The sequence below is a fragment of the Lunatimonas lonarensis genome, assembly GCF_000390185.1.
GTDB lineage: Bacteria > Bacteroidota > Bacteroidia > Cytophagales > Cyclobacteriaceae > Lunatimonas > Lunatimonas lonarensis.
On record NZ_AQHR01000022.1, the window covers coordinates 115,343 to 173,013 of the forward strand.

A 57,671-nucleotide genomic window follows, 5' to 3' on the forward strand; every position below is an offset into this window, starting at 1 on the left:
TGGAATGACATCGGCCTCTTTGTAAAATACGGCATGATCAGCGAGGATAAGTTCTACGAAAAAGGCAAAGAATTTACCCTTTTGAAAAATACCGACGGTGCATTTTTCACGCTGAACGAGTACAGCGACAAAGTAAAAGCGATCCAGACCGACAAAAACGATCAGACCATCTACCTGTACGCCACAAACGTCAGCAAGCAGGATGCCTTCATCCAGTCAGCCAATAAGAAAGACTACGATGTGTTGGTGATGGATTCCCCGATTGACAGCCATTTCATCCAGCACCTGGAAGGAAAACTGGAAAAAACATCCCTGAAACGCGTGGATTCCGATGTAGCCGAGAAGCTGATCCAGAAAGACGACGGCTATGCCAATTTGCTTACAGAGGAACAATCGACGAAGGTAAAAGAGGTTTTTGAAAAAGCCATCGCCAATAAAACGTACAGTGTGGAGGTGGAAAGCTTAAGCCCAGAAGAGCTTCCAGTAACCGTGACGATGGACGAATTCATGCGGCGTATGAAAGACATGGCCCAAACAGGCGGAGGCGGGATGTCCTTTTACGGATCCCTGCCAGACAGCTACAAAGTGGCCATCAACGGCAATCACGGTGTGATTGATAAAATCCTAAAAGCAGAGAACGAAGAAGAACAGGCCAAATTGGCTAAGCAGGCATTTGACTTGGCCTTGTTGGCGCAGGGACTGCTCACCGGCAAAGATCTTACCGACTTTGTAAAAAGAAGTGTAGGCATGCTCTAAGCAGCGCCTGCCCCCTCAATAAGAGCACTTGGAGACAGGGTTTCCAAGTGCTTTTTTCGTTTACAACCTCCTTGGTTTGGCAAAAAATGATATTTTTGTAACTCTATGCTATCTAAAAAGACCAAATACGCCTTCCACGCCCTTATCTATTTGGGGAAAAATCAGGAACAAGGAGCGATTTTAATTCAGGAAATTTCGGAGAAATACGGGATTTCCCACAAGTTTCTTGAAAACATCTTGCTGGAACTCAAAAAAGCCGGCTTTTTGGGCAGTAAAAAAGGAAAGGGAGGAGGTTACTACCTTATCAAAGAACCACACGAAATCCCTCTTTCCCGTGTAATCCGTTTGCTGGACGGCCCTATTGCCCTTCTTCCATGCGTCAGCCTGAATTACTATGAACCCTGTGAAGAGTGCGAAAACCAGGACACCTGCGGCTTAAACAAAGTGATGGCAAATGTACGTGATGAAACACTCAAAATACTGGAAATGAAGACACTACAAGATATTTTGGAAAAAGAGTGATTTTTTTCTTCCATTTACTCTATAATTTTTGTAGGTTTTGTATACTTTTGTAATGTATTGCCATTTTGTAAGCGTGGGCTTGTTGGTTTAGGGCGAGGCTTTTACCAATTGCAACGTTGACATGGCCATACAGCAACTGTTTACACCAATTGTTACCTATCATGGCGGAAAAGAAACAACTGGACGATCTTTCGGAACGGATACAGCAAATCGGGATCGCGGATGGTTTTCGATTGCTTTGTGACCTACATCCCGGGAAGGTGGTGTTTTCAACCTCCCTTGGCCAAGAGGATCAGGTCATCACAGAAATAATTGCCAAAAACCGATTGCCGGTGAAAATCTTCACGTTAGACACGGGAAGGCTTTTCTATGAAACCTATGACCTATTGGCGAAAACAGTGGCCCGATACCAGGTAGAAATCAAGACCTATTACCCTACAACCGATTCGGTGGAAAAATTGGTCGCGGAGGTGGGAATTAACGGCTTCTACGAATCGGTTGAATACCGGAAAAGCTGTTGCCATGCCAGGAAAGTAGAACCTCTGAAAAGAGCACTTGCCGGGAACGAAATATGGGTAACAGGCCTTCGGTCCGAGCAGAGCCCAAACCGGCAAAAAATGAAAATGCTGGAGTGGGATGCTGCCAATGGCATTATCAAGTATAATCCCTTGCTGGATTGGAGTATGGGGCAACTGTTGGACTATATCCAAGACCACAAAATTCCGTATAATCCATTGCATGACAGAGGGTTTGTAAGCATTGGCTGCGCTCCCTGTACCCGTGCGATTTCGCCTGATGAGGACCCAAGGGCCGGCAGGTGGTGGTGGGAAGCATCGCAAAAAGAATGTGGGCTCCACGAGGCAGCTCCTGCCATCGAAAAATAAATCAATCCATTTTATCTTTAGACGTACCTAATCAACACCATACTATCATGCAAAGCTTCAGAACTGAGATAGAAAACCCCGTGGTAGAACGGGACATCATCGAGTTGGAGAAAAAGATTTCCCTGTTCCGTACCGGACAGATAGACGAGGAGAAATTCAGAAGCTTAAGGCTAGCCCGTGGCATTTACGGACAGCGCCAACCCGGTGTACAGATGATCCGGATCAAGCTGCCCTACGGGAAAGTCACTTCCGAGCAATTGCACCGAATCTGTAAAGTTTCGGATGAGTACTCTACAGGTAGACTACATATAACCACCCGCCAGGATATACAGATCCATTACGTCAGCCTGGACAGAACACCTGCCCTCTGGGCAGAACTGGATAAAGACGACGTGACCATCCGGGAAGCCTGTGGAAACACCGTACGAAATATCACCGCATCTGAAACCGCGGGAGTGGATCCCCGAGAGCCCTTTGACGTAACGCCCTACGCAGATGCTGCTTTCCGGTATATGCTAAGAAATCCCGTCGGCCAAGAAATGGGCCGGAAGTTCAAGATCAGTTTTTCTTCAAGCGAAGAAGACACCGCGCTTTCCTATCTACATGACCTGGGATTCATCGCCCAAATCAGGGAGGAAAACGGGACGAAGGTGAGAGGTTTCAAGGTATTGCTCGGGGGGGGGCTTGGGTCTCAGCCGCGACATGCCGACGTTGTTTACGAATTTCTTCCCACCGATCAACTGATACCCTTCATAGAGGCCGTTGTGCGTGTGTTTGACCGGCACGGAGAGCGGGCCAAGCGAATGAAGGCGCGCATGAAGTTCCTGATCAGCGGTATAGGACTGGAAGCCTTTATGCAACTGGTAGAGGAGGAAAAAACCGCGCTCCCTTTCAAGACCTACCCGATAGATCATGAAACGTACGAAAAGGCCCAGACCCTCCCCAACCCTCCTTCGGTAGAAGTAGCCGAACCTACGGACGAATCCTACCTAAAATGGCGAAAAACCAACGTATTTCCCCAAAAACAGCCCGGTTTCTACACATTGGGAATTCGGGTTCCTCTCGGCGACTTCCGAACCGATGTGGCACGTAAGCTAGCAGACCTGGTAAAAACCTATGCCAATAACGAAATACGTTTTACCCTTCGCCAAAACATAATCATCCGTGATGTAAAAGAATCGCTCATCGCGTTCTTTTACCAAGAACTCAAAAAGCTGAACATGGCAGCTTTTGGGTACAATACCACGGGCGATATCACTGCCTGCCCGGGAACGGACACCTGTAATCTCGGCATTGCGAGCAGCACAGGAGCGGCCGTAGTGTTGGAGGAGCTTATCGCAAACGAATACCCTCAATACCTCTACAACAGTGACCTGACCATTAAGATTTCGGGATGTATGAATGCCTGCGGTCAGCATAATATGGCTTCGATCGGATTTCAGGGAATGTCCATAAAAGCAGGTAAACTGGTACTGCCCGCCCTTCAAGTCCTACTGGGAGGGGCTACCCTAGGCGGTGGTCAGGGTATCTTTGCTGACAAAGTCATAAAAATCCCAAGCAAACGTGGCCCCGAGGCATTGAGGGCACTGCTGGATGACTACGAAGAACATGCACAAGCGGAAGAAGCATTCCATGAATACTATCAGCGTCTAGGCCAGATGTATTTTTATGAATTGCTCAAGCCGCTTTCCAGCACAGACAACCTAGCTCCCTATGATTTTGTCGATTGGGGCAATGAGGAAGAGTACGTAAAAGCAATCGGTGTAGGAGAATGCGCCGGGGTCGTCATTGACTTGGTCGCTACACTCCTGTTGGAAGCCGAAGAAAAGCTAAGCCTGGCACAAGAAAGCCTGGCAGAGAAAAAGTGGTCTGACGGAATATACCATACTTACGCAGCGATGGTGAACGCAGCCAAAGCAATTCTTACCTCTGAAAGTATTAACACCAACAGTTACGCGAGTATCATCAGTTCCTTTGATGAGCACTTGGTTTCATCCGGAAAGGTATCCCTAGGTAGCACCTTATCCGACATTGTCTACCAGATAAAGACAAACGAACCTACCGAAGCATTTGCCCAAAACTACCTAGAGGATGCTCGACGTGTGTTTAGTGGGATCAACGCCTTTCGGGAAAAAGAAGTAAATGCCTAATGGAACAAGCAACACCAAAAGTTACACTGGTAGGTGCGGGTCCCGGAGACCCGGAATTGATTACGCTAAAGGGTGTCTTGGCACTCAATAAGGCCGATGTCGTCCTTTATGATGCCCTCATCGCCCCTGCACTGCTGCAACATGCACCCGAACAAGCCCTCAAAGTTTTTGTCGGCAAGCGAAACGGAAGCAGAATGAACCCGCAGCAGGACACAAACGAGTTATGTGTACATTATGCCAAAAAGTATGGGCACGTGGTTCGGCTCAAGGGTGGAGACCCCTTCGTTTTCGGTAGAGGAGCGGAGGAAATCGATTATATCCAGCGTTTTGGTATCCAAACTGAGGTGATCCCCGGAATATCCTCCTCTGTGGCGGTGCCCGCATCGATGGGCATTCCCGTCACCAAAAGAGGTGTTTCTGAAAGTTTTTGGGTCATCACGGGAACCACTTCATCGGGCCACTTATCGGCCGATCTCAAACTAGCGGCGCAGTCCACTGCCACGGTGGTAATACTAATGGGTACCGGCAAGCTAGAAGAGATTGTAGAAATATACCAACGCCTGGGGCTGGGCCAGCTTCCGATTGCGTTGATTCAGAATGGCACCACCTGTGAAGAAAGAGTGGCTGCCGGAGTCATTGACGACATCGAGCACAAGGTCGCAGAACGCCAACTATCGTCACCAGCTGTCATAGTGATCGGAGAGGTAGTACGTGAGAGCGTTAAGTTGATGGAAATCTACCAGGAGGCATTGGTGAACAACCGATTTGCATCCTAATGACGGAATGGCATGAACGAATTGTATCCTGTATTCTTGAATGTCTCGAACCTGAACACGCTTCTGGTGGGGGCAGGCTTTGTTGGACTAGAAAAACTCACTTTCCTGCTGAAGTCCAGCCCCAACGCGCGGGTTACCGTCCTTTCGAAGGAAATATCGGAACCAGTAAGGGAATTGGTTGCGCAAAGGGACAACATAGAACTCATTGAAGATGCCTATCATCCGGACTACCTGAATAACCGACACTTGGTAATCGCTGCGACCAACTTCCCGGAGGTGAACAAAACGATCTACCGAGATTGTAGGGAGCGGGCCATTTTGGTAAATGTCGCTGATACCCCCGAGTGTTGCGACCTTTATTTGGGTGGCATTGTAACCAAAGGAAATGTAAAAATAGCAATAAGCACCAATGGTAAGTCACCCACCACCGCCAAAAGGCTCAGACAGTTGCTGGAGGAGGTTATCCCCGAAGATATCAACGAGATGGTCGAAAATATCCACAAGTACAGAGAAACCCTGAAAGGAGACTTCGAATACAAAGTAGAAGCACTAAATAAACTCACCGAGGGCCTGATCCAAAAAAGAGAAACCGTCTAAAACGAAAAAGAGGGGAAGTTATCCCCTCTTTTTCGTTTTCTTATCTTCTTTGATTTTGGTAATGTAATTTTTAATAACTCGAATTCGTTGTTTTTCGGGCAGCAAATCCCTCTCAAACAACCCGTCAATACTCCAGTACATTTAGTTGATTATTTAGGTTACGTCTAAATATAAGACGAATTCTCAACTAAATGGTTGTTTCATTGAAAATATTTTAATGTTATTTTTACAATTCTCACTTTTTAAACCATCAGCGGTACCCTGTTACCCATTGTAAAAAAGAGAAGAATGGGTTACTTTTCCCAAAAAATCACATACTTCCTTCATGGCAACATTTGACCTATACCTAGACCTAAAGGGTATTTTTGAAAACCAAAAGGAAAAAGCCTTCGAGCTGCGCTCTGGAGATCAGCAGGACCGCATAGAAAAGCTTCGTGCATTACAGTCCTGGATAAGGACAAATTCACAGGAAATCCGAGACGCTACCTTTCAGGATCTGGGTAAACCGGGACCTGAAACCGACCTTACCGAAATATCCATGGTTTTAGGAGAGATCTCCCATGCCATCCGTCACCTTGATAAATGGATGAAACCCAAAACGGCGCCAAACCCCATCCATTTCACGGGTACAAATGCCTACGTTCAACCGGAACCCAAAGGACGTTCGCTTATCATCTCTCCGTGGAACTACCCCTTTAACCTTACCGTCGGGCCATGGGTATCGGCCATTGCAGCCGGTTGTACCACCATCATCAAACCTTCCGAGTTTTCCCCGGCCACTTCCGCCTTGATAGCTTCAATGGCGTCGTCGTTATTTTCACCGGCGGAGGCGTCTGTAGTTCTAGGTGATGTGCAAGTAGCTAAACGCCTCCTAGAACTCCCATTCGATCATATATTCTTCACCGGCAGTCCCGGGGTGGGAAAAGAGGTGATGAAAGCTGCTGCAAATAACCTTTCATCCGTTACGCTAGAACTCGGCGGTAAATCCCCTGTAGTAGTAGATGCAAACAGTGACCTGGATAAAGCTGCCCTTAAGATTGCCTGGGGCAAATCGATCAACTGTGGGCAAACCTGTATTGCTCCTGATTATGTATTGGTAAACAAATCAATTGAAAGTGCTTTTTTGGAAAAACTTGCAGCTGCTTTCGAGCAACTATTAAACCCACGCAACAAAGGAATTAGAGCTAGCAACAGCTATGGGCGGATTATCAATATGGCCCATTGGAACCGACTCAAACAGCTTATGGATAACGCCGTTACCGAGGGGGCCAAAATCACCTATGGAGGAGAGGGTCAGGAAACCGAAAAATACTTTGCGCCAACGATACTTTCCTGTGTAGATCAGAACATGCAGGTGATGAATGAGGAATTATTCGGCCCCTTACTTCCCGTAATAGGATACGATGATCTAGATGAGGCAATCAATGTAATCAACGGTAAACCCAAGCCCTTGGCACTGTATGTGTTCTCCCGAAACCGATACCCGGTTCAGCAACTGGCCCAAAAAACCAGCAGTGGAGCCCTAGTGGTCAACGATTGTGCAGCCCATTTTGGGCATCCAAATCTTCCGTTTGGAGGGGTAAACAACAGTGGTATCGGCAAGGCCCATGGCTATCATGGCTTTATAGCCTTCTCCAATGAAAAAGCGGTGTTTCAGCAGTCGTCGCGAATTGACCTAATAAAGACCCTCTACCCACCTTATACGCTCAAAAAACAAAAACTTATACGCTTGTTCAGCCGGTTTTCCTAGCGAATTAACAATCATCCAAACTTGCCAAATACATCTCGGCCTGCTGTAACAGTTCCTGCTTGTTTTGCATGCGGTCCAGCGTTCTGTATACAAAACCAATACGTGGGTTTTTCTCCAGTAGGGGTCGGTTTCTTTCATAAAATGCCCAATAGAGACTGTTAAATGGACAAGCGTTAGCTCCTGTTTTTTTATCTTTTTTATAAAAACAGGTCCCGCAATAGTTGCTCATTTTTGAAATATAATTCGCTGACGAGACATAGGGCTTTGTACCCACCAGCCCACCGTCGGCAAATTGACTCATACCTCTGGTGTTGGTGATCTCCACCCACTCGATCGCATCTATGTAGATGCCAAGGTACCACCTATCCACCTCGTCCGGATGCACCCCGGCGAGGAGGGCGAAATTTCCCGTTATCATCAAACGCTGGATATGGTGGGCATAGGCACATTCCAACGACTGCTTTATGGCATGCTTCAGGCAATTCATCTTTGTATCTCCGGTCCAAAAAAAAGAGGGCAGTTTTGCTGTATGCCCGAAGTAGTTCCGCTCCGCATATTCCGGCATCGTAGCCCAATAAACCCCCCGCATATATTCCCTCCATCCTAGAATCTGCCTTATAAATCCTTCTATTCCGGCTAGTGGATAAGCCTGAGGCCGCTGACGCCATAGAGATTCCACCTTTCTGATCACCTCCATAGGTGACAGCATTTTGGTGTTCAATGCAAAGCTCAACTTGCTATGGTAAAGATAAATGCTTTCCGTATGCATCGCATCCTGGTACTTTCCAAAGTGCGGCAACAGTTCTTCGCAAAAATAATGTAGCGACTCCAGGCTTTGCCGCCTATCTATAGGCCAGTCCAAGCCGGTTGCTGGAACTGAGCCGATGGTATTTACCCCACTCGAATCCAGAAGTTGCAGCAGGTCGGCGACATCATTGGCAAAACCTTTTCCCTCCGGCACCTCGCTTACGGCTGCGATTGCTTCCCGGTTCTCTACGTCAAAATTCCAACGATCTCCTATGGGTTGATCTCCGTTCACCAATACTTGGTAGTGCTTGCGAAGCTCCCTGTAGAAGCTCTCCATCAAGTAAGTCTTTTTCCCGGCAAAAAAAGTCTGGAGAAACGACCTATCGGTAATAAAATGCTCGGTATCCTCTACCTGCGAGGGAATACCAAGCTTCTTACAATAGTCATGGAGCTGTTTGTCCAATCTAAATTCATCGGGCAGCAAATACCTAAACGCAGTGAAACCTTCACGGGAGATTATCCAATCCAGGTTTTGTGTAAGACTTTGGGCATTTGCCGGATCATCCAATGTAAGGTACATGCAACGATGCCCTCCTTCGGCCAAAAACCGGGAAAAAGAACGCATCGCTGAAAAAAACGCCACTACCTTTTGGACATGGTGTGTGACGTAATCCGTTTCCTGGCGCATTTCCATCAGCAGAAAAACAACTTCGGGATCCGGCTCCGAAAACCAGCTGTGCTGATAATTTAACTGGTCACCCAAAATCAATCGTAACTCTTTACCCATATGCCTTAACCAAAGATGTAGGCATATAACCGATTTCGAGGAGGGAATTGTTTTAGCGGCTGCCTGGCAAAACGGCCTGGCAACCGCAAAATACTAGAAGAAACCTAAAAAATATACGTTTACACCTAATCAGTGAATACCGAATTTTCGGTGTCGAGCAACTCGATGTACTCGCCAAAATACAGATTGAAGGTACGAAACAGATGAATGTTGTCTTTTGCCTTTAACTCGTTCAATACCTTATCGCAATCCATTCCCAATGCGCCGCACAGGGTTTCGGCATATTCCAACAGATCCTCCGCAATCCTATCGGCATCTTTTTGATCTAACTGGACTTGCATAATTGCCTTTGATTTTACCGCCATCAGTGACATACTCCTTTTTGATTTTAAAACTCCCATACGAATCAATCCCTACCTATCCCAATCAGATGACAGACCCTACCGATTTCGGCGCTTGGCCGGTTCAGTGCGTAACCGCCAAGCACTAACAACGGCACAATCAACCGCCGATTCTAATTACTTTTTTGCTTTACAGATAAATTTTTATGCATTTCAATTGTTGGAATATTATTTTTTGTTTTTGAAATACATATAAATGAAATTTTTACTTTTCGTTGTTATTATATAATGAATAAAATATTATTCTATTACACAACTTATTCTTCGAAAATTTTTCCGCTAATTTTTCAACGGGAGGGCAAGTACAAATAAGAAGCTTCAAAGGCAAAAAAAAAGCGGGTCAAACAAACCCGCCATTATCTTTAACAAACAAATATAGATTCACAAAAAAAGGCGACACGTATCACTTCAGCCTTCGGGCAAGAAAATCTAGAATACCAGATCGGTTTGGTTGCGTAGTATGTCCGCAAAGGTTTCCCGCTCGCGGATGAGGTAATCCTTGCCTTCGAGCAACAGCACCTCGGCCGGTCGGAGACGGGAGTTATAATTTGAAGACATGCTAAATCCATATGCTCCGGCATTTCGTATCGCCAAAAGATCCCCTTCCTGAACCTCTTTTAGCTTTCTGTCTGCCGCAATGGTATCTGTTTCACAAATATAACCAACTATGGTATACACCCGCTCAGGCCCAGACAGCTTAGAGATGTTGACGACGTCATGGTATGCATCGTACATCATGGGACGAATTAGGTGGTTCAGACCTGAATTTACCCCCACAAAAGTAGTGGCAGGAGTGGGCTTAACTACCGTGGCCGTGACCAACAGGTATCCGCATTCGCTCACAAGAAATTTACCGGGTTCAAACCATATCTCCAACTCTCTCCCATAAGCTGTACAAAACTGCTGAAACGCCCTGGAAACCTTTTGTCCTACATCCAACATATCAGTGGCGATATCGCCTGGTTTGTAGGCGACCTTAAAGCCACCTCCAAAATCCAAAAATACCAGGTCCTTAAACTCTGTGGCAGCTTCAAAGAGAATTTCGGCACCTTTCAGAAAAACGTCGGCATCCAAAATATCGGATCCTGTATGTACGTGCAGACCCACCACCTTTAATCCATAAGCTTCCACTACCTTATGGACGTGTTTCAGCTGTAGGATGGAAATCCCAAATTTGCTATCTATATGTCCCACGGAGATCTTGGCGTTTCCACCTGCCAAGATATGCGGATTGAGCCGAATGCAGACCGGGACATCGCCACCATAGCTCGTCCCAAAATGTTCCAGCATGGGAATATTGTCAATGTTGATCATCACACCAAGCTGCACGGCCTCTTGGATTTCCTCGAAGGACACACAATTCGGCGTGTACATAATCTCCTGCGGCAAAAAACCAACATGCAGGCATAGCTTTACTTCTTCTATTGACACGGCATCTACACCTGTGCCCGCTCCTTTCAAAAGTTTAAGTATATTGATATTCGAGAGTGCCTTGGTCGCATATTTGATCTTAAGGTTTACCCCGGCAAAGGCTTCCTGTAGGGTTTTTACCTGATTAAGAATCTTTTCCCCGTCGTAAACATACAACGGTGTGCCATATTTTTGGGCTAGGTCTGTCAGCGCTACGCCTTGAATTCGGTAGGCCTGTTCGGTTAATTCCATGAATTGAGTATTGAATCGGCAAATATAGGTATTGCTGTTAAAAATAGTTAAGAAACTCCCATTCTTTAAGCTATCCATTAAATTTGTATAATGTCAAAAACCAGAATAAACGCGATCATCCTGGCCATGTCCTTTGCGACCCTAGGCCTCATTGCGTTTCAGTTTTATTGGGTTGGAAACGTGCTGAAAATCAACCGGGAACGTTTCCAGCAGAACGTATCCCAAGCGTTGATGGCGACGGTAGACAAGCTTGAAAAAGGAGAAACCAGTGATATCCTACTCAGTTCCCTCATGGTCGATACGATATTTCAGCAGACCCTTTTTCAGCCAATCGAACCCATTCAGCTACACGTACGAAGACATCAGGTAGCCATAAGGAGACCCTCAATGGTTGATTCGATGTTCAGTTATCCTTTACCTCAGATCTCTCCCACATTTCAAAAAATGATTGCCACCAAAGAAGGGGAGCTGAATGACCCGAGGGTGCTGGCAAAATACCTGGAATTAACCCCCGCAGACGCTTCCTCCCTTTTCTCCCCGGATGAACTGGTTATTTTCCTCCAGGAAAAAGAAAAACACCTGGAATACTTAAGCAATCAGGATCAACACGTCAATAAACGAAATTTCGCTTCCTATAGGCAGGAAGTTATACTGGAAGAATACAACGTATCGCGGGATGTAGCAGAGAAAATCGTCCGGGCCAATATGAAGATTGGCTTGGTGGAAGGAGTAATCCATCAGCTCCTCAGCCAAAGCCAACAAAATATATTGAGCAGATTAGACACCGTGATGGTAAAACAGGAAATCCGGGAGCAGCTCCTTAGGAGGGGAATCGACACCCCGTTTGCCCTTGCTATCTTGGAAAACAACGAGGACTTAATTGGCATAGGCCCCGTGGATGACCTAAAACTTTTGGCCGAAACGGGCATACGAGCCGAGCTCTTCCCCAGCGATCTGGTAGGCCTGACAAACTTTTTGGTAATCAGCTTTCCTTATGAAAAAAATTACCTGTTGCAGCAAATCTGGATACCCCTGCTCAGTTCGCTGCTGTTCCTCGCAATTATCATTTATTGCTTTATCTACGCCATAAGGGTGATCTTTCGACAAAAGATGATATCCGAAATCAAGAATGATTTCATCAACAACATGACCCATGAGTTCAAGACACCCATATCGACCGTAAGCTTGGCGATCGAAGCACTGCAGGATCCGGAAATCGGACAAAAAGACCATTTCCGAAGCCGCTATTTGGGAATCATCAAAGAAGAAAACAGAAGACTGGGGAAACAGGTAGAGCAGGTCCTTCAGGCCGCAGCACTGGACCGTAAGGAATTCACGCTTAAATTTGAAAAAATAAACCTTATAAAACTCATCGAAGAGGTACGGTCCCACATTGGGCTGATCGTGGAAAACAAAGGGGGAACCATACAAATCACCTCCCACCTACGCCAACCCTATCTGGAAGCGGATGCGTTCCACCTCGCCAATATTCTGAACAATCTACTGGACAATGCCAACAAATACTCTCCAGAGAAACCCACCATTCAGATTACGCTGATAGACGCTGGCGGAAGGATAAATATTGCTATACGCGACAACGGCATAGGAATGACCAAGGACGCCCAGAAAAAAATCTTCGACAAATTTTACCGAGTACCTACCGGCAACATCCACGATGTAAAGGGATTTGGACTTGGACTGTCCTACGTAAAAACCATGGTAGAGGCACACCATGGAACTGTACAGGTAGAAAGTGAACCTGGTAAAGGAAGCCTATTTACCATAAACCTCCCGCTAACCCAATGAGTAAAACGAGAATACTGCTGGCCGAAGACGATCCTAACTTAGGGGATATCCTTCAGGAGTACCTTACCATGAAAGGATACGACACCACCTTGTGCAGGGATGGAGAGGATGCTTGGAACCGCTTTAAAAAAGATACGTTTCAGTTGTGCATTTTGGACGTAATGATGCCCAAAAAGGACGGATTTTCGCTGGGAAAAGAGATAAAAAAAATTGAAGAAGACCTGCCCATCATTTACCTAACCGCAAAAAACCTAAAAGAAGATGTCATCTCGGGCCTTAAGATCGGTGCCGATGACTACATTACCAAGCCATTTAGTATGGAGGAGCTACTGCTCCGGATTGCGGCAATTCTCCGGCGTACCCAAACGAAAACAGAAAGCAAACCACTAAAGACCTACACCTTTGGTGGTTTCACACTCCACTACGACCGTCAGCTTTTGGAAAGTAATACCGGAGAACATAAGCTCACTTCAAAAGAAAACGAGCTGCTCCGATTACTTGCTTCAGAACTCAACCAAACCGTAAGCCGCTCGCATGCGCTCAAGCTGATCTGGGGAGACGATAGCTACTTCAACGCCCGCAGCATGGACGTCTACCTCAGCAAAATAAGGAAGTTACTAAAGGACGACCCTAAGGTGCAAATTATCACCCTCCATGGCGAAGGCTTTAAATTGGTCGAAACCGGGGGTTAGAACCTTTCTTTTTGAGGTATCAATTGGTTTATTCGTCTGCCCCTTTGTATTTTTATAAATCCGAGCGTCAGGAGATGCCCGGTGGGAGGCTTAAAAACGTACAAAATTCACCGTCCGACAAACGACCTCCTGCCGGGCATCTACCTGCTGAAATACCGTTGTAAACAGGTTAACTATCCGACTATATGCCAAAAACATGCATCCTAACTGAAGAAGCCCCCACCCCTATTGGGCCCTATAGCCAGGCGGTAATAGCCGGGAACACCTTATATCTTTCCGGCCAAATTGCGCTGGACCCGGTCACAGGCGAGCTGGTGAACGACAACATAACCGAGGAAACACACGCAGTGATGAAAAACCTGGAGGCAGTATTGCGCCACGCAGGTTACTCCTTTCAAGATGTAGTAAAATGCTCGATATTTATCAGGAATATGGATGAATTCACCACCATAAACGACGCCTACGGGATGTACTTCAAGTCAAATCCTCCGGCCCGCGAAACCGTGGAAGTCAGCAGGCTACCCAAAAATGTCAACGTGGAAATTTCCTGCATTGCGGTAAAAAGCTAAACTTTACCTCCCTTCAAAAGTTATTACACCGTGAATTGGCTACCCTCCCATAGCGAAGTTATCGTATCTCCCTTATCCTCCTCAGAGATTGTAAGAAAGGTCTCTATGGTCACAAAACAGGTGGATTTTCTTGATCCCTCTTTTGCCAAACCAAAGGAAGAAAATCTACTTTTCAATGGGACGGTATCCAGTAATCGGTTTCGTATATCAAAAATAATCACCCGTGCAGACAGCTTCCTTCCATTGATCGTAGGCAATATTGAGTCAAACAAACATGGAAGCATCGTATTTCTTGAGTACAGGCTGTTTCCAGGAGCCCGATTTTTCTTGGCTTTTTGGCTAATCGTCTGCATGCTACTTGGTTTTTTCTTTGCCTGGGTAGGAAAGGATCTATCCATGTCTTCACTTTGCTTTTTGGGAGGATTGGCAAACTGGCTTTTTTCCGTCTCCAATTTCAAACGAAAAGTCACAGAATCCAACGAACTGCTTCATCGTCTCCTTGAGCAGCCGATCAAAAACAAAAGCTGAAAATGGCTATCTGACAAGGTGCTACATGTACAGTTTTTCGGAACCAATCTATGGATTATGCCGGTGAGGTTGTAATTTAGCCTCCCGAAACGATGTCTTGCTAAACCAAACCACTTATGGAATACCGAATAGAACACGATACCATGGGACCCGTTGAGGTTCCCGCACAGAAATATTGGGGTGCACAGACCCAGCGTTCAATCAACAATTTCAAAATAGGCGGCCCAAAACACCAAATGCCACTGGAAATCATCCACGCTTTTGCCATTTTGAAAAAATCCGCGGCGTTGACCAACGCAGATCTAGGTGTATTGGATCGCCAAAAAGCGGAAATTATCGCGGCCGTATGCGATGAAATCCTGGCTGGAGACCACGATGATCAATTCCCGCTCGTGGTGTGGCAAACAGGATCCGGCACTCAGTCCAATATGAACGTCAACGAGGTGGTCGCAAACCGTGCCCATGTACGAATGGGAGGTACCCTCGCGGACGCGAAAAAAAGCATCCATCCCAACGACGACGTGAATAAGTCCCAGTCATCGAATGACACCTTCCCAACCGCCATGCATATCGCCGCTTACCAAATGGTGGTCGGCACTACTATTCCCGGCGTGGAAAAGCTGAGGGATACCTTGAAAGAGAAATCCGAAAAGTTCATGCATGTGGTTAAGATCGGCCGCACCCACTTTATGGACGCTACCCCCCTCACCCTTGGGCAGGAATTTTCCGGGTATGTGGCGCAATTGAACCATGCGTTGCGCGCCATCAAAAATACCCTTCCCCATTTGGCGGAGCTGGCACTTGGAGGCACAGCAGTGGGAACAGGACTAAACACGCCGAAGGGGTACGCTGAGCAGGTGGCCGCCAAGATCGCCGAACTGTCGGGAAATCCCTTTGTGACCGCTCCCAACAAATTCGAATCCTTGGCAGCCCACGACGCGATCGTAGAAACACACGGTGCCCTAAAACAACTGGCTGTTAGCTTAATGAAAATTGCCAACGATATCCGAATGTTGTCTTCCGGACCGCGCTCAGGCATAGGAGAAATCCTAATTCCCGAAAACGAGCCCGGCTCTTCCATTATGCCCGGCAAGGTAAACCCAACCCAGTCTGAGGCCATGACGATGGTCTGCGCGCAAGTGATCGGAAACGACACCGCAGTCGCAGTGGGTGGTGCAAATGGTCATTTTGAGTTAAATGTGTTCAAACCAATGATGATCAATAACCTGCTCAGCTCGGCGCGACTGCTTGGGGATGCATGTGTTTCTTTTAATGACCACTGTGCTGTAGGGATAGAGCCCAACGATACCTTTATCAAGCGGCATCTGGAAAATTCACTTATGTTGGTGACCGCATTGAATCCGCATATCGGCTATGAAAATGCGGCCAAGATCGCCAAAAAAGCCCATAAAGAGGGGACCAGTCTCCGTGAAGCCGCCCTAGCTCTCGAGCTCCTGACCAACGAACAGTTTGATGCGTGGGTAAAACCTGAGCAGATGATTGGCGGGTTGTCCTAAAAAAACACCTATGGGTGCGGGAAAATCCCGCACCCCTTTTTCTTCAAAAACTGGATATTTACCTTTAAAAGTAGAATTGTTACGGTTTTTTTGTAATTTGTAGGCATTACGTTCGTTTTTCATCTTACCTCGAAAAAAAGTTATGCCTATGCGCTTTCTCAAGCCCCTTCTTCTCCTTTCACTGGCGGCAATGTTTTTTCTCGCCCCAGACCAGGCAAATGCCCAGCTCTCCAAACAGGAACGAAAAACTTGGAAAAAAACCAAACGAAAGACTAGTCCCGAAGAATTCAAAAGATTGGTCGACGAAAGGGCGGTTTTCGCGGCAAAGGTAGACTCCCTAACCCAAGAGACAGCAAGGCTATCGCAGGCACTTGGAGGAAAGGAGGCAGAGGTGAACCGCCTCCAAAGCGACCAAAAACTACTTGAACAACAGATAAACGAACTAAAGCGACAGCTTGCCAGTGAAGTTGAAAAGAAGGAAAATGAATCCCCTTGGGATAAGGGAGTGGCTTTCCGGGTGCAACTAGGAGCGTTTAAAGGCCATGACATAAGCGATTTGGTAATAGACAGTCCTGATTTGGAACTTGTAAACGAGGATGGCTTTACCAAATACGTGCTGGGCCAATTTAGATCCTATCAGGAAGCGGACAAATTGAAGCGATACCTACGTAAAATCGGCTTTCCTGAGACCTGGATTGTCCCATACAAAGATGGTAGACGGGTTCCTTTGGAGGAGGTATTGGAGGTGGCACTGAAGGGTGATTGAGGGTACGCGGAAAGTTATTGATCGGTTTTTTTATTTTTTTCAGGCAAATTATAATCCTAGGCAAGTACAGCCTAAGGACTAATCTTTCGTAATTTCGCCCTATGGATTTTAGGTGGAAAATCAAGCAAAAAGCAAGTCCCAGCGAGGTTGAGCACCTCAGTCAAGAAATCAATGTAAATCCTACACTTGCCAACATGCTGGTAAACAGAGGTGTGGTAGATTTCCAAACCGCGAAGGACTTTTTTCGCCCCGACTTGGACAAGCTCCACGATCCATTCCTCATGAAAGACATGGAACTGGCGGTAGACCGGATTATCCGAGCGATCGAGGAGGAAGAAAAAATTCTCGTGTACGGCGACTATGACGTAGACGGCACCACTTCTGTTGCTTTGTTTTTTGGTTTCCTGAAGGACTTTTACGACCGGGTAGATTACTATATACCGGACCGCTATAAGGAAGGGTACGGGATTTCGGAAAAAGGCGTTAGGTTCGCCGCGGAAAATGGCTTCAGCCTGGTCGTTTCGTTGGACTGTGGCATTAAGGCACTGGACAAAATCGATTTGGCCAATTCGCTGGGGGTAGATTTTATTATTTGTGATCACCACACCCCAGGTGAGCATTTACCAAAGGCTATCGCTATCCTTGACCCAAAACGGTCAGATTGTCTATACCCCTACAAAGAACTGAGCGGTTGTGGTGTCGGATTTAAGCTAATTCAGGCATTTTCCCAAAAAACAGGCAGGAGTCCAAGTCATTTATACGGCTATTTAGACCTACTTGCCGTCAGCATAGCCTCTGATATCGTACCCATCACCGGCGAAAACCGAGTCCTCGCTTTTTACGGCCTAGACCGTATCAACAACAATCCCCGCCCCGGACTGAAAGCACTTATTTTAAAAGGTAAGGTCGAAAAAGACATCAATATTACCGACATTGTGTTTAAGATTGGCCCTCGTATCAACGCATCAGGACGGATTGAACATGCGAAGGCATCCGTGGAATTATTACTTTCCAAAGATTTGGAGAGTGCCATACGGCGGGCAGAGCTTGTGGAGGATGTGAATGCTACCCGAAAAAACGTGGACGAAAACATCACTCGGGAAGCACTACAGATGATCGAAGACAGAGAAGCTGTAGGCAGGTACCGGACTACTGTATTGTTCAAAGAGGACTGGCATAAAGGCGTCATTGGTATCGTAGCTTCCCGTTGCATTGAAAAATATTACCGCCCCACTATCATCCTGACAGAATCAAACAACAAAGCCACCGGAAGTGCCCGTTCGGTTTACGACTTTGACATTTACGAGGCGATCCAGGAGTGCAGTGACCTGCTCGATCAGTTTGGAGGCCACAAGTATGCAGCAGGTCTAACGCTCTCGGTAGGAAATGTGCCCGCCTTTCAGGAGAAATTTGAGCAGGTGGTTAGTACCCGTATCAAAGAAGAACACCTAAGACCCACACTGGAGGTTGACGATGAACTGCTACTCGATCAGATCAACTACAAGTTTTTCAATATCCTGAAGCAGATGGCTCCATTTGGTCCAGGAAACCCTGAACCCGTCTTCTGCGCAAACCAAGTGTACGCAGACAATGTACGAATACTAAAAGAAAAGCACCTGCGCTTTGAAATCGTCCAAGATGGCCAATTGACGCGACCCGTTTGCATCGGGTTTGGCTTCGGCAAATACTACGACTTTCTGAATAGTAAAATGAGGTTCAATATCGCCTTCGAGGTACGTGAAAATACCTTTAGAAACACCAGTACCTTGCAGCTTTACGTAAAAGACATCAAATTTGACTAGCCCATGATATTGAAAGCCGAACATCTCATCAAGGTATATAAGGGCAGAAAAGTGGTTAACGATATTTCTGTAAAAGTAGAACAGGGAGAAATCGTCGGGTTACTAGGCCCGAACGGTGCCGGCAAAACTACTTCCTTTTATATGATTGTCGGATTGATCAAGCCCAACGGGGGGAAAGTTTTCCTCGACCAAGCCGATATAACCCCACTTCCCATGTACCGAAGGGCAAAGCTCGGAATCGGCTACCTGGCTCAAGAAGCCTCCGTATTTAGAAAGCTTTCTGTCGAAGAAAACATACTTGCCGTACTGGAGATGACCAAGATCCCCAAAAAGGAGCAGAAAGAAAAAGTCGAAAGTCTTCTGGAGGAATTCAGCCTTACCCACGTCCGGAAAAACCTCGGAATGGTTCTTTCTGGGGGCGAACGCCGCCGTACCGAAATAGCCCGTGCACTCGCCGTGGATCCAAAATTTGTGCTTCTTGACGAACCCTTTGCAGGAGTGGATCCCATTGCCGTAGAAGAAATCCAATCCATCGTTGCCAAGCTGAAAAACAAAAATATCGGTATACTCATAACAGACCACAACGTAAACGAAACTCTCTCAATTACCGATAGGGCCTACCTCATGTATGAAGGAAAACTGCTTAAATCTGGAACCGCAGAGGAATTGGCAGCAGACGAACAAGTGAGAAAGGTATACCTTGGCAAGCATTTTGAGCTTAAGAGAAAAATCTAATCCCTAAGAACTATGGAAGTGATAAATTCACTGATGACTTGGATTTTGAAACACCGCATCCGCCAGATCGAGCGGTTCAAAAACAATCCTTTCGAAGTCCAGGACGAAATTCTCCTAAAGCTCATCAATACAGCCAAAAAGACGCAGTTCGGAAAACGACACGGCTTTAGCCATATTTCCTGCTACGAGGACTTTGCCCGTCAGGTTCCTACACACGACTACGAAGCCATAAAACCCTTTATCGAGCGAACGATGAAAGGTGAACAGAACGTTCTGTGGCCAACCGAGGTCACCTGGTTCAGCAAATCCTCCGGTACCACCTCCTCCCGGAGTAAATTCATTCCAGTCACCGAGGAATCGCTGGAAGAATGCCATTACAAAGGTGGCAAAGACATGCTCTCCCTGTACATCAACAACTACCCGGACACCAAACTTTTCACCGGAAAGAGCCTGTCTATCGGAGGAAGCCATCAGATCAACCACTTGGACGCGAACAAAAACAGCAAATACGGGGATATCTCTGCGGTGATCATGCAAAACCTCCCCCTTTGGGCACAATTGGCACGTACACCAAGCCTCGAAACCGCACTTATGGATGAATGGGAGGCCAAGATTCAAAAGATGGCAGAGGAAACGATCAGGGAAAACGTGACAAGCCTAACCGGGGTACCCACTTGGACACTGGTGCTACTCCAGCGGGTATTGGAAATGACCGGCAAGAAAAACATTTCCGAAGTATGGCCAAATCTGGAAGTTTTCTTTCATGGAGCGGTAGCATTTGGGCCGTATAGGAATATCTTCAAGGCATTGATCCCTTCTGCTGGCATGCGGTACATGGAAACCTATAACGCATCTGAAGGCTTCTTTGGCATACAGGACCAAAAAAATTCCGACGAACTGTTACTAATGTTGGACTACGGTGTGTTTTACGAATTCATCCCCATGGATGAATGGGAAAAGGAGACCCCCCACATCATCCCGCTTGAGGCGGTCGAAAAAGACAAAAACTATGCGCTCCTCATCAGCACCAATGGTGGCTTGTGGAGGTATAACATTGGCGATACGGTCAAATTCACGTCGACACACCCCTATCGCATCAAGATCTCCGGGCGTACCAAGCATTTTATCAATGCTTTTGGTGAAGAGGTCATCGTTGAAAACGCCGAGCGCGCCATTGAACTGGCCTGCGAGGCCACGGGCGCCAGTCTTACCAACTTTACCGCCGCTCCCATCTACTTTGAAGAACACAAAAATAAGGGTGCACACGAATGGGTGATCGAATTCTCGAAATATCCCTCCGATGAAGCGTCCTTTAAAGACCTATTGGACAGATACCTCCGTGAAATCAATTCGGATTACGATGCCAAACGTTACCATGACATGGTTCTCCAAATGCCAATAGTCCACTTTGCCCCCACAGGAACATTTGAGAATTGGCTAAAATCACGTGGCAAACTTGGCGGACAAAACAAAGTTCCCCGCCTCTCCAACAACCGAGATTATATCGACGAAATCCTTAAATGGATATAATACCATTTTAGGAAATTTTGACCATTAGCCGCGGAATAAAAAGCAAGGGGCGGTAACAAATTAAGCCAAAAAATTCTATCGAATCGAAGACCAATTTCCGAAAAAAGTAGCCCCCATGGCCTCCAAATCGGCATTGAAAAAAACAAGCTTTTTTATCCACATTTATCCACATTTATCCACATAACATTGAGGTAATGTGTTAATTATTTGTTTTTCAATAGGTTATGATCTTATTTGAAAAATCCAATCTGTGGATAACCACTTGGGATTGAGAAGCTAAACATTTTCGGGACGTAAAAAAACGGATTTTAACCGCTTTTAATTGCCGTTTACGCACACAAAAAAGACTCTTGAACCGAAAAGCATTTTTTTGCCGTTTCTCCTACACTTATCTGACCTCAAAATCATTCCAAGCATACACGAACCATTCACTGTATAAAGCCAACAGATTGCGTGGAGACAATGGATCACATTGCGTAATAACCAAATCAGTTTGAAACCAACCCTACTCTTCCTTTGCTTGTCTTTTGGCACGCTCCCAATAGACATCCATCTCGGAGAGCGTCATCTCATCCAGTCGTTTGCCATCCTTAGCTGATTCCCTTTCCAGGTATTGGAATCGCTGTATAAATTTTCGATTGGTGCGTTCAAGCGCTTCTTCGGGATTAATATCAATAAAACGGGAATAGTTGATGAGCGAGAACAGCAAGTCACCAAACTCAGCAGTGGCTTCCTCCCGGTCAATCTTCCCATTTTCCGCAGAATGAGCAAGCTTAAACTCAGCCATCTCCTCCTCCACTTTCGCCCAAACCTGCCTAGGTTCATCCCAGTCAAAACCTACTCCCCGCGCTTTTTCCTGGATACGCATGGCTTTGATAAGCGCTGGAAGAGACCGGGGCACACCTCCCAATACCGACCGGTTTTTTTGTCCCTTTTCCTGTAGCTTGATCTTTTCCCAATTTTTCTTTACCTCCTCTTCATCGACTGCATTTACATCCCCATAAATATGTGGATGCCTTCGGATCAATTTATCGTTCAGACTGTTGATCACATCCGCGATATCAAAATCCTCGGTTTCTGAGCCGATTCGGGCATAAAAAACGATATGCAGCAAAATATCCCCCAATTCCTTCTTGACCTCGTGCAGGTCTGCATCGAGAATGGCATCGGAAAGCTCAAAGGTCTCTTCAATCGTCAAATGCCGAAGGCTTTCAAAGGTTTGCTTCTTGTCCCATGGGCACTTCTCACGCAATTCATCCATGATATCCAGTAATCGGCCAAAGGCCTCCAGCTGGGATTTCCGCTCGGGTTTGCTCGACATAGGTTTTCGGGAAACTATTCAGAAAGTACACACGTTTTGAAAGTAATCCGTAAATTTGTGGAAATATATTTGATATGGCAACTGTATATCTCACGCTAGGCTTTATTGCATTGTTTTTCATCTTGATGTCCGTGAGGCTTATTTTCCTGAAGAATGGAGAGTTCAAAGGAACCTGCGCCTCCCAGAACCCCTACCTAAATAAGGAAGGGGGCACCTGCGGCTATTGCGGCAAAAAGGTGGAATCAGGAGATGCCTGCGGCAACCCAGGCAATGAGGTCGACAAAGTGTTGGCCAAATTCAAATAACCTGCTTACCTATTTTTAACGGCACTATAAATCAGTTTTTGTGGCATTAATCAAATCTATTTCCGGGATCAGGGGAACTATTGGCGGCAAAAGTGGAGAAGCACTTACCCCTATTGATATCGTAAAGTTTGCATCCGCATTTGGCTCTTGGGTAATTGAGCAATCCAATAATCCAAAGATCGTCATAGGAAGAGATGCGCGGATTTCAGGCCAAATGGTATCCCAACTTATCACGGCGACCTTGCAGGGGCTAGGGGTGGAAGTGATTGACTTGGGGCTGAGCACCACGCCTACCGTCGAACTGGCAGTTCCCCTTGAAAAGGCTGGCGGAGGAATCATCATAACCGCAAGCCACAATCCCATTCAATGGAATGCCCTAAAGCTACTCGGAAATACCGGCGAATTTATCAGTGATGAAGATGGAAAAAAGGTGCTTGCAAAAGCTGAAAACCTTGATTTTTCTTTTGCTCCCGTTAAAAAGCTCGGGAGATATACAGCCAAAGAGGATTATCTGGACAAGCATATTGAGCATGTGCTAGGCCTGGATCTGGTAGATGTAAAAGCGATCGCCGCAAGGAAATTTAAGGTTGTCGTCGACTGTGTAAACTCCACAGGTGGTATCGTCATTCCGAAACTTCTAAGGGCATTAGGGGTGACTGTCGTAGAGGAACTTTTTTGCGAGCCCCACGGGGATTTTCCCCATAATCCCGAACCACTCCCCGAGAATCTCCGGGATATCGCCAAAAAGCTTGAAAATGGAAATTTCGACTTGGGGATTGTTGTAGATCCGGATGTAGACCGGCTGGCTTTTTTCTGCGAGGACGGAAGTTTTTTCGGAGAAGAATATACGATAGTAGCCGTAGCAGACTACGTGCTCTCCCAGACTATAGGGAATACAGTATCCAATCTGAGTTCTTCGCGGGCCCTGAAAGACATCACGCTGCGTCGGGGCGGCGAATATCACGCCTCTGCCGTAGGCGAGGTAAATGTGGTGCACAAAATGAAAGAAGTGAATGCCATTATTGGCGGGGAAGGAAACGGAGGTGTCATTTATCCTGCCTCCCACTACGGCCGGGATGCGTTGGTCGGCATAGGTCTATTTCTTACCCATCTCGCTAAATTTGGCAAATCGGCAAGTCGCCTGAGGGCAACCTACCCCAATTACTATATCTCCAAAAACAAGATCGAGCTGACTCCAGACATCGATATGGATCGTATCCTAGATGCGATCAAGCTAAAGTATAAAAAGCACCAAATCATAGATATAGATGGTGTAAAGATCGAGTTTGAAAAGGAGTGGGTGCACCTTCGTAAATCCAATACAGAGCCCATCATCCGAATCTATTCTGAATCTGACAGCCAAGTAACCGCCGAACACCTGGCAAATAAAATCATATTGGATATCAAGGAGGTGATCACATCATCTCTCTAACGCCTTTAGCGACCCCATCGCAATGACAAAAACCACTGCAATCTACTTGGACAATGCAGCTACCACCGCATTGGACGATCGCGTGTTGGAAGCCATGTTGCCCTTCCTGAAAAATCAATTCGGAAATCCTTCTTCTGTACACAAACAGGGCAGGGAAGCCCGCGTCGCAATCGAAAAGGCCAGAAAGATGGTGGCAGGCCTGCTAAACGCTTCTCCCGGTGAGATCGTATTTACCTCCGGCGGAACAGAGGCAGACAACACCGCTATTTTGGGAGCGATCACTTCACTGAATCTCACGCAGGTCATCAGTTCGCCCCTAGAACACCATGCCGTACTTCATGCCGCTGCCGTATATGCAGAACGCCTTCAAATACCATTTACGCTATTGGAGGTCGATCAGCAAGGAAATCTAGACCTGAATCAATTGGCAAGGCTATTGGAAAAGCACCCAAAAAGCCTTGTAACCCTTATGGAGGGCAACAATGAGATCGGAAACCTCAACGACCTCCATGCAATCGGAAACCTTTGTAAAGAATCGGGAGCCTTTTTTCATTCCGATACCGTTCAGACGGTGGGGCACTACCCCCATAACCTAAAGTCCATTCCCGTTGATGCCATTTCGGCATCCGCCCACAAGTTTCACGGGCCCAAAGGCGTCGGTTTTCTTTATATCAAAAAAGATCGGAAGATCAGTCCCTTTCTGCACGGCGGATCGCAGGAGCGAAACATGAGGGGGGGAACTGAAAACGTAGCCGGCATCATCGGACTGGCAAAAGCATTGGAAATCTCCTACCAAGAAATGGACAGCCACGCGGCCCATATCAAGCAACTGAAATCCCATTTTATCCGACAACTTCAACAACAGATACCGGGTATAGGGTTTAACGGCAGATCCTCCGATCTGAACCAAAGCCTTTACACGGTGCTAAACGTTAGCTTTCCGCCCTCTGAAAGCAATCAGGGCATGCTATTGTTCAACCTGGATCTTCAAGGAATATCCGCGTCAGGGGGATCAGCCTGTAGCAGCGGGGCTACGCTAGGATCCCATGTACTACAGGCTTTACGATGCACTGCCGAAAGAGAATCGGTGCGGTTTTCCTTTAGCCGTTTCAATTCCGTGGAAGAGGTCGATTACACCGTAGCAGCATTAAAGTCACTATATTCCTAAAAGGGTAATTTGCCCAGGTCTACATTTCCGCCGGAGAGAATAATGCCCACTTTTTTTCCTTTGAAGGTTTCTGGATTCTTTAGGACCACTGCCAAAGGAACTGCACAACTTGGTTCGATCACTATTTTCATTCGTTCATAGACCAAACGCATCGCCTCGATGATTTCTGTGTCATTCGCTGTAAGAATATCTGCTACGTAACGGCGTATGATTGCCCAGTTGAGATTACCAAGCGACGTCAACAACCCATCGGCAATGGTTTTTGGGTTTGTCATGGGAATCAGGCGATTTGCCTGAAAAGAGCGATAAGCATCGTCTGCGCCTTCCGGTTCCGCCCCGTAGACCTTGCAGGTTGGCACCAAGTAGTGCGTGGTCAGTGCTGTCCCGCCCAGTAAGCCGCCGCCGCCAACAGGAGCTACCAGGGCATCTAATAAGAGTCCGTCCTCCCATATTTCGAGCGCACAAGTAGCCTGCCCCTCTATAACATCCAAGTGATCGTAGGGAGGAATAAAAGTAGCTCCAGTGTCCGCGACCACCTCATCCAACGTGCGCTTACGTGCCTCAAGGGTAGGTTCACAAAAAATAATCTGACCACCGTAACTTTCCACCGCTTTCTTCTTGATATCCGGAGCCGTAGTTGGCATCACGATATATGACTTAATACCGGAGGCACTTGCCGCCCGGGCAAGGGCAGCTGCGTGATTTCCGCTCGAATGGGTGGCGACCCCCCTTTCCATCTGTTCCTTTCCCAGCTTAAGGACTGCATTTACAGCCCCTCGGGCCTTGAAGGCACCAACTTTCTGGAAGTTTTCGCATTTGAAATAAATCTCACAACCGGCGAGGGTGTTGATCGCAGTGCTGCTGAGTATGGGCGTACGATGGATCATGGGCTTTATCCGCTCATGGGCTGCCCGAATTTCCAATAGCGTAGGAAGGGTAATATCCGAATTCATACAGGTGTGGAGTTAGAGAACCAAAGGTAAGCGATCCGGCGAAAAAATCGTATGTTTGCCTTTATGATGAAATGGGAAAATCTACTCAGGCCTTTGGAGTTGAACAGCCATACTTCACACGCAGGACCCCTGTCGAGAAGCATTTTTGAACGCGACTTTGACCGAATCATATTTTCTGCTCCGTTCAGAAATTTGCAGGACAAGACCCAGGTATTTCCGCTTCCGGAAGATGACTTCGTGCATACAAGGCTCACCCATAGTCTCGAGGTAGCATCGGTGGGCCGCTCACTCGGGAAAAGCGCCGGAGAGTACCTGGTCGAAAAATACCCCGAAATAAGTGAACCCCATTTCCGCATAGGCGATGTCGGGGCGATTGTCTCTGCAGCAGCCCTTACCCACGATATTGGAAATCCTCCCTTCGGCCATGCCGGAGAGGAAGCTATCTCAGACTTCTTCAAGTTCCACCCTTATGGGCAGGCTTGGAAACCCTGGCTATCGCAATCCGAATGGGCCGACATGATCCGATTTGAAGGAAATGCCCAGGGGTTTCGCATGCTAGTTGACAAACAAAACGGCATACGGATCTCCGCAGCTACCTTGGCAGCTTTCACCAAATACCCCAGACCGGCACATGTGGAAAAGGAATTTCCTGACCGAAGGAGCCAAAAGAAGTTCGGGTTCTTTTCCGGTGAACTGTCCACTTATCGTGAGGTGGCGGAAAACCTCGGGATCATTTCGTTGGGGCCTTCTTCTTGGGCGAGGCATCCCCTGGCCTTTTTGGTAGAGGCCGCAGACGATATTTGCTATAGCATCATCGACCTGGAAGACGGCTGTACGCTGGGATTGGTGCCCATAGAGCAGGTCATCGAATTACTCGCAGCCATCATTGGGGAGCGATTTTCCCCTTTAAAACTCACCCAATACCCTAGCGACAAGCAAAAACTGGGAATCTTGCGAGCCATGGCCATACAACAACTCGTATCTGAGACGGTGGCTGCTTTCCAGGCCCATGAACCACAAATGTTGAGCGGGGATTTTGACCGGGCACTGACGGACGAACTTCCCTCTTCCCCGGTACTTACGGCAATCAGCCGTCTTTCGGTCGAAAAAATCTATCGATCCCAGCCTGTTTTGGAAAAGGAGGCGGCCGGATTTCAAGTCATTGAGGGGTTACTCGAAGTGTTTTCCAAGGCCATTTACCATCGTTTCCATACTACTTCCCAGTTTTCGGGAAAGGATAAAAGCATTTTGAGATTATTACCTCAAGGCTTCCCTTTGGGTGGCGAAGTACGTCCCTACGAACGTCTTCGGGCATTAATGGACTTTGTCTCGGGCATGACAGACAAATATGCCTTGCTGCTCTACCGGAGGGTTAAGGGAATAACCTTGCCCGGGAGTTGATCGGTTTTTTCCAACTTTGGCGTTAACATCAATGGGTTTTCTATTAACTTTACGCCTCCTTTTGTGGGAGTTAGTGGCTCAAAGCGCGACAAAAAAAGTGCTTCGCCAGTCAATTACGTATCCTTACAGGCAAAAAAGACCAAACCACGGTGAAAAAATATCAGGAGTTTAAACAGGTGCAATACCCTGAAATTGGTGACAACATTTTAGCATTTTGGAAGGAAAATCAGGTTTTTGAAAAATCGGTACAAAACCGTCAGGGGGCAGAAACTTTTACCTTTTTCGAGGGGCCGCCCTCGGCCAATGGAACTCCAGGCATCCACCACGTCATGGCCCGGACCATCAAGGACGTATTCTGCCGATACAAGACACTTAAAGGATTCCAGGTAAAACGAAAAGGCGGGTGGGACACCCACGGCCTTCCCGTGGAACTTCAGGTCGAAAAAGAGCTGGGCATCACTAAAGAGGATATCGGGAAAAGTATATCGGTGGAGGAATATAACCGAAAATGCCGGGAAACGGTGATGCGTTTTAAAAACGAATGGGATGATCTTACCGAAAAAATCGGCTATTGGGTCGACCTGGACGACCCTTATATCACCTTTGAAGCTCCTTATATAGAAACCCTGTGGCATTTATTAAAGAAGCTTTACGAAAAAGACCTATTATACAAGGGCTACACGATTCAGCCGTATTCCCCGGCGGCGGGTACGGGTCTCAGCTCCCATGAGTTGAATCAGCCGGGCTGCTACCGGGATGTAAAAGACACCTCGATAACCGCACAGTTCAAACTTACCGGTACAGAGGACACCTATATTTTGGCTTGGACCACCACGCCGTGGACACTTCCCTCCAACTCCGCCCTTGCAGTTGGCGAAGGTCTGGTATATGTAAAAGTAGCCACTTTCAATCCCTACACCCATCTGCCCCAACAGGTAATCTTGGCGAAGGATCGACTAAGTGCCTATTTTAACCCAAAAGCGGAAGGCTTGGATTTCGCAGAGTATAAAGCGGGAGATAAGCTGATACCATACCAGATCATTGAAACGCTTTCAGGAAAGGATCTACTAGGCCTTGAATACGAGACCCTTTTTCCGATCCCGGCACTTGCCCTGCCCCACCCCGCATTTACAGTGATCGCAGGAGATTACGTTACCACCGCAGACGGAACAGGTGTCGTGCACCTGGCGAAAGCCTTTGGAGCAGACGACTTTCGCACCTTGGTGCAGAAGGGAGTCCCGGGCATATTTGTCACCGACGAACGTGGCAACGAGCTGCCGGTAGTGGACAAACAAGGCAGATTTCTTCCGGTCGTGGGGAACTACCTCAGGGAAAAAATGGTGGAGCACGGTATCACCGCCCACAAAGATCTGGAGCCATCGGAGTTTTATGTAAAAAACTACCCACAGGACGACGAAAACCACCCCGACTACAAAAGTACGGACGTGATCATTTCGATCATTCTCAAAAACGAGAACAAAGCCTTTAAGGTAGAAAAATACGAACACAGCTACCCGCACTGTTGGCGAACGGACATGCCTATCCTGTATTACCCGCTCGAAAGCTGGTTTATCAAGACAACCGCCTACAAAGACAAACTCGTAGCCCTCAATAAAACGATCAACTGGAAGCCGGAGGCTACCGGAACCGGAAGGTTTGGAAACTGGCTGGAAAATCTGGTGGATTGGAACCTCAGCCGTTCCCGATTCTGGGGAACACCCCTTCCCATTTGGCTGACGGAAGATGGTTCGGAGTCCCGATGTATCGGTTCCATCTCCGAATTGGAAGCGGGAATCTCCGAATCAATCGCCAAGGGCTTTATGGAGGTTTCCCCGTACGAAGGCAAAGAAATTGATCTTCACCGACCCTATGTGGATGAGGTTGTATTGGTATCCCCAACAGGTAAAAAAATGTTTAGGGAGCCAGATCTGATAGACGTTTGGTTCGACTCTGGGGCAATGCCCTACGCACAGTGGCACTACCCCTTTGAAAACCAAGATGTATTTCACGCCAACTACCCCGCTGATTTTATTGCAGAAGGGGTAGACCAAACCAGGGGCTGGTTCTTTACCCTGCATACACTGGCGGTTATGTTGTTCGACAGCGTTTCCTTCAAAAATGTCATCGCCAATGGGCTTGTACTGGACAAGAATGGAAATAAGATGTCAAAACGGCTGGGTAATGCCGTCGACCCTTTTAAGACCCTCCAAGAATATGGGGCAGATGCACTCAGATGGTACATGCTCAGTAATGCCAACCCCTGGGATAACCTGAAGTTCAATGTAGACGGGGTCGTGGAAGTGCAACGCCGATTCTTCGGAACCCTTCAAAACACTTACAACTTCTTTGCCCTGTATGCCAATCTGGATGCTTTTACTTATGACCCGGCAACTGCCACCCCGATAGACCAACGCCCGGAGTTGGATCGCTGGATACTTTCCAAACTTCAAACACTATTGAATGAAGTGGGCGGTGCCTTGGACGACTACGATGCCACGCCGGCAGCCAGAGCCATTATGAACTACACTGTGGACCAACTGTCCAACTGGTATGTGAGGCTGTCCCGAAAAAGGTTTTGGAGAGGCGACATGAACGCAGACAAAAAAGCAGCGTATGAGACCCTGTACGAATGCCTATTGACCATCGCCCAAACCATGTCACCCATTGCTCCGTTCTATGGGGATTGGCTTTACCAAAACCTAACGGAAATAAACCGCAGTTCCGGCCAGCAACTCCCAATATCTGTCCATCTGACTGATTGGCCCGTAGCTAAACAGGAATATATCAACGAGGATCTGGAGGTAAGCATGGAACTGGCGCAGGACATTTCCTCCTTGGTACATTCCTTGCGGAAAAAAGAGCGCATTAAAGTGAGGCAGCCGCTGCAAAAGATCCTGATACCCGTGCTGAGTGAAAAGACCAGAACCCAAATCCAACACGTAGAGGAACTGATTCGATCAGAGGTAAACGTAAAGGAGATCTCGTACATCGACGATACATCGGGCATTTTGGTAAAGAGTGTAAAACCAAATTTCGCCTTGCTAGGTAAAAAATATGGCCCCAAATTGAAACAGGTAACCCTGCAGATACAAAAATGGGGTAAGGACGAAATTGCCCTAATTGAGCGGGATAGACGGCTTTCGGTGGAATTGGACGGAGAAACCATCACTATTGAGCTGGAAGAAGTACTTATAAGTTCGCAGGACATTCCCGGTTGGTCGGTTGCCAGTGAACGTGGTGTCACGGTGGCCTTGGATGTTACCGTCACCGAATCGTTAAAACAAGAAGGGATCGCGAGGGATCTGGTGAACAGAGTGCAAAACCTCCGAAAGGATCTTGGATTGGAGGTTCAGGACAAGATCAGCATACAACTTGAAAAATTGAACGAGGAGGTGGATACTGCTATCGCCACCTATGCTTCCTATATTCAGCGTGAAACACAGGCATTGGAGCTTGGTTTTGTTGAACATTTGGAGGATGGGTTGGTGCTGGATATGGATGAATTTGTACTCAGTGTACGCGTAAGAAAGGTGTAATATGCCCCAGCGGGTGGGGTAGCCGTTCCCAAGGTTATTCCCCAAAACCCAATCAGGCTAGAAGGATAACAAAGCATTTTGCAGCTGATAATCGAAGGAGTGGCTAGCTATTGTAAGTGTTTCTCCGTATGATTGGGGTGCGGTGTGCCAAAAGTTATGCTTGCAAAGGATTTGGCTATTCAAAGACAATAATAAAGAAATGAACTACGTAAAATATTTTGCCATTACGTTGGCGGTGATAGTGGTTGACCAAATCGTAAAAATGGTAGTTCACTACCAAATGGACTTTGGAACGGCCGGGCAGATCAAGGTACTTGGCGATTGGTTCAAGTTGCATTACACCACCAACCCCGGAATGGCCTTTGGAATGCAGCTTGGATCGGAGTATGGCAAGTTGATTCTTACCAGTTTCCGCCTGATCGCGATGTTTGGAATAGGCTACTACCTACATATGCTTATCCAAAAAAAATCCCATCCTGGCTATATTATTTGCATAGCGATGATTTTGGGAGGGGCGATCGGGAATTTGATTGACAGTGTTTTTTATGGCGTTTGGTTTGGCAACGCCCCTTACGACGCGCCTAGTCCGTGGTTTCATGGTCAGGTGATTGACATGTTTTACATAGACATCTGGGAAGGTTTCATTCCAGAGTGGGTACCCCTGTTTGGTGGAAGTTACACGGCACTTTGGCCCATTTTCAATATCGCTGATGCTTCCATTTTTGTGGGGGTGGCGATCATTCTGATTTTTCAAAAACGCTTCTTCGATGAAGAAGACAAACGAAACTCCGAGCAAAAAACCGAGCTGATAAATGGCAATTAGCCCTTGCAAAACAACCAGGAAGGTTTAGGATCCTCGGCGTATGAGCCTGCAATTCATTAAAAAACCAAATACTTTGCCTACTTTTGACAAACAACACAGCTAAAAATTCAACGGCAATGGAATTTAAAAAATTCAACAGGTTAAGGGCAAACTACGAGGAGTTTATTGAAACTGCCGAAAGAGATATACATGGTAAGCATGCCATACAGCAAACGAAGTCGGTATGGTTTGACAGGGCGACGATAGAAAAACTGCTGGCTTTGACAGACCCGAAAAAAGGCGGCATCAAAATTTACTTCGGGCAGTATGACGAGGAAACCCTGCCGGAGATCGACGATACGAAAGCTAAAAAGCAAATGGACGGACGGCTGACGGTCATATTAGCAGCATCTGACGAAAACAAAGATCCGCAAGAAGAGACCCAAGTAATAAACAACGGTTGGTTCTGCCCTCCAAATTGCGGTTGATTTGCCATGATTGAAATTCTACTCAAGCCCTACAACCTTTCTCTCTTGATTGGTCTTTTGGCTGCTATCGGCTATAGGATCCGCTATTTTCATGAAAAGGATAAAGTTCAATGGATTATTATTGGGCTACTTTTGTTCGTGGTATTCTTTGAGTTCTACGCCTACCACCTTTTCAGTCAGAAAAAGTCAAACCTGATCGTTTACAATATCTGTTCGGTATTCCTGGAAACATTGATTTTGTTTGTCTATTTCCGACAGATAAGTACCTCTCTCTTACTAAAAAAATATACGATTGTTTTTCCAATAGTCTTTTTACTTTTTATCCTACTCAACCACTTTTTGTGGCAGCCCTTCCTGACCTCCTACCAATCCTATTCCTTTTTCGTAGCGGCTATCGGGATCTGCTTATTTTGCTGCCTCTATTTTTGGGAAATCATCCGGTACAACCTTTTTATAGATAAGCCTCTTTACGCAATGCCCCACTTTTGGAATGTTGCCGCCCTGTTAGCGTTTTTTTCCGCCGGCTTTTTGTATGCGCTTTCGGCAACCAAGATTCAACTAATTATCGAGGAACAGCAGCGTTTTCTGACCATGCTATTAGCTTATCTAAATCAGTTTCTTGCTGGTTTTTTATACCTTGTATTGGGATTTTCTTATTGGATTGCCCGCATCCTTGCCCCTAAAAACCAACTAAAACCCAGTTGACGCCGGTTTTTTCCCATTCAAAAAACATTCATCCCGCAACTTAATTTTTAGCAGAAAGGGGACGATAATTTAATCCCACGGACTTATCTTGCAGGTAAATAGACTTTCGATTCTCGCGTCCTGCAATTCCCCGCCCATGGCAACTGATGAGATTTCATTTGAACTTTTCATAATGCTGGTCGCCGGCATTGTGGGCTTGTTCCTAATGGCTGGATTTGTAGTTGCCATGGTATTGATACATAGGCAGCGCCAGGTCAAATCCCAACATAAAATGGCCTTACTTAAGGCCGAATATCAAAACACGCTACTGAACGTGGAAAAAGAAATCCGAGAAGACACGCTGCACTATGTAAGTCAGGAACTCCACGACAACATCGGACAGATGCTGTCCCTTACGAAACTGGTACTAAGTAACCCGGACCCGGCTTCCATTTCAGAGGGCAAGCAACTCATCAATTCCATCATCAAAGAGGTGCGCAGCCTATCCAAATCAATCAATAGAGACTATATTAAAGACGTGGACTTTTTAGACTTTCTTTCGGAGGAATTGACAAAGATAGAAAGAAGTGGCTTTTGCAGGACGAATCTACGACACCCAACCCAACCCATTGTCCTCCAGGATGATAACAAAAAGCTTATTTTGATCCGTCTCGTACAGGAATGCCTGAATAATTCCATAAAACATGCCGAGCCCAGTCTTATTGAAATCCATGTGGCCGAGCAAGAGGGTACGCTTCACCTCGAAATTTCCGACGATGGCAAGGGATTTGACCTAACGAAAGCTTCGAGCGGACTCGGGCTGAGAAACCTTCAATCACGGATGGAGGCCATCGCGGGAAGCCTATCCCTCGATTCGACGCCGGGGCTTGGAACCCGCATACACATGTCACTGGCCATATAGCAACCCCTGAATTCACCTAAACAACGATGACCAAAACAACGACCAAAATAGTGATGGCCGATGACCATAAGATGTTTGCCATCGGTATCGCCAACATCCTGAAAAGAGAACCGGATCTGGAGGTTGTGGCCGTTCACAATTCAGGTAAGCACGCCTTGGCTGATTTAGAGCGATATTCCGCGGATTTACTGCTCACGGACATGAACATGCCGGGTATGGATGGCATCGGGCTTATTCAGCAGGTAAAGAAAACGAATAAAACGATAAAAATCATCGTATTGTCTATGTACGACGATGAAGAGATTTTCAAGCGATGCCTCAAACACGGCGTTGACGCGTATGTATTGAAAAATGCAGATCCTGATGAACTAATCTATACGATAAGGGAAGTGATGGAAAACCGGCATATCGCCGATTTTCAGCGGGTTCTGTATCAGGCGGAGGAAAGTCCCTACGAGGAACTGGATGCTTACAGGCTCAAGTTTAAACTGTCCCGCAGGGAAATCGAACTATTGCGATTTTTTGCCAAGGGCATGAGTAACCGGGAGGTGGCGGAGAAGCTAAACCTAAGCATTCATACCGTCGAAACCCACCGAAAACATATCCATACAAAACTACGGGTAACCAACATGTCGGAACTTATCAAGAAGGCCATCGACATGGGGCTAGAGTGATCCTTCGGCATTAACCAAAGAATTGCTACGCCAGCAGCGATCAAGAGATCAGGCGCCTTTCAGCCTCGCGATGGGAGTAATGCCGCCACGGGTCTTTTGATCTGGGGTCACCAATACCTCTGCATCAAGAGGTAAAAAGACATCTACCCGAGACCCAAACTTGATGAACCCGTATTCGTGTCCCTGAACTACCGGGTCACCCTCTTTGACGTACCATTTGATCCGTCTCGCCAGTGCGCCGGCTATTTGCCGCACCATAAGCTGTACACCGTTGGGATGTTCAACAACCATGGACGTCCGTTCGTTTTCGGTACTGGACTTGGGATGCCAAGCAACGAGGTACTTGCCCGGGTGGTATTTGAAAAAACGGACAATCCCTGTGATTGGGGACCTGTTTACATGCACATTGATAGGAGACATAAAAATGGATACCTGCATCCTTTCATCTTTTAGAAACTCGTCCTCGGTTGTCCGTTCTATCACTACTACTTTTCCATCCGCAGGCGCATAGACAAGCTGTTGGTCATCGGGAATAGGTATGGTGGGGTTTCTGAAAAACTGCAAAACCAGCAAGTAAAAAACAATACTGATCAACATGATCACGTTCAGCAGGGTTTCATTTTCCCCCAAGAGCTGGTGAAGCCCAAAATTAACGCCCGCCAGGATGATCAGCATCCAAAACAGCAGTGATTTTCCTTCTTTATGTATGGTCATGTTTATATCGAATCGCTAGGTAGTACCTGTGCAAAAATATGGCTTTTTTTATAGTTGTTTAAAAAATTTTCAAAAATGCGACAATAAAGGGAGTAGAAAGCAGGAGTCCATCGAAGCGATCCATAAAACCACCGTGGCCGGGAAGACCGCGACCGGAATCCTTGATATCGATACTTCGCTTAAAAAGGGACTCGATAAGATCACCGTAGGTTCCCGCAATAATGATAATGGCTGCTATGCTAAACCACTGCCAAGGCTCCAGAACCAGAAAATGTCGGGAAATGAGATAGGTGACCGCCAACGCGGTAAAAGCCCCTCCCAAGCTGCCTTCCCAGGATTTTTTAGGGGAAACCCGCTCAAATAGCTTTGTCTTGCCAAATCGGGTACCCGCAAAATAAGCCCCCGAGTCGCTGGCCCAAAGAATCAGAAGCGAACCTACGATAATTTCGTAATGAAAGGTCTTATCAACGGCAAAAGCCGCTACCGTCAGTAAAGAAAACGGCACCGCCACGTAGAATATACCCAAAATGGTGTAAGCGATTCCAGTGAAGGGCTTTTTGTCAGACTTACGGTAAAGCTTGATAAAAAAGATCATGGAAACCAAGGGGAAAACCAGAAAGTAATACTGTATGGGTATAAGCTTCATCTCCTCCAAAAATGTCAGCATAAAGATCATCACCCCTATGAAGGTACCAAAGCTCTTTAGGGGCAGCATGCCATCCAATCCCGACAACTTATAGAATTCCATTTGGGTAAAGCCTAAAATGGTACCAAACACGACAAAATACGCCCACTCGCTGTAAATTAGGCTTCCTATGATTATCACCGCCCCTACAATTGCGGTGATTACACGTTGGACAAGATTACTATAGTTGCTTATATTAAAACGTGATCTCATGGGTTATGATGGTTATCGCCTGCATCACCTCATCGACCGAGGTCATGACCTCATATTTTCCGTGGATATGCCAAACGGACTCCTTTTTATTCAAGATTACGGCTGTTATGCCTTTTTCTGCCAATACTCCTTTGACGATTTCAGCCCGAATAGGTGAATCGGTTTCGTACACCTTATGCCATTTCGCCATTTGGTTTCTTTTGGGGGTAGATTCGGATAAAATACCGGGCACTGATTCCAAAAACGACCATTCCCAACAGTATGTAGTGCCAGTACAACTCGGTAGTCTCCTCCAAGTTGAAGTCCACCATTTCCAGTTTTGCCCCAAAAATCATAAAAATGGTAAAGGTATTGTTCAAAACATGGGCAATGATGGGATAAACCAGACTTCCGGAATAGACATAAAGATAGCCAAAAAGCGCTCCAAGCATCAACCGGGGTACAAACCCATAAAACTGAAAGTGAATAGCGGAAAATACGGCTGCTGTAATCCATATACCCAAATGGAGATTTCCGGTATACTGGCTTATTTTGGGCTGCATAATACCCCGAAAAAGGTATTCCTCCCCTACTCCTGCCATGATACCTATAACAAATACACCCATCAGCAACTCTCCGGTACTGGCAAAATCGGTAATGAACAGCGTCAATTTCATCAATTCGTCTTCCTTTTCTTTTAGGATACGCTCCAGCCCCGCCAAGGCATCGGGAAATTGTACATGGGCATTTAAATAGACAAAAAGAGAGTTGACCATGATAAAGCCACCAACGAGCGGAAGCAACACCATTAATCCCCTGAGCTGCACGCGCTCCAATTGCCTGGACAAATCCAAAGATCTTCTGTCCACGAAACGGACAAATATCCAGCCCCCCAACAGAAAGGCGCCTCCGCCTCCTAAAGCTTGAATAAAAAGTAGGGCCATGCGAGCATTTTCATGGGTAGATTCGCCCACCATCACCGCCATGATCTCCTTTAAAGGCAGTTCAAAAATCAGCGGCACCAATACGAGTGCGATTCCCTGCGTCACCAACAGTGCCCCAAACACGATCAAAAACAAGATCACGAATGAAAGGATCCAGTGGTGGTTTATCGGTCTTCCTGCTTTGTTTTCGTAGATTTCCATATCTCGGAGTAAATTTACATCAAATCAACGTCCCTACAAGGCAAGGAGGCAATTACCCTTCATATTAATCCAACACGGGCGAATTAGTTTTGAGTAAAACCTTGATTTCAAGCCAAAATGCCCGAACTTTGCCAAAAAAAATCGAAAGGTGATAAAAATCGGTGATATAGCGTTGGGAGAGTTTCCGCTGTTGCTTGCCCCTATGGAAGATGTGAGTGATCCTCCCTTTAGGGCAGTTTGCAAAGAAAACGGGGCCGATCTGATGTTTACGGAGTTTATCAGTTCGGAAGGACTGATTCGGGATGCGACAAAGAGTGTACAGAAACTGGACATCTTCGACTACGAAAAGCCTATAGGCATCCAGATCTTCGGAAACGAAATTGAATCCATGCGCGAGGCAGCGGCCATTGCGGCCGCCGCAAAACCCGACATCCTGGACATCAACTACGGCTGCCCGGTACATAAGGTCGCCTGCAAAGGCGCCGGCGCGGGTATTCTGTTGGACATCGATAAGATGGTTTCCATGACCGCAGAAATTGTTAAGGCCGTTGATATCCCGGTTACCGTCAAGACCCGCCTCGGTTGGGACGAGCATACCATCCGAATCCAAGAAGTGGTCGAAAGACTACAGGATGTAGGTATTCAGGCCATCAGTATCCATGCCCGCACCCGCAAGCAGATGTACAAGGGACAGGCCCGTTGGGAATACTTGGCAGAGGTAAAAAACAACCCGAGGGTCAAAATTCCTGTCTTTGGAAATGGTGATGTAGATTCCCCGGAACGTGCCAAGGAATACAGAGAGAAGTACGGGGTGGATGGAATCATGATCGGAAGGGCCAGCATAGGATACCCTTGGATTTTTAATGAAATCAAGCACTATTTTGCTACCGGCGAGCTGTTGCCTGCCCCCGATCTGAATGAGCGGATCCGGGTCACCAAAAACCACCTGGATTTCAGTGTAAGGTGGAAAGGCGAAAAACTTGGCCTGCTCGAAATGCGAAGGCACTATACAAACTACTTCCGTGGAATGCCAAATTTCAAACCCTTCCGTACCGAGTTGGTAACCTCCGAGGATTATGGGCATGTCCTGGAACTGCTCGAAACCATAGGAAATGCATACGCAGACTACGAGTTCCAATAGTGTTTTTTGCAAGCTGTACCGATGAATAGCTTTTTCTTCACGTTAACCACTTAATTCTTGCCGTTTCGATCGGTACAAAGAATGGTCTTCTCTTTATGACAAAATCAGACCCGAATAACCATCAGCTAAAGAGTTGGCTTCTTTTGGTCCTGCTTTCGTTGATATGGGGGAGCTCGTTCATTCTGATTAAGAAATCCCTGCCCGTCTTTTCCCCCGGAGAGGTGGGTGCATTCCGCATTGTAGCTGCCGGATTGGTATTATTACCTGTAGCCATGCCCTTGGTAAAAACACTGAACCGTAGGCAGGTAAAGTTCCTGCTGATCATCGGCTTGGTGGGTAGTTTCATCCCTTCTTTCCTTTTCGCTACCGCACAAACCAGACTGCCAAGCTCGCTGACCGGCGTTCTGAACGCACTTACCCCCTTGATGGTTGTCTTGATAGGAGCTTGGCTCTTTGGATCCCTAATCTCGCGTAGAAATGCGCTCGGGCTCCTGATTGCTTTTGTTGGAGTGGCCATCCTTATTCTTTACCGGGCGGACAGCGGGTGGAACCTGTTTGCAGGGATAAACCACTATGCCTTATTCGTATTGGCGGCCACGGTTTGTTACGGCTTTAATGTAAACATCATCAAATTTAAGCTGGCAGAACTCAGGCCTGTGGCCATTACAGCAATTTCATTGATGATGGTTCTGCCGATGGCGGCCATTTATCTTTTTGCGTTTACGCGGTTTTCGTTCAAGATTGTCCATGTACAGGGGGCTTGGCTGCCCGCTTGCTACATTGCCACACTTGGCGTAGTGGGAACCGCACTTGCACTTATCATCTTCAACACGATGGTCAAACTGGTATCTCCTGTATTTGCGAGTACCGTTACCTACTTGATACCAATTGTTGCCATCGCCTGGGGGGTATGGGATGGCGAATCCCTACTTCCTTGGCATTATATTGGCATTGCAGCGGTAATTTTGGGTGTGTGGGTGGGCAATCGGAGACCAAAATTGCCAAAGTCCTAGCGGAAATTGGTTAGTGTCTGTATTAATGTTTACTTTTAAATTCCATGTTTGAAAATTTCCTGAACATCGACAAAGTAATCCTCAACCGACTGATACAGACGGTTTTGGTAATAATCGTAATCCTACTGATCAACAAACTATCGGTAAAATTCATCTACCGCGGTGATTCGGAGGAGATGCGAAAGCAGTATCACTGGCGGAAGGTGGTCGAATACACGACTTCCGTGATAGGGCTGCTCATTATCGGCAATTTATGGGTGAGCAACTTTCAGTCGATTACCACCTTTTTGGGGTTGCTGTCCGCCGGTATAGCGATTGCTTTGAAGGATATCTTTGTGAACATTGCCGGGTGGGCATTTATCTACCTCCGAAAACCGTTCGATGTAGGCGATCGGATCGAGATCGGCGGCATCCGGGGCGATGTGATCGATCTGCGGCTTTTTCAGTTTAGCCTGCTGGAGATCGGCAACTGGGTAGACGCCGACCAGAGCACAGGTAGGGTGATCCATATTCCAAATGGCAGGGTTTTTCTAGATCCACAGGCGAATTATACCATTGGATTTAATTTCATCTGGAATGAACAGACCATTTTCATTACGCTGCGCAGTGACTTCAAAAAAGCCAAAACAATTCTTTTGGAGATATTAAACGAACACCTCAAGGATGAAATCATAAAGGCGGAAAAGGAGTTTAAACGGGCAAAGCACGAACACCTGATTGTATACAAGCAATTTACTCCCATGGTATTCACCAGTATCACCGAGCGTGGGATCCAGCTTTCCATGCGGTACCTTTGCAACCCAAAGAAGCGGAGAATGCTGACCCATGCGATTACCGAATCGATTTTGGAAAGACTGGGCCCCGAAGACAATATACGCATCGCCTATCCTACCTCCACGGTATTGGTACACCAGGACCAGGTGCATCCGGCCACTCATCCAAAGGAAGGAAAAACCTAGTTGGGAAAGGCCTCCCAGCCAATAGGCCTCCCAGCGTCCCAAAAACTAAACCCTTGTACAATATCACTTTTTAACTAATTTTGCGGCTATGACAAAAAAAGACCAGTCGCAGGAAAATAATCAGTTGAAAGATATAATCGCCCATGCAAAGGAGTATGGGTTCGTCTACCCTTCATCAGAAATCTATGACGGTTTGCAGGCCGTCTATGACTATGGTCCGTACGGAGTTGAGCTGAAAAACAACCTCAAAAAACTTTGGTGGGAGTCCATGACTCGGCTACATGAAAACATCGTAGGAATTGACGCGGCAATTTTCATGCATCCGACCACCTGGAAAGCGTCCGGCCACGTGGATAGTTTCAACGACCCCATGGTAGACAACAAGGACAGCAAAAAGCGGTATAGGGCCGATGTGCTCATCGAGGAAAAAGCCGCACAATTCGAAAATGCCGGTGATACCGACCGGGCAAAGTCACTCTTGTCGGCGATGGCCAGACTCATGGAAGCAGAAGACTTCGCTGCCCTTCGGGATCTATTAATAAATGAAAATATCAGTTGCCCCATCAGTGGAACCACCAACTGGACGGATATACGCCAGTTTAACCTGATGTTTTCAACTCAAGTTGGATCCGTCGCCGATGAGTCAAGCACGATCTATCTACGTCCGGAGACTGCCCAGGGAATTTTTGTCAATTTCCTCAATGTCCAAAAGACGGCGCGGATGAAAGTGCCCTTTGGTATTGCCCAAATTGGCAAAGCTTTCAGAAACGAGATTGTGGCCCGACAGTTTATCTTCCGTATGCGGGAGTTTGAACAAATGGAGATGCAATTCTTTGTTCGTCCCGGCACCGAATTGGATTGGTATAAAACATGGGCGGAAGCACGGCTCAACTGGCACAAAGCACTGGGAATACCCACCGAGAAACTACGCAGACACGACCACGAGAAACTGGCGCACTATGCAAACGCTGCCCTCGACATCGAATATGAATTCCCTTTCGGATACAAAGAAGTTGAGGGCATCCATTCCCGAACGGATTTTGATCTAAAAAGCCATCAGGAGTATTCCAAAAAGAAACAACAGTACTTTGATCCTGAGATCAATCAAAACTATATCCCCTACGTTATCGAAACTTCGATTGGTGCAGATAGGCTATTTCTGATGACGCTATGTAATGCCTATGTGGAGGAAGAAGTTGACGGTAAGCAGCGTACTTACCTGAAACTTCATCCTGCGGTAGCACCTGTAAAAGCGGCGATACTTCCTCTGACAAAAAAGGATGGTCTGCCCGAAAAAGCCAGGGAGATCGTCGAGGCGTTAAAGTACGATTTCAACATAATCTACGAGGATGCTGCCTCCATAGGAAAGCGATACACCCGCCAGGATTTGATCGGCACGCCATTCTGCATCGCAGTGGACCACCAAACCTTGGAAGACAACACCGTCACGATACGTCACAGGGATACAACGGAACAGGAGCGTGTATCCATCAGCGAATTACATGTCAGACTGACCGCGGCATGCAGCTTCCGAACTATCTTCGGGTTGCTGTAATTGGCCAAAAAATATAAAACCGCGGAAAGGCGCCAACTTATGGTTCCTGCCCGCGGTTTTTTAATGATTACAGTTTTTCCAGCTCTACTAGGATATTTCCTGATTGATCCTGCATCACCAACTTGTTGGCGTTATAGATGTAATTGACACTACTTTCCAGGTTTTTCAAATAAATACGCTCCAGTGCTGCGTCCTCACAGGATTGGTTGTTGGTATACAGGGTAGAGAATTTGATCTGTTGTTGGTTGTAGGTAGCACCGCCACGAAACTCATTACACCCCGCAAAACCTCCAATCTCCTGCCCCTCTTTAAACTCAAGGGTTAGGCTTTCCAATTTAGCTTTGGGAGCATTGGATCCTGCCAACTGGGTGACCTTCCAGTCGTAATCTGAAAGCTGTATCGGCTCTGAACTACACGCAGAAAAAAGGAAAAGGCACAAAAAGACAAAAGTAGGGATAGATTGTAAGCTCTTCATAACAAGTATGTTTTATGGGTTGAAAGATAAGGTGATCTGTTACCGGGACGGACCACATTTCGATAGAATCACCCATATACAATCAAATACCGTTCTAAACTTGCATTGGATCTCACTTTTTTGAAGTACAGACAAAAAACGACCACCCTTTCAAAGCCTGTTCCGATTCGTAACCTAGCCATAAATCCGTGAGCCTACCTGAGCAACAGCGGCGATTGGATCCAGTGATTGGGATCGGGACAATTGCGCCGGTAATGTGCCAAATCACGCTGCCGGCACACGCCTGGATAGTCGCCGAGGTACCCCTCCATGTCGACAATCAGCTGAATATGGAGGTGGGGCGGCCAATTTCCATTCTCGATGGGAGCTCCCAGATGGCCGATACAATCCCCCGGCTGAAACGGCTGTCCTACCTCAAGGCGGGATAAATCTGACCGCTGTAAATGACCATATAAACTGTGGAATTTTTTCCCCTCAAACCAATGCTCTAAAATAACGGTGGGCCCGTAGTTACCAAGTCCCCTATTGTCGTGAAAACTATGCACCTGGCCTTCGAAAGGACAAAAAATAGGCATGCCCACCTGTGCCCAAATATCTACCCCCAAGTGGATGTTCCGGTATTCATCTGTCCCTAAGGCGAACACCTCGCTCCTGCTGTAGATCACCCTGTTTTCCAAATAACCCCCTAACGCAAATGGGCGACGTTCAGTGGCCATCCAGGCCGCAATGAAACCGACGAAACGGTCACTTTCCATATAAACCTCCGCGGACAATCGTGGATTCCCCATGCTCAAGTCCATACAAAAGGCGTTCTCTTCGACCAGAGAGGTTCCCATCAGTGGATACACGGCAGGCGGTATAAAACTTGAACTCATCGTTACATTTTCTGTAAAATTACCAAATGCATACTTCGGATTAACAATTTTCTAAAAATCGGGCCTCAACTGATCCGAAATTACGTATTTAATAACATATTCACCGATATTTTAACTATACCACATTTTTTATTTATTTTTATTGTATTATTTGCAATATATGAAAAACCACGCTACCTTTGAAAAATCAAACAGAGGATAAAAGAATCTCAGACGTTTGTTGACATACTGTAGGATGATGAAACTGGCAGACATGCCCTCCGGTCTCGGGGGTGGGGAGCTAAGGACAAAGCAAACATTGAGCTCGTGTTTTGCCTAACTGCCCCGTGGAGGTTCGACTCCTTCTCCTACAGCAGGTTATTTTGGGTTTATTGTTAATTGACTAAAGCTATGGGACATTGTTTCATAGCTTTTTTTATGGGCTATGGATTATGACACACGTTTGTTTTTGATCATTCTGCCTGCATGTAGCTATAAAAGGTACCATTTTTATGCCCCATGCAGTTACCGATTGATTACCCAAAGCTACTATACCCAAATGCGTTAGCGTGCCCTCTACTCCCAACCGCCACCTAATGCCCTATACAGGTCCACCACGGTAAAAAACATCTGCCTTCTCGTATTGGTCATGCCAAGCTCGGCTTCCAATACCCTAGACTGGGCAGTAATAACCTCGAGGTAGGATGCATACCCTCCCCTATATAGCTCGTTGGAGGTGGAGACAGCGTTGAGGAGTACGGCTGTTTCCTCATCCCGAAGGCTGTATACACTACGCAGGTTTTCGATTCGCTGCAGCTTATTCATTACTTCCCTATAACCATTTATGATGGCCTCTTGGTAGGCAAATAGGGCAATTCTACTGCTGGCACTCGCCTCTTGGTATCCTGCCCGAATGCGGTTTTGGGCAAACAAAGGCTGGGTAATCCCACCCAACAACCCGACAGAGATCGCTCCCGGGAATTGAAAGGCGGCGGGGATGCTCCGGTCGTTTAAGCCAATATAGGGTGTAAGCGAAAACGAGGGCAGAAATTCCTTTCTAGCTGCCTCCACGTTGTATTCAGCTGCGCGCAATTCGTACTCTGCGATCTGGATATCCGGCCTGCGAAGTAGCATCTCGGAGGGTACACCCACTTCAGCGATAAAAGGCAGCTTGATCTGCATCAAGGACTCGGCACGGGGAACTCCGGTCGGAAACCTCCCCAGCAGGTAATTGAGGTGGTTTTCTGCCTCCAAAATTTCCTGCTGTTTTTCGTAAAGCAAACTTCGGGTGGAAAGCAACTGTGCCGCAAACTGTTGCACTGCCAACTCGGTAGCTCGTCCGGCGGCTTTTTGAATGCGAATCAGCTCCAATGCCATCTCCTGAAACTCAATATTTCGGTTGATGGTAGCCAACTCGATATCCATCCCCAAAAGGTCATAATACAACGTGGCAATGTCAGCTACGAGATTTGTTATGACCAATTGCTTGCCCCGTTCAGTTGCCAGCACCTGCTGAAAAGCCGCCTCCTTCCGATCCTTCAGCTTTCCCCATAAATCGATCTCCCAGGTACTTTGAAAACCCACGAAATTATTCTCTACCCGATTGATTACATTCCGATCACCATTTACAGTACCATTTAGCAAGTTGGGGCGAATATCTCCAGACCGGTACCGAACGATCGCATCCATTGTTGGATACCGCAATCCGTTACTTACCCGAAACCGGGCGTTGGCTATGTCGATTCGCTCCAACGCCGCCAAGAGATCCAGGTTATTTTCCAATCCAAACTCAATCAAAGCAATCAGATTGGGGTCATTGAAAAAATCCCGCCAGGATATATCCGCCAAGGAGCTGCTGTCCGACACTTGAAGAAAGACATCCGGCACCGGATCCAAACGAGGTAATGTATGGGGCTCAATCGTTTTGCAGGCAGTACCCGCCAATAACCCGGAAAAAAGTACAATCAGGAAGCGAAAATTTGTAGTCAACATGAAATCATTAATAGATAGTAAACTAGGTGCCTAGACCGTTACTTCCTCTTCCCGTGCCACAGTTTCCTTTGGTTCGGAGGACGATTTAGGGTTCACAAAGAGCTGGGCAAAGATTACGTACAACCCCGGAATGATAACCAACCCAAAGATGGTTCCGATCAGCATGCCCCCTGCTGCGGCTGTACCGATGGAACGGTTACCCAATGCGCCGGCACCAGTGGCAATAGCCAAGGGGATCAAACCAGCAATGAATGCAAAGGAAGTCATCAGAATTGGGCGAAGGCGGGTTACGGCCCCCTCAACGGCGGCGTCGACGACCGAATGTCCCGCCCCCCGTTTTTGAATCGCAAACTCCACGATCAAAATGGCATTTTTACCGAGCAATCCAATCAGCATGATCAAGGCCACTTGAGCATAGATGTTGTTTTGGAGCCCAACCAGATATAGCATGAAAAACGCTCCAAACACCCCGGTAGGAAGGGAAAGGATTACCGGAAGGGGTAGCAGAAAGCTCTCATATTGGGCCGCCAACAACAAATAAACAAAGAGCAGACAAATGATGAAAATAACAATAGCTTGATTGCCCGACTGCACCTCCTCTCTAGACATTCCGTACCAGTCGAAGCTGTATCCTTGAGGCAAGGCTTCCTTGGCCACACGTTCGATAGCTGCGATCGCATCCCCACTACTGTACCCCGGCGAAGGACTACCCTTAACCGTAGCAGAGTTGTACATATTGTGGCGGGTAAGTTGCTCGGGACCATAGGCCTTTTCCATGGTCAGGAAGCTTGAGATCGGAACCATTTCCCCCAGGTTATTTTTTACGTGTAGGTTCATCACATCCTCCGGCTTGGAGCGATATTCCGGAGCGGCTTGTACCATCACATCGTACATTTGCTCAAAGCGGACAAAATCAGTGACAAACATTCCGCCCAGCAAGATCTGTAGCGTACTCATGGCTTTTTGGATGGTGACTCCCTTTTTGGCTGCCATGTCCTGATCTACATGCACCATAAACTGGGGAAAATTGGGATCAAAATCCGAAAAGGCATTATTAATTTCCGGTGCTGCCTCCAATGCTGCGACCAGCTCGTTGGTCACCAAGCCTAGTCTATCCAGATTGCCTGTACCCGTTTGATCCAATACCCGCATCTGAAAACCACTGGAGTTTCCAAAACCAGAAACTGTTGGTGGCAGGAAGAAATCTATCTTGGCATCTGAAATGGTTTTAGTGCGTTCTCGCAATTCGTTCATGGTCTCCTGAATGGTCTCCGCCCGTTCGTTCCAAGACTTCAGATTGATCATGGCCATACCAAAAGAAGCACCGGACAAGCCGTTTGACAGCGAGTAGCCTGCCAGACTGGACACCGACTGAACGGCGTCCACTTCCTCGATCATACGCTGCATTTCATCAAGCACCCGCTCTGTCCGCTCTACGGTGGCTCCCACCGGGGTAGTCACATTTACATAGATCATGCTCTGATCCTCTGTAGGAATAAATCCAGTCGGCAAAATCTTACCGATTCCGTAGGTTCCTACAAAGAAAAACAGTAGCATCAAGGTAGTGAGTCCCTTCTTGGGTGCTAGATAAGCAACATAGCTAAAGTATTTCTTCTCAAAATAACCATACACCCTGTTGAACCAATCAAAAAACCTTTGCAATGGGCCGGTAGATTTTACATGGTTTTCTCCGTAGTGGTTTTTAAGCATGATGGCACACAGGGCCGGCGTAAGTGTGACGGCATTGATCCCCGAAATCACAATCGCAATGGCAAGGGTAATCGAAAACTGCCGATAGAAAATCCCAACGGGGCCGGACATAAAAGCTACAGGGATAAACACTGCAGACATCACCATAGTAATCGCTATGATGGCACTGGAGATTTCCTTCATAGCCGCAAAGGTAGCAGGCATAGGTTCCAAACCCGTTTGCTGCATTTTGGCATGGACAGCCTCCACGACCACGATCGCGTTATCCACCACAATTCCAATGGCCAACACCAACGCAAAAAGGGTGAGCAAGTTGATGGAAAAGCCCATCATCTGAATAAAAAACAAGGTACCGATCAGCGCAACCGGAACTGCCAGCGTGGGAATCAATGTGGATCGAAAATCCTGCAGAAAGATGAAAACAACGATAAATACCAATATAAACGCCTCTATCAAAGTCTTAAGTACTTCCTGCATGGAAGCATCCAGAAAGCGGGAGACATCGTATGAAATTTTGTAGTCCATCCCAGTAGGGAAGGTATCGTGCTTGATTTCGGCGATCCGTTTTTTTACATTCGCAATCACTTCAGATGCGTTGGACCCGGGACGTTGTATAATCATGATCGAAGCCGCTGGACGTCCATCGGTTTTGGAGATGCGGCCGTAGTTTAAGGAGCCGAATTCTACCTCGGCCACATCACTGAGCCTCAAAATCGATCCGTCCGGATTTGCTCTAATGACGAGATTTTCGTACTGTTTTGGCTCAAAAAACTTACCCGTATAGCGCAGCACGTATTGAAGCATCTGGGATTCTCTGCCGGAACTGATACCTATTTGGCCGGGTGCAGCTTCGATGTTTTGGGCCCTTATGGCTTCCACCACCTCGTCCGTGGCTACTCGATAGGCCGTCATTCGGTCCGGTTTCAACCAAATCCGCATGGAGTAATCCTTCGTGCTCATGATCTCTGCCAAGCCAACTCCATCTACCCTGCGTAGCTCTTGGAGTACGTTCAAATCGGTAAAATTATATATAAACGCCTCATCAAGAGAAGTGTCTTCGCTATACACATTCAGGTACATCAGCAGTCCTTCCACCTGTTTTTCAACGGTTACACCCGCCTTAACCACCTCTTCGGGCAGCTCATTTACTACCGTGGAAATCCGGTTTTGGATTTCCACTGCCGCCAGATCCGGATCGGTACCCGCTTCGAAATACACTTTTATGATGCTGGTGCCCCGGTTACTTGACACCGAAGTCATATAAGTCATACCCGGTACCCCGTTGATCACCTTTTCCAATGGTGTAGCGACTGTTTTGGCGCATACCTCCGCATTGGCTCCTCGATATTTGGCACGAATCGCGATAGATGGAGGGGCAATGTCAGGAAAGAGCTCAACCGGAAGACTAAAAAATGACAGCAACCCCAGTAGGACTATAAAAAGGGAGATGACTATAGAAAGTACTGGTCTTTTAATGAAAATATCAAACATGACAATAGATTCTACTGGTTACGGAAAGGAGGTATTGATCAGCGACACCTCTTCTTCCGATACGGTTCCTTCGCCGTGGTCAACCGCCAATGCTTTGGGGGTTATGGACATGCCGTCTTTAAGGCTCTGTACACCTTCATAGACCAACCGCTCTCCAGGCTCCAAACCGGACTCAACAATGTAATAATGCGAAAAACGAGCCTTCGGCACAAAACTACGCATCTCCACTTGGTTGTCTTGTCTTACCACGTAAACAAAGCTACGGTCTTGGATTTCGAAAACGGCCTTCTGGGGAATGATGATTGCATTTCGGACCGAGTTGGAAAGAATTATCTTTCCGGTCGCCCGATGCTTGAGAATGTACGCTGGGTTTGGGAATTTCGCCCGGAAAGCGATGGATCCGGTATTCACATTAAACTCGCCCTCCATGGTCTCTATCAAACCTTCGTGGGGATAATGGGATCCATCGGCCAAGATCAGCCTCACCATGTTATGCTTGAGCCTTTCTTCCGCATTGGACTTGATATATTCGAGGTATTCCCGCTCGGATACGTTGAAGTACACATTAACGGCACTGACATCGGAAACGGTGGTCAACAAAGTCCCTGGATCAATCAAACTGCCGGTCCGCTGCGGGAGTCGGTCTATAATCCCGTCAAACGGTGCACGAATTTCTGTATAGGACACCTGTACAGCGGCATTTTGCTCCGCCGACTTGGCTTCTTCAATTTTTGCAAGTATAGCTTCATACTTGGCTTTGGTCATATCCAGCTCCGACTCGGAAATTACATTTTTGTCTACCATCACCTTCAGCCGCTCAATTTCAAACTCCATCACCTTGGCTTCGGCCAGTGCACTTTGCAAGTTTGCCTTGGCCTTGGCAAGTTCCGCCATAAATTCTTGGTCATTGGTCTTAAACAGGAGCTGCCCCTTTTTCACTTCCTTGCCCTCATCCACGTAGATTTTCTCCAAAAAACCGGGCACACGGGCACGCAACTCCACGTGCTCTACCGCCATGACATCTGCCACATATTGACGGTGCAACACAGTATCTTTAGCCACTACCTCTATTACAGGCACCTCACGGGGTGCCTGGCCCAAGCTTTGCTTTTGCTCAGACTTTACCCCACAGGCAGCACTGCCTAGCAGAAAGACCAAGAAAGAAACCCAAGGGGAGAATAGTTTATTCATCAACATACCACTTATCCATTTAACCGAAAGCAAGTAAAACTCATTGATGCTTTCTGACTGTTTTTACCTTACTTTTACTACAAAAATCCTCTATTTTGAACTGTCTGAAAACGCTAAATCTATTCAATCCCCTGAAATGAACTGTCTGTGATTTTATAAACGGCCAAAAAAAGATATAAAGCTGTTTTCAATAGGTGCAAACAACACGCAGCCTTTCCCTGCAAAAATACCGAATAAACCCATCAATAGCCTCCTTGGAACAGCCAATTGAACCATCCAATAGACTATTAACACACCCAATTCATGTATGTAAAACAAACCCTCCTTTGCTTGTGTCTGGCAATTTGCATCGGTCCGATGGCATGGGGACAAACCGAACATTCCCCACGCAGTTATGTTGCCCATCGCACACCCGAAAAACCCATCATAGATGGAAAACTGGACGATACCTATTGGCAGCTTGCTCCCTGGTCAGAGGCTTTCGTCGACATAGAGGGTGACATACGCCCGAAACCCGCCCACCTTACCCGCATGAAAATGATGTGGGACGAGGATTTTTTTTACATTGGGGTCAAACTGAACGAACCTCATATTTGGGCCACCTACACCCAACGAGAAGCGGTGATCTTTCACGAAAACGACATAGAAGTGTTCCTGGACCCAAATGGCGACACCCATAATTACTACGAATGGGAAATCAATGCCCTGGGTACGCTATGGGACCTATTGCTTACCAAACCCTACAAAGACGGAGGCAAACCGCTCAACGGTTGGAATATCAACGATTTTGAATATGCCGTCCATGTGGAGGGCACCCTAAACGATCCAAGCAATATCGATGACTACTGGTCTGTAGAAATGGCGATCCCATGGGCGTCCCTCTCCTATGGCGTACCAAAAGACGGACAGCAATGGCGAATCAATTTTTCGCGGGTACAATGGCAGTTGGAGGTGGCGGATAATTCATACCAAAAGGTAATCAATCCTGAAACCGGAAAAGCTTTTCCTGAAGACAACTGGGTTTGGTCGCCGCAGGGCGTCATCAATATGCATGTGCCCGACCGATGGGGCTTCGTACAGTTCAGTACCGAGGAGGTGGGAAAAGGAAATGTAGCCTTTGAGCTCCGCCCCGATGAACAGGTAAAAACTTGGTTGAGGGACTACTACCATGCACAGAAAGCGCACTTTAAAGAAAATGGCGCATATGCGCTGACTCCCGAGATTCTTTCGATAAAAAATCCCCACCCTCAGGCTGCTTTTGAAGTGACGGCAACCCGTTTCAAGATATCATTGCCTTCCTTGGAAGACAGCGGAAGGAGCTGGCACATCGTAGAAGATGGACGGGTTTGGAAGCAGTGACGGGAAGTATATCCCGATAGATAGGTTCCGTTTTCAACGATTCTGTTATTTTTGCGTTTAACCAACGACTGGTTACCCCTATACATGACACAAACGTTGCTCTCCAACCTGCGAAACACCGCCTTATTTTTTGTGATAGCCGTAGGTATCTGCCTGCTGGTATTGGGCTGCGAAAACATCGATGGAAACGAAAAGGCCTTGATAAATGTCCTTCTTATCGATGCCCCTGGAGATTTTGACGAGGTATGGCTAGAGGTTACAGGTGTGGAAATTCTTCCGGCCGGTACCCGTGGATTGGATAATGCGGATTGGGTGTTCATTCCTTACACCCCTTCCAATAAGATGGTCAAGGTGTCCGACCTGGTGGGGAGCCAACGCCTATTGCTAGGCAGAATGGAAATCAGGGCCGGACAGGTGAGCCAAGTTAGATTGGTACTGGGAACCAACCACTACCTTGTGCAAGGGGGACAACAATTTATGCTTCAAACCGAACCCGATATCAACGAACGGCTTCAAGTGAACCTTTCTCTCCAGGCCGGTGCCGGATTTGCTTGGGATGTCTACATCGATGTAAATTTGGCCAAATCTATACGGCGAAATCAATCGGGTGGATATCTATTTAGACCGGAAGTCAGGGCCTTTTCCCTTGCCAACCGGGCTGAAATCAGAGGCAATGTCCAACCGCCCGCTACCAGACCACACATCTTTGCCATCAACGGTACGGACACCCTCGCCACCCTGACGACCACCAATGGTGAATTCAGGCTAAGGGGACTTCCTCCGGCTACCTACCGGATACATATACAGCCCCGGATGTCACATTTGGACAGTGTATTTTCCCTAACAGCCGCTGCCGACTCTATTTATACGCTGGGTAATATCCCCCTTACCGCCCGACCTGCCACAGTCCCCTAAAAAACGCCCATGGAACGACACGAAAAATTCATGAGGAGAGCCTTGGAACTTGCCGAATGGGGAGCAGGAAGGGTAAGCCCAAATCCGCTCGTCGGCTGTGTAGTCGTTGCCGATGACAAAATCATCGGCGAAGGGTTTCATAAACAGTATGGAGGCCCCCATGCCGAGCCAAACGCCCTTTCCCAAGTAGAAAATCTCGCCCTTCTGCCCAACGCCACCGTGTACGTGACGCTTGAGCCTTGTGCCCATTTTGGGAAAACCCCACCCTGTGCCGATCTCCTGGTGTCCAAAAACGTAAAAGAGGTGGTTATCGCCGCGCAGGACTCCAATCCCCTCGTGGGAGGCAAAGGAATCGAAAAACTACGATCTGCCGGAATTTCCGTCACAACCGGTGTGCTGGAGCAGGAAGCACGCTGGCAAAACAGGCGATTTTTTACGGCCATCGAAAAGAAACGGCCCTACGTGATCCTAAAGTGGGCACAAACGAGGGACGGATTTATTGCGAGAACCAACTACGACAGTAAATGGATCAGCAACCGGCTCAGCCGACAGTTGGTGCATCGATGGCGTGCTGAGGAAGATGCCATCATGGTAGGCACAAATACCGCCCACCATGACAATCCCAGATTAAACGTACGGGATTGGATCGGAAAAAACCCCGTACGACTGTTCATCGACCAACACCTTAAATTGGACCGGACTCTCCACCTGTTTGATCAGAGCCAGCCAACGCTTTGCTATAACCTACTGCTTGCCGAAAAAATGGAAAACCTGGAGTTTGTGAAGATGGTGCCCGGCTTTTCCCTTGCGCAGCTGCTTACCGATCTCTACAATCGAAATATCCACAGCCTGATCGTGGAGGGCGGTAGCCACTTGCTCCGGCAGTTTATCTCGACCGACCTTTGGGATGAAGCCAGGGTATTTACGGGAGACGGTCGGTTTGGGCAGGGAATACCCGCACCGTTACTAGACCGTTTCCCTACGGAGACGCGCGCCATTCAAGACGATCGGTTAGACCTTTATTGCAACGTCTGGACGAGGAAATCAGAATGATTTAAACCACACCTTTATCAATTACCTAATTACTACCATGGCCGAAGAACTTTTTATTCCACAGACAACCTCGAAACAGGAAATATACGATTCCCTCATGCCCCAACTTGAAGCATTGGTGAAAGCCGAGCCGGATTTAATTGCCAATTTGGCCAACATAAGTGCCGTACTGAAAACGGCATTCGGGTTTCTATGGGTGGGATTCTATTTGGTTAAAGAAAACGAACTGGTATTGGGGCCATTTCAGGGGCCGCTAGCCTGTACACGAATCGCCTTCGGAAAAGGAGTGTGCGGAACGTCTTGGAAAGAAAAACAAACCTTGATTGTTCCCGACGTGGATGCATTCCCGGGGCACATTGCCTGTAGTTCCGCCTCCCGATCTGAGATTGTGGTTCCAGTTATCCATCAGGATGTCGTCACGATGGTTTTGGATGTGGATTCCTCCGAGCTAAATGCATTTGACGAAACAGACAGGCTGTACCTGGAGAAATTGGCCGGTGAACTAATCGCAGTGCATTGCCTGTAGGTACCTAGGACTTTAAGCCTGAAATTTCACTTTGTTTCTGCCCACCTTCCTTTTTTTTGATAATTTCGGAAATCAAATCGTGGGGGCAGCCGAACAACGACGCCAAGCCAGTAATGACCACCAAAGAATTGTTAGAAAGCTATGCAACGAATCTGCTTTGCCAGTAATAACCCGAAAAAGCTGGAGGAAATCCGGGCAGCCTTGGGCGGGAAAATTGAAATCATTTCCCTAAGGGAAATTGGCTGTACCGAGGAGCTACCGGAAACCGGAGATACCCTAGAGCACAATGCCTTCGAGAAAGCCCGATACCTCCACGATCATTACCGGATCGATTGTTTTGCCGACGACACCGGGCTGGAAGTAGAAGCACTCAAAGGTGCGCCCGGGGTTTATTCCGCCATGTATGCCGGGGAGCCCCGAAATGACGTTCGAAACGTGGATTTATTGCTAGAAACAATGGAAGGCCAGGAAAACAGAAACGCTGCTTTTCGTACTATCATTGCCCTTATCCTTAACGGAAAAGAATACCAGTTTGAAGGAAAGGTTAGCGGAAAAATCTCGACCGAACGCTCTGGAAGTGGCGGATTTGGCTACGATCCCGTTTTCATCCCGGAAGGGTTCGACAAAACATTTGCCCAATTTAGCATGGAGGAAAAAAACGCCGTGAGCCACCGGGGCAAGGCAGTGTCCCAATTGGCTGCCTTCCTGTTGGAGCAATCTTAGGGTTACTAGCCAATAGGATGATGAAGTGCCAAATATTCATTTTTTTCTCTTCCTCCTGTGTTCGCCCAAAGAGGAATTAGGTTCACCAATATCTATAGAAGGAGACTGGATAGAGGTACGTGAAGATACGGAATGGATTTATGATTGGTCTGGACTAAAATTTGAGAATGATACAGCATATATAATAAGTGATTTCGGGTTATTGGTAAAGGGACCTTATTCAATTATTGATAATCGCATAATTACAAAAGAATTTGATGGGATTTTTGAACTCTCAGTCCAAAACCTAACGGAGGATAGTTTAGAAATTGAAATAAATGGAGATGTCCGTCAATACTATTCACGAAGATTAGAGTATGATAAAGATTTAAAATTTAATTCTATTTCAATATCCTCCTACAAATGTATGGATTTGTGTTGGGAGTTCGATTACAGGTTAGATAGCAGCGGTTTTGAGGTTTTTGAAGGCAAATACAATACCCAAACGATTGGCCTAAAGAAAAGTAAATTGAATGAAAAATTGCTTAATAAAGTAGATAGTCTATTCAAGTGGTCAAACATAGAGCAACTTGACCCGGAATGGGTTCCAATAGCTGTAGATGGTTGGTTTCTAAAGATTGATGTTAATTTTAATGAAAACGAGTCAATCTCCTTTTCAACAACAAGTTTTGAAATTCCTTATAGACTTAAGCCAATATTCAATTTGATAATAAATCATTTAGAGGAGAAGGGGCTAAAATGATCAGGCACTAAAATTTCCTTGCGTTCAGCGGGTTATTCAATGAAAAAGGAAAATTCACATTCTTTTAAAAGTCAGGGGTAGGTTTTATCAAAACGTTCCCGAACGATGAGAGTTTCCACGATGAATCCTAGCGTTAGCTTGCCAAGTCCGTAGAAAAAGCCTGAGCGGAACAGATAAAATCATAAAATAATCCAGTTTATTAGTTAAATCATAGCTATTCGCATGAAGAAACCATACATCGTCGGGATTACAGGGGGCAGTGCATCTGGAAAAACCCTTTTCTTGGAGAAGTTGCTGAAAGCATTTGACCCAAGCGAGGTCTGCCTGATCTCGCAGGACAACTACTATAAGCCCCGCCACCTTCAGCCTGTTGATACCAAAGGTATCCATAATTTTGACACGCCCCATTCGATTGACTTTGAGCAGTATGCGGCAGATATCCGCAAGCTGCAGCAGGGCGAGACCGTTAAACGCCTGGAATACACGTTCAACAATCCAAACAAGACACCAAAAACGCTGGAATTTAAGCCTGCTTCTGTCGTTGTTGTAGAGGGTATATTTGTGCTCTATTATCCTGAACTGGTTGATTTGCTGGACCTAAAAATTTTCATAGACGCCAAAGACTACATTAAACTAAAGCGCCGGATCGTTCGGGACAAAGTAGAACGAGGGTATGACCTGGACGATGTACTTTACCGCTACGAAATGCACGTGATGCCGACTTACGAAAAATACATTGAGCCTTTCAAACACGATGCAGACCTGATTGTGCCAAACAATCATGGGTTCGATAAGGCCCTTGACGTGGTCAAATCGTTCTTAAAAATGAAGATATAACCCATGTACGCTACAAATACCATTTCGCCAAAATCACTAACTGATTGATTTATAAGTACTAAAAACAAACATATTGCCCGTCTTCTGTTTTGTAATTAACAATTTTTCCTATATTTGCACCCTGTGAAGCAATCCGAAACATATAGACTTTGGAGGGAGCGTGCGGCCATCGCATTGGTAGTATTCTTTTGTGCATTGGTATCCAGTGCAGACTACGTTATGCAGCATACCGTTGCGGACACCAAATCATTGCAACACAGTCTGGATGAGACGGAAGATTCCGGCAGTACGGAAAAGGATGTGACTTTCATACATACGGTCGTTGATGCCGTAGTGCCTTTTGTCATGGTCGCTGTGGAGCACGTCCTTCACTTTATCTACGACATATCCCTGCCCCAGCAGCCACAATCTTTCTATTCCTCCCCATTTTTTCAACTTAGTAGCGGCTTCTTTGAAGTGCTTTTCGAACATATCGTTTCGGCAAACGCTCCCTAGTCTATTACTTCGTACGTAGATTTAACTACCATTTTCCCAAGGTATAGGCGGTGCTTTGCACGGTCTGTTTTCTTTGGGTCACAACCTGTACTCAACCATCCAATAAGCTTATAAACTACACGTATACTCATGCAAAATAAAGGCGTAATAGTGTTTTTCACGGTGATAATCACAGCACTCTGTCTGTATTATTTATCGTTTACTCTGGTATCTAACGGGGTCCAAAAAAGGGCTACCGAATATGCCACGGATGCTTCCGGTAATGTGGATTTTGCCAAACGGCAAAGTTACCTTGACTCCGTCTGGAGAGAGCCGGTATATAACTTTCTAGGTTTCCGGTTCACCTACCAAGAGGTAAAACAAACCGAGCTTGGACTTGGATTGGACCTTCAGGGCGGTATGCACGTCACATTGGAGGTATCTCCCGTAGAGATTGTCCGTGGTCTAGCGGGCAATAGCAAAGATGCCGAATTTAACCGGGCCATTGAACTGGCTTCTGAACGTGCCAAAACCACCAATGACAAATACGTGAATCTGTTTTCACAGGCGTGGCGAGAAGTTTCCGGCGGTAAAAACCTCAATACCATCTTTGCTACGGCTGCCAACCGTGGCCGGATCTCTCTTGAAACTTCCGATGCCGATATCCTTGGCATTATCGATACGGAAGTCGAAAATGCCATCGACCGCTCATTTAATATCCTTCGAACCAGGATCGACAGGTTTGGAACGTCGCAGCCCAATATACAGCGTATTCAGGGTTCTGGAAGAATCCAAATAGAGCTCCCGGGAGTTGACAATCAGGAGCGCGTACGCAATCTACTTCAGGGGGTTGCCAAACTGCAGTTCTGGGAAGTGGCCGAAATCAACGAATTTGGTGATGCCCTTCAACAAGTAAATGCCATTCTAGTGGCTGAGGCTCGGGCCAACAAGCCTGCTTCCGGCAGTGAACCAGCATTGGCGGATACCACTGACCTGGAAAGTGACCTGGCCCGCCAATTGGCAGAGGGCAGTGATTCCGGCGACGATCTTGGCTTGGAAGTATCCCCTCTCTTTTCGCTGCTCAAAGCCAACTATGGACTGGTTTATGAAATCAGGGATACCCTCGCAATCAACCGAATCCTAAACCGAGAGGACGTGAGGGCCATATTGCCCCGTGACATCCGACTTTTATGGTCTGTAAAGCCACAGAGAGCGGATAATATGGAGCTTCTGGAGCTTCATGCGATCAAAGCACCGCGTGG

At 46.9% G+C, this 57,671-nt stretch carries 53 protein-coding genes (2 of these 53 running past the window's edge); 39 read left to right on the forward strand and 14 right to left on the reverse strand.

The genetic code is table 11. The annotated features are described in order from the left end of the window. From htpG to ADIS_RS03180, 7 genes are all read left to right on the forward strand, one after another. Positions 1 to 756: the final stretch of a molecular chaperone HtpG gene (gene htpG / locus ADIS_RS03150; protein WP_010852857.1), read on the forward strand. Its footprint begins 1,131 nt before the window's first position; the window shows 756 of its 1,887 coding nt (coding positions 1,132-1,887); its start codon lies beyond the left edge, outside the window; it ends in the stop codon at positions 754 to 756. A gap of 105 nt (positions 757 to 861) precedes the next feature. Then, positions 862 to 1,278: an RrF2 family transcriptional regulator gene (locus ADIS_RS03155; RefSeq protein ID WP_010852858.1), complete on the forward strand. Its 417-nt coding sequence runs from the start codon at positions 862 to 864 to the stop codon at positions 1,276 to 1,278. Positions 1,279 to 1,439: 161 nt separating this feature from the next. Further along, positions 1,440 to 2,162, forward strand: a complete 723-nt coding sequence (locus ADIS_RS03160) for a phosphoadenylyl-sulfate reductase (RefSeq protein WP_010852860.1) — start codon at positions 1,440 to 1,442, stop codon at positions 2,160 to 2,162. 47 nt (positions 2,163 to 2,209) lie between these two features. Further along, a complete protein-coding gene (locus ADIS_RS03165; RefSeq protein WP_010852861.1) occupies positions 2,210 to 4,312 on the forward strand; it encodes a HEPN domain-containing protein in 2,103 nt (700 codons plus the stop codon). Beyond that, the gene (gene cobA / locus ADIS_RS03170) at positions 4,312 to 5,088 is read left to right on the forward strand and encodes a uroporphyrinogen-III C-methyltransferase (protein ID WP_010852862.1); all 777 of its coding nucleotides are present in this window, start codon (positions 4,312 to 4,314) and stop codon (positions 5,086 to 5,088) included. The genes ADIS_RS03165 and cobA overlap by 1 nt, the downstream gene beginning before the upstream one ends. Positions 5,089 to 5,100: 12 nt before the next feature. Further along, the gene (locus ADIS_RS03175) at positions 5,101 to 5,685 is read left to right on the forward strand and encodes a precorrin-2 dehydrogenase/sirohydrochlorin ferrochelatase family protein (RefSeq protein ID WP_010852863.1); all 585 of its coding nucleotides are present in this window, start codon (positions 5,101 to 5,103) and stop codon (positions 5,683 to 5,685) included. A 325-nt stretch (positions 5,686 to 6,010) separates the two neighbouring features. Continuing rightward, positions 6,011 to 7,435, forward strand: coding sequence for an aldehyde dehydrogenase family protein (locus ADIS_RS03180; protein WP_010852865.1), 1,425 nt, complete (start codon positions 6,011 to 6,013; stop codon positions 7,433 to 7,435). A gap of 4 nt (positions 7,436 to 7,439) precedes the next feature. Here ADIS_RS03180 and ADIS_RS03185 read toward each other — a convergent pair whose 3' ends face one another. From ADIS_RS03185 to lysA, 3 genes are all read right to left on the reverse strand, one after another. Next, positions 7,440 to 8,969, reverse strand: a complete 1,530-nt coding sequence (locus ADIS_RS03185) for a cryptochrome/photolyase family protein (protein ID WP_035804485.1) — start codon at positions 8,967 to 8,969, stop codon at positions 7,440 to 7,442. 125 nt (positions 8,970 to 9,094) lie between these two features. Beyond that, a complete protein-coding gene (locus ADIS_RS03190) occupies positions 9,095 to 9,310 on the reverse strand; it encodes a hypothetical protein (protein WP_238325364.1) in 216 nt (71 codons plus the stop codon). Between the two features lie 489 nt (positions 9,311 to 9,799). Beyond that, complete coding sequence (lysA, locus tag ADIS_RS03195; protein WP_035804486.1) at positions 9,800 to 11,032, reverse strand: diaminopimelate decarboxylase; 1,233 nt, start codon at positions 11,030 to 11,032, stop codon at positions 9,800 to 9,802. A 90-nt stretch (positions 11,033 to 11,122) separates the two neighbouring features. Here lysA and ADIS_RS03200 point away from each other — a divergent pair, with 90 nt between their 5' ends. The 9 genes from ADIS_RS03200 to ADIS_RS03240 all read left to right on the forward strand — a co-directional run bounded on the left by ADIS_RS03200 (position 11,123) and on the right by ADIS_RS03240 (position 20,977). Continuing rightward, positions 11,123 to 12,838 carry a sensor histidine kinase gene (locus ADIS_RS03200; RefSeq protein ID WP_010852870.1) on the forward strand — a complete coding sequence of 572 codons (1,716 nt, stop codon included), beginning with the start codon at positions 11,123 to 11,125 and terminating at the stop codon, positions 12,836 to 12,838. Next, positions 12,835 to 13,530, forward strand: a complete 696-nt coding sequence (locus ADIS_RS03205; RefSeq protein ID WP_010852871.1) for a response regulator transcription factor — start codon at positions 12,835 to 12,837, stop codon at positions 13,528 to 13,530. Before ADIS_RS03200 ends, ADIS_RS03205 begins: the two co-directional genes overlap by 4 nt. A 185-nt stretch (positions 13,531 to 13,715) precedes the next feature. Then, entirely contained in the window at positions 13,716 to 14,099 is a 384-nt protein-coding gene (locus ADIS_RS03210; RefSeq protein ID WP_010852873.1) for a RidA family protein, read from the forward strand. 105 nt (positions 14,100 to 14,204) lie between these two features. Further along, on the forward strand, positions 14,205 to 14,627 hold the full coding sequence (locus ADIS_RS03215) for a hypothetical protein (RefSeq protein WP_010852874.1): 423 nt from the start codon (positions 14,205 to 14,207) through the stop codon (positions 14,625 to 14,627). 116 nt (positions 14,628 to 14,743) lie between these two features. Continuing rightward, positions 14,744 to 16,144: a class II fumarate hydratase gene (fumC, locus tag ADIS_RS03220; protein ID WP_010852875.1), complete on the forward strand. Its 1,401-nt coding sequence runs from the start codon at positions 14,744 to 14,746 to the stop codon at positions 16,142 to 16,144. 148 nt (positions 16,145 to 16,292) lie between these two features. After that, positions 16,293 to 16,910, forward strand: a complete 618-nt coding sequence (locus ADIS_RS03225; RefSeq protein ID WP_010852876.1) for a hypothetical protein — start codon at positions 16,293 to 16,295, stop codon at positions 16,908 to 16,910. A gap of 101 nt (positions 16,911 to 17,011) precedes the next feature. Further along, positions 17,012 to 18,712 (forward strand): single-stranded-DNA-specific exonuclease RecJ, encoded by a 1,701-nt coding sequence (gene recJ, locus ADIS_RS03230; RefSeq protein WP_010852877.1) that lies wholly within the window; start codon positions 17,012 to 17,014, stop codon positions 18,710 to 18,712. Between the two features lie 3 nt (positions 18,713 to 18,715). Beyond that, a complete protein-coding gene (lptB, locus tag ADIS_RS03235) occupies positions 18,716 to 19,447 on the forward strand; it encodes an LPS export ABC transporter ATP-binding protein (RefSeq protein WP_010852878.1) in 732 nt (243 codons plus the stop codon). A gap of 12 nt (positions 19,448 to 19,459) precedes the next feature. After that, positions 19,460 to 20,977: a GH3 auxin-responsive promoter family protein gene (locus ADIS_RS03240; protein ID WP_010852879.1), complete on the forward strand. Its 1,518-nt coding sequence runs from the start codon at positions 19,460 to 19,462 to the stop codon at positions 20,975 to 20,977. A gap of 505 nt (positions 20,978 to 21,482) precedes the next feature. Here the strand turns inward: ADIS_RS03240 and mazG are convergent. Then, on the reverse strand, positions 21,483 to 22,298 hold the full coding sequence (mazG, locus tag ADIS_RS03245) for a nucleoside triphosphate pyrophosphohydrolase (RefSeq protein ID WP_010852881.1): 816 nt from the start codon (positions 22,296 to 22,298) through the stop codon (positions 21,483 to 21,485). A gap of 74 nt (positions 22,299 to 22,372) precedes the next feature. On the opposite strand from mazG, the gene ADIS_RS03250 reads away from it, so the two are divergent. The 3 genes from ADIS_RS03250 to ADIS_RS03260 are packed head-to-tail and all read left to right on the forward strand — an operon-like array spanning position 22,373 to position 25,203. Next, positions 22,373 to 22,603 (forward strand): hypothetical protein, encoded by a 231-nt coding sequence (locus ADIS_RS03250; RefSeq protein ID WP_035804488.1) that lies wholly within the window; start codon positions 22,373 to 22,375, stop codon positions 22,601 to 22,603. 40 nt (positions 22,604 to 22,643) lie between these two features. After that, positions 22,644 to 24,035, forward strand: a complete 1,392-nt coding sequence (glmM, locus tag ADIS_RS03255) for a phosphoglucosamine mutase (RefSeq protein ID WP_010852883.1) — start codon at positions 22,644 to 22,646, stop codon at positions 24,033 to 24,035. A 22-nt stretch (positions 24,036 to 24,057) separates the two neighbouring features. Continuing rightward, positions 24,058 to 25,203, forward strand: coding sequence for a cysteine desulfurase family protein (locus ADIS_RS03260; protein ID WP_010852884.1), 1,146 nt, complete (start codon positions 24,058 to 24,060; stop codon positions 25,201 to 25,203). Here ADIS_RS03260 and ADIS_RS03265 read toward each other — a convergent pair. Beyond that, complete coding sequence (locus tag ADIS_RS03265) at positions 25,200 to 26,156, reverse strand: pyridoxal-phosphate dependent enzyme (RefSeq protein ID WP_010852885.1); 957 nt, start codon at positions 26,154 to 26,156, stop codon at positions 25,200 to 25,202. The two genes, ADIS_RS03260 and ADIS_RS03265, sit on opposite strands and share 4 nt — an antisense overlap. Positions 26,157 to 26,219: 63 nt before the next feature. Here ADIS_RS03265 and dgt point away from each other — a divergent pair, with 63 nt between their 5' ends. The 7 genes from dgt (at position 26,220) to ADIS_RS03300 (ending at position 34,663) form a co-directional block, all read left to right on the forward strand. Then, a complete protein-coding gene (gene dgt / locus ADIS_RS03270) occupies positions 26,220 to 27,557 on the forward strand; it encodes a dGTP triphosphohydrolase (RefSeq protein ID WP_035804529.1) in 1,338 nt (445 codons plus the stop codon). 149 nt (positions 27,558 to 27,706) lie between these two features. Then, positions 27,707 to 31,093 (forward strand): isoleucine--tRNA ligase, encoded by a 3,387-nt coding sequence (gene ileS, locus ADIS_RS03275; protein WP_010852888.1) that lies wholly within the window; start codon positions 27,707 to 27,709, stop codon positions 31,091 to 31,093. Positions 31,094 to 31,292: 199 nt separating this feature from the next. Then, positions 31,293 to 31,916, forward strand: a complete 624-nt coding sequence (locus tag ADIS_RS03280; RefSeq protein ID WP_010852889.1) for a lipoprotein signal peptidase — start codon at positions 31,293 to 31,295, stop codon at positions 31,914 to 31,916. 116 nt (positions 31,917 to 32,032) lie between these two features. Next, positions 32,033 to 32,383 (forward strand): hypothetical protein, encoded by a 351-nt coding sequence (locus tag ADIS_RS03285; RefSeq protein WP_010852890.1) that lies wholly within the window; start codon positions 32,033 to 32,035, stop codon positions 32,381 to 32,383. Positions 32,384 to 32,389: 6 nt separating this feature from the next. Further along, positions 32,390 to 33,088, forward strand: coding sequence for a hypothetical protein (locus ADIS_RS03290; protein ID WP_010852891.1), 699 nt, complete (start codon positions 32,390 to 32,392; stop codon positions 33,086 to 33,088). 136 nt (positions 33,089 to 33,224) lie between these two features. Next, positions 33,225 to 33,989 (forward strand): sensor histidine kinase, encoded by a 765-nt coding sequence (locus ADIS_RS03295; protein ID WP_035804490.1) that lies wholly within the window; start codon positions 33,225 to 33,227, stop codon positions 33,987 to 33,989. Positions 33,990 to 34,015: 26 nt separating this feature from the next. Then, on the forward strand, positions 34,016 to 34,663 hold the full coding sequence (locus tag ADIS_RS03300) for a response regulator transcription factor (RefSeq protein ID WP_010852893.1): 648 nt from the start codon (positions 34,016 to 34,018) through the stop codon (positions 34,661 to 34,663). 48 nt (positions 34,664 to 34,711) lie between these two features. Here ADIS_RS03300 and ADIS_RS03305 read toward each other — a convergent pair whose 3' ends face one another. The 4 genes from ADIS_RS03305 to ADIS_RS03320 are packed head-to-tail and all read right to left on the reverse strand — an operon-like array spanning position 34,712 to position 37,399. After that, on the reverse strand, positions 34,712 to 35,377 hold the full coding sequence (locus ADIS_RS03305) for a phosphatidylserine decarboxylase family protein (RefSeq protein ID WP_010852894.1): 666 nt from the start codon (positions 35,375 to 35,377) through the stop codon (positions 34,712 to 34,714). A gap of 58 nt (positions 35,378 to 35,435) precedes the next feature. Next, entirely contained in the window at positions 35,436 to 36,275 is an 840-nt protein-coding gene (locus tag ADIS_RS03310; protein ID WP_035804492.1) for a phosphatidate cytidylyltransferase, read from the reverse strand. Beyond that, complete coding sequence (locus ADIS_RS03315) at positions 36,259 to 36,465, reverse strand: putative signal transducing protein (protein ID WP_035804494.1); 207 nt, start codon at positions 36,463 to 36,465, stop codon at positions 36,259 to 36,261. The genes ADIS_RS03310 and ADIS_RS03315 overlap by 17 nt, the downstream gene beginning before the upstream one ends. Continuing rightward, the gene (locus tag ADIS_RS03320) at positions 36,449 to 37,399 is read right to left on the reverse strand and encodes a CPBP family intramembrane glutamic endopeptidase (protein WP_010852897.1); all 951 of its coding nucleotides are present in this window, start codon (positions 37,397 to 37,399) and stop codon (positions 36,449 to 36,451) included. Before ADIS_RS03320 ends, ADIS_RS03315 begins: the two co-directional genes overlap by 17 nt. Positions 37,400 to 37,547: 148 nt before the next feature. On the opposite strand from ADIS_RS03320, the gene dusB reads away from it, so the two are divergent. From dusB to ADIS_RS03340, 4 genes are all read left to right on the forward strand, one after another. Next, positions 37,548 to 38,540 (forward strand): tRNA dihydrouridine synthase DusB, encoded by a 993-nt coding sequence (dusB, locus tag ADIS_RS03325; RefSeq protein WP_010852898.1) that lies wholly within the window; start codon positions 37,548 to 37,550, stop codon positions 38,538 to 38,540. A gap of 95 nt (positions 38,541 to 38,635) precedes the next feature. Beyond that, positions 38,636 to 39,553, forward strand: a complete 918-nt coding sequence (locus ADIS_RS03330) for a DMT family transporter (protein ID WP_010852899.1) — start codon at positions 38,636 to 38,638, stop codon at positions 39,551 to 39,553. A gap of 44 nt (positions 39,554 to 39,597) precedes the next feature. Further along, on the forward strand, positions 39,598 to 40,512 hold the full coding sequence (locus ADIS_RS03335; RefSeq protein ID WP_010852900.1) for a mechanosensitive ion channel family protein: 915 nt from the start codon (positions 39,598 to 39,600) through the stop codon (positions 40,510 to 40,512). Between the two features lie 88 nt (positions 40,513 to 40,600). Next, a complete protein-coding gene (locus ADIS_RS03340) occupies positions 40,601 to 42,067 on the forward strand; it encodes a glycine--tRNA ligase (protein ID WP_010852901.1) in 1,467 nt (488 codons plus the stop codon). Positions 42,068 to 42,134: 67 nt separating this feature from the next. Here ADIS_RS03340 and ADIS_RS03345 read toward each other — a convergent pair whose 3' ends face one another. The 5 genes from ADIS_RS03345 to ADIS_RS03365 all read right to left on the reverse strand — a co-directional run bounded on the left by ADIS_RS03345 (position 42,135) and on the right by ADIS_RS03365 (position 49,786). After that, the gene (locus ADIS_RS03345; RefSeq protein WP_010852902.1) at positions 42,135 to 42,542 is read right to left on the reverse strand and encodes an META domain-containing protein; all 408 of its coding nucleotides are present in this window, start codon (positions 42,540 to 42,542) and stop codon (positions 42,135 to 42,137) included. Between the two features lie 194 nt (positions 42,543 to 42,736). After that, positions 42,737 to 43,417 (reverse strand): peptidoglycan DD-metalloendopeptidase family protein, encoded by a 681-nt coding sequence (locus ADIS_RS03350; RefSeq protein ID WP_010852904.1) that lies wholly within the window; start codon positions 43,415 to 43,417, stop codon positions 42,737 to 42,739. 555 nt (positions 43,418 to 43,972) lie between these two features. Continuing rightward, positions 43,973 to 45,388: a TolC family protein gene (locus tag ADIS_RS03355; RefSeq protein WP_035804497.1), complete on the reverse strand. Its 1,416-nt coding sequence runs from the start codon at positions 45,386 to 45,388 to the stop codon at positions 43,973 to 43,975. A 30-nt stretch (positions 45,389 to 45,418) separates the two neighbouring features. Then, positions 45,419 to 48,589, reverse strand: a complete 3,171-nt coding sequence (locus ADIS_RS03360) for an efflux RND transporter permease subunit (RefSeq protein WP_035804498.1) — start codon at positions 48,587 to 48,589, stop codon at positions 45,419 to 45,421. An 18-nt stretch (positions 48,590 to 48,607) separates the two neighbouring features. Further along, positions 48,608 to 49,786: an efflux RND transporter periplasmic adaptor subunit gene (locus ADIS_RS03365; RefSeq protein ID WP_010852906.1), complete on the reverse strand. Its 1,179-nt coding sequence runs from the start codon at positions 49,784 to 49,786 to the stop codon at positions 48,608 to 48,610. Positions 49,787 to 50,083: 297 nt separating this feature from the next. On the opposite strand from ADIS_RS03365, the gene ADIS_RS03370 reads away from it, so the two are divergent. The 9 genes from ADIS_RS03370 to secDF all read left to right on the forward strand — a co-directional run. Next, positions 50,084 to 51,139 carry a carbohydrate-binding family 9-like protein gene (locus tag ADIS_RS03370; RefSeq protein ID WP_202900549.1) on the forward strand — a complete coding sequence of 352 codons (1,056 nt, stop codon included), beginning with the start codon at positions 50,084 to 50,086 and terminating at the stop codon, positions 51,137 to 51,139. A gap of 84 nt (positions 51,140 to 51,223) precedes the next feature. Beyond that, positions 51,224 to 52,054 carry a DUF4382 domain-containing protein gene (locus ADIS_RS03375; protein ID WP_010852909.1) on the forward strand — a complete coding sequence of 277 codons (831 nt, stop codon included), beginning with the start codon at positions 51,224 to 51,226 and terminating at the stop codon, positions 52,052 to 52,054. 9 nt (positions 52,055 to 52,063) lie between these two features. Further along, positions 52,064 to 53,107 (forward strand): bifunctional diaminohydroxyphosphoribosylaminopyrimidine deaminase/5-amino-6-(5-phosphoribosylamino)uracil reductase RibD, encoded by a 1,044-nt coding sequence (ribD, locus tag ADIS_RS03380; protein ID WP_010852910.1) that lies wholly within the window; start codon positions 52,064 to 52,066, stop codon positions 53,105 to 53,107. Positions 53,108 to 53,144: 37 nt separating this feature from the next. Next, on the forward strand, positions 53,145 to 53,633 hold the full coding sequence (locus ADIS_RS03385; protein ID WP_010852911.1) for a GAF domain-containing protein: 489 nt from the start codon (positions 53,145 to 53,147) through the stop codon (positions 53,631 to 53,633). Positions 53,634 to 53,774: 141 nt separating this feature from the next. Then, positions 53,775 to 54,356: a non-canonical purine NTP diphosphatase gene (locus ADIS_RS03390; protein WP_010852913.1), complete on the forward strand. Its 582-nt coding sequence runs from the start codon at positions 53,775 to 53,777 to the stop codon at positions 54,354 to 54,356. 25 nt (positions 54,357 to 54,381) lie between these two features. Beyond that, positions 54,382 to 55,098, forward strand: coding sequence for a DUF6438 domain-containing protein (locus ADIS_RS03395; RefSeq protein ID WP_010852914.1), 717 nt, complete (start codon positions 54,382 to 54,384; stop codon positions 55,096 to 55,098). Between the two features lie 222 nt (positions 55,099 to 55,320). Continuing rightward, positions 55,321 to 55,935, forward strand: coding sequence for a uridine kinase (gene udk, locus ADIS_RS03400; RefSeq protein WP_010852915.1), 615 nt, complete (start codon positions 55,321 to 55,323; stop codon positions 55,933 to 55,935). Positions 55,936 to 56,058: 123 nt separating this feature from the next. Beyond that, positions 56,059 to 56,430: a hypothetical protein gene (locus ADIS_RS03405; protein WP_155907090.1), complete on the forward strand. Its 372-nt coding sequence runs from the start codon at positions 56,059 to 56,061 to the stop codon at positions 56,428 to 56,430. 129 nt (positions 56,431 to 56,559) lie between these two features. Further along, on the forward strand, positions 56,560 to 57,671 hold the beginning of the coding sequence (secDF, locus tag ADIS_RS03410; RefSeq protein WP_035804500.1) for a protein translocase subunit SecDF. It continues 1,849 nt past the right edge of the window; 1,112 of the gene's 2,961 nt are visible here — the first part of the coding sequence; the start codon lies at positions 56,560 to 56,562; the stop codon falls past the right edge of the window.

Excerpts from the sequence above, each read along its gene's own strand:
- ADIS_RS03155 (WP_010852858.1), top strand. The coding sequence starts at position 862 with ATGCTATCTAAAAAGACCAAATACGCCTTCCACGCCCTTATCTATTTG.
- ADIS_RS03160 (WP_010852860.1), top strand. The coding sequence starts at position 1,440 with ATGGCGGAAAAGAAACAACTGGACGATCTTTCGGAACGGATACAGCAA.
- ADIS_RS03165 (WP_010852861.1), top strand. The coding sequence starts at position 2,210 with ATGCAAAGCTTCAGAACTGAGATAGAAAACCCCGTGGTAGAACGGGAC.
- cobA (WP_010852862.1), top strand. The coding sequence starts at position 4,312 with ATGGAACAAGCAACACCAAAAGTTACACTGGTAGGTGCGGGTCCCGGA.
- ADIS_RS03175 (WP_010852863.1), top strand. The coding sequence starts at position 5,101 with ATGAACGAATTGTATCCTGTATTCTTGAATGTCTCGAACCTGAACACG.
- ADIS_RS03180 (WP_010852865.1), top strand. The coding sequence starts at position 6,011 with ATGGCAACATTTGACCTATACCTAGACCTAAAGGGTATTTTTGAAAAC.
- ADIS_RS03185 (WP_035804485.1), bottom strand. The coding sequence starts at position 8,969 with ATGGGTAAAGAGTTACGATTGATTTTGGGTGACCAGTTAAATTATCAG.
- ADIS_RS03190 (WP_238325364.1), bottom strand. The coding sequence starts at position 9,310 with ATGCAAGTCCAGTTAGATCAAAAAGATGCCGATAGGATTGCGGAGGAT.
- lysA (WP_035804486.1), bottom strand. The coding sequence starts at position 11,032 with ATGGAATTAACCGAACAGGCCTACCGAATTCAAGGCGTAGCGCTGACA.
- ADIS_RS03200 (WP_010852870.1), top strand. The coding sequence starts at position 11,123 with ATGTCAAAAACCAGAATAAACGCGATCATCCTGGCCATGTCCTTTGCG.
- ADIS_RS03205 (WP_010852871.1), top strand. The coding sequence starts at position 12,835 with ATGAGTAAAACGAGAATACTGCTGGCCGAAGACGATCCTAACTTAGGG.
- ADIS_RS03210 (WP_010852873.1), top strand. The coding sequence starts at position 13,716 with ATGCCAAAAACATGCATCCTAACTGAAGAAGCCCCCACCCCTATTGGG.
- ADIS_RS03215 (WP_010852874.1), top strand. The coding sequence starts at position 14,205 with ATGGTCACAAAACAGGTGGATTTTCTTGATCCCTCTTTTGCCAAACCA.
- fumC (WP_010852875.1), top strand. The coding sequence starts at position 14,744 with ATGGAATACCGAATAGAACACGATACCATGGGACCCGTTGAGGTTCCC.
- ADIS_RS03225 (WP_010852876.1), top strand. The coding sequence starts at position 16,293 with ATGCGCTTTCTCAAGCCCCTTCTTCTCCTTTCACTGGCGGCAATGTTT.
- recJ (WP_010852877.1), top strand. The coding sequence starts at position 17,012 with ATGGATTTTAGGTGGAAAATCAAGCAAAAAGCAAGTCCCAGCGAGGTT.
- lptB (WP_010852878.1), top strand. The coding sequence starts at position 18,716 with ATGATATTGAAAGCCGAACATCTCATCAAGGTATATAAGGGCAGAAAA.
- ADIS_RS03240 (WP_010852879.1), top strand. The coding sequence starts at position 19,460 with ATGGAAGTGATAAATTCACTGATGACTTGGATTTTGAAACACCGCATC.
- mazG (WP_010852881.1), bottom strand. The coding sequence starts at position 22,298 with ATGTCGAGCAAACCCGAGCGGAAATCCCAGCTGGAGGCCTTTGGCCGA.
- ADIS_RS03250 (WP_035804488.1), top strand. The coding sequence starts at position 22,373 with ATGGCAACTGTATATCTCACGCTAGGCTTTATTGCATTGTTTTTCATC.
- ADIS_RS03260 (WP_010852884.1), top strand. The coding sequence starts at position 24,058 with ATGACAAAAACCACTGCAATCTACTTGGACAATGCAGCTACCACCGCA.
- ADIS_RS03265 (WP_010852885.1), bottom strand. The coding sequence starts at position 26,156 with ATGAATTCGGATATTACCCTTCCTACGCTATTGGAAATTCGGGCAGCC.
- dgt (WP_035804529.1), top strand. The coding sequence starts at position 26,220 with ATGATGAAATGGGAAAATCTACTCAGGCCTTTGGAGTTGAACAGCCAT.
- ADIS_RS03280 (WP_010852889.1), top strand. The coding sequence starts at position 31,293 with ATGAACTACGTAAAATATTTTGCCATTACGTTGGCGGTGATAGTGGTT.
- ADIS_RS03285 (WP_010852890.1), top strand. The coding sequence starts at position 32,033 with ATGGAATTTAAAAAATTCAACAGGTTAAGGGCAAACTACGAGGAGTTT.
- ADIS_RS03290 (WP_010852891.1), top strand. The coding sequence starts at position 32,390 with ATGATTGAAATTCTACTCAAGCCCTACAACCTTTCTCTCTTGATTGGT.
- ADIS_RS03295 (WP_035804490.1), top strand. The coding sequence starts at position 33,225 with ATGGCAACTGATGAGATTTCATTTGAACTTTTCATAATGCTGGTCGCC.
- ADIS_RS03300 (WP_010852893.1), top strand. The coding sequence starts at position 34,016 with ATGACCAAAACAACGACCAAAATAGTGATGGCCGATGACCATAAGATG.
- ADIS_RS03305 (WP_010852894.1), bottom strand. The coding sequence starts at position 35,377 with ATGACCATACATAAAGAAGGAAAATCACTGCTGTTTTGGATGCTGATC.
- ADIS_RS03310 (WP_035804492.1), bottom strand. The coding sequence starts at position 36,275 with ATGAGATCACGTTTTAATATAAGCAACTATAGTAATCTTGTCCAACGT.
- ADIS_RS03315 (WP_035804494.1), bottom strand. The coding sequence starts at position 36,465 with ATGGCGAAATGGCATAAGGTGTACGAAACCGATTCACCTATTCGGGCT.
- ADIS_RS03320 (WP_010852897.1), bottom strand. The coding sequence starts at position 37,399 with ATGGAAATCTACGAAAACAAAGCAGGAAGACCGATAAACCACCACTGG.
- ADIS_RS03330 (WP_010852899.1), top strand. The coding sequence starts at position 38,636 with ATGACAAAATCAGACCCGAATAACCATCAGCTAAAGAGTTGGCTTCTT.
- ADIS_RS03335 (WP_010852900.1), top strand. The coding sequence starts at position 39,598 with ATGTTTGAAAATTTCCTGAACATCGACAAAGTAATCCTCAACCGACTG.
- ADIS_RS03340 (WP_010852901.1), top strand. The coding sequence starts at position 40,601 with ATGACAAAAAAAGACCAGTCGCAGGAAAATAATCAGTTGAAAGATATA.
- ADIS_RS03345 (WP_010852902.1), bottom strand. The coding sequence starts at position 42,542 with ATGAAGAGCTTACAATCTATCCCTACTTTTGTCTTTTTGTGCCTTTTC.
- ADIS_RS03350 (WP_010852904.1), bottom strand. The coding sequence starts at position 43,417 with ATGAGTTCAAGTTTTATACCGCCTGCCGTGTATCCACTGATGGGAACC.
- ADIS_RS03355 (WP_035804497.1), bottom strand. The coding sequence starts at position 45,388 with ATGTTGACTACAAATTTTCGCTTCCTGATTGTACTTTTTTCCGGGTTA.
- ADIS_RS03360 (WP_035804498.1), bottom strand. The coding sequence starts at position 48,589 with ATGTTTGATATTTTCATTAAAAGACCAGTACTTTCTATAGTCATCTCC.
- ADIS_RS03365 (WP_010852906.1), bottom strand. The coding sequence starts at position 49,786 with ATGTTGATGAATAAACTATTCTCCCCTTGGGTTTCTTTCTTGGTCTTT.
- ADIS_RS03370 (WP_202900549.1), top strand. The coding sequence starts at position 50,084 with ATGTATGTAAAACAAACCCTCCTTTGCTTGTGTCTGGCAATTTGCATC.
- ADIS_RS03375 (WP_010852909.1), top strand. The coding sequence starts at position 51,224 with ATGACACAAACGTTGCTCTCCAACCTGCGAAACACCGCCTTATTTTTT.
- ribD (WP_010852910.1), top strand. The coding sequence starts at position 52,064 with ATGGAACGACACGAAAAATTCATGAGGAGAGCCTTGGAACTTGCCGAA.
- ADIS_RS03385 (WP_010852911.1), top strand. The coding sequence starts at position 53,145 with ATGGCCGAAGAACTTTTTATTCCACAGACAACCTCGAAACAGGAAATA.
- ADIS_RS03390 (WP_010852913.1), top strand. The coding sequence starts at position 53,775 with ATGCAACGAATCTGCTTTGCCAGTAATAACCCGAAAAAGCTGGAGGAA.
- udk (WP_010852915.1), top strand. The coding sequence starts at position 55,321 with ATGAAGAAACCATACATCGTCGGGATTACAGGGGGCAGTGCATCTGGA.